A 56,498-nucleotide genomic window follows, 5' to 3' on the forward strand; every position below is an offset into this window, starting at 1 on the left:
CTTGCGGGCCGAAAATCCCGGCGTGCTCGAACCGCTCGCCGAGGGCTGGCACGACACCGGCGACATCGTGGCGATCGACGCCGCCGGCTTCATCACCATCAAGGGCCGCGCCAAGCGCTTTGCCAAGATCGCGGGCGAAATGGTCTCGCTGTCAGCGGTCGAGAGCATCGCGACGACGCTGTGGCCGCAGGCCGCATCGGTTGCCGTGTCGATCCCGGATCCGCGCAAGGGCGAGCGCATCGTGCTGCTCACGACGGAGAAGGGTGCCGAGCGTAGCGCGATGCTGGGTCAGGCAAAGACGATCGGCGCGTCCGAGCTGACCGTTCCCGCGGCGATCTTGGTGGTCGACAAGGTGCCGCTGCTCGGCAGCGGCAAGACCGACTACGTCACCGCAACGACGATGGCCCGCGAGCAGGCGTCCGCGCCGGAGCGCGAGGTGGCGTAGAGAGATGCACGAGGCGCCTCAATCAGGCGAGGCGCGATGCCCGGGAGTGGTTCTGCTTCACGGCATCGCGCGGACCTCGGCGTCCCTGACCAGACTGCATCGGGCGCTCCGGGCAAGCGGCTTCGCAACGCTCAACGTCGACTATGCCAGCCGCCGCAAATCGATCACAGCGCTCGCGGACGATATCCACCCGGAGGTCGCCCGCTTCGCCGAACGTCATGCGCCGCTGCATTTCGTCGCGCATTCGATGGGCGGTCTGGTGACGCGTGCCTATATCGCAAAGTACCGGCCGGATCGGCTTGCGGGCGTGGTAATGCTGGGTACGCCAAACGGCGGTAGCGAAGTCGCTGATCTCCTGCGTGGATCTCGGCTCTACCGTGCATTCTACGGCCCCGCCGGGCTCGAGCTCACCACCACGGCTGCGACCGGGTCTGACGCCCTGCCCGCCGTGGACTATCCGGTCGGCGTGATCGCGGGAAACCGCTTCATCGATCCCGCCGCAGGTCTCTTCGTTCTGCCCAAGCCGAATGACGGACGGGTCTCAGTGCAAAGCGCGATGGTGGCCGGAATGGCCGACCATGTCGTCGTCAAGGCGTCGCATACCGGGCTTCCGCGTCACGCCGCTGCGATCGAACAGACCATTGCTTTCCTGCGCGACGGCCGCTTCCGCACCATCTGAATCTCAAGAGCCGGCTTCGCTGCGCCGCTCCTGCGCATAGCGCACCAGTGCCGCAAAGCGATAGATGCCGTGCACGAACTTGCCATAGGGCATGGTGATGAACAGCGCGAATACCGCGCCCAAATGCAGCGCAAGCAGCGGCCCCATGGCGGCGGTCTCGCGCAGGAGCAGAAGCAGCATGCCGGTGAAGCCGGTCAGGAACAACATGGCGATGAAACCGACATCCATGCCGTAGCGCTGCTCGTCGAGCAACGCCGGATCGCGCCGCATCTTGGCCGCGAACAGGCCGATCGGCCCGATGATGAGACCGATGCCGCCAAGCGTACCAAGCACGACCGGCAGATCCCACCAGGGATACGGAGCCTCGCGTCCCCACAAATAATGATAGAGCGTAGCCACCGACGTCGCGGCGAAGCAGAGCAGGAAACCGTAGAAAGTCAGGTGATGATACAGTTTGCGCCGGTCGGTCGGCTTCTCGTCCTCGTTGTAGCAGCCGACGCCGCCGCCGTGGAGATAGCGCAGCTCGCCCGCATCGCGGATCGCCTGGAAGATCGAGCCCCCATCGGCACGGCCGCCGATCGGCGTGCCGATGTCGCGCCAGAACGCACGCACGCTCATGACCAGCGCGAGGATCGCATAGAGAAAGGCGGCGCTGAATAATGCGGCCATCGCATTGTGCGGCATCAGTCTGTAGAACGCGCCGGGACCGGTGTGCACGCCGAACAGCACGCTGCGGTCGTTCAGGACGGCGAAGCCGAGAATGAAGGCGGCCATGCTGAGCGCGGCGATGACACTGATGACGAGGCCGTTTCGCGCGAACGCACCGGACAGCGCCTGTGGCCAGGCATAGGCGGCATAGGATTCGGCGCGCGCGATCGCCAGCGTCTGCGGGACGTTGACGTTGAATTCATGCGGCGGCGAGAACTGGCAGTCGACGTAGCAGGCGCCGCAGGAATGGCAGAGATTGGCGAGATAATTGAGGTCGCCGTCGGAGAAGGCACGGCGCATTTCCATGGCGGGAAATACCGCGCACAGTCCCTCGCAGTAGCGGCAGGAATTGCAGACCGTCATCAGGCGGTCGGCTTCGTCGAGAATCCTAGTTCCGTGCATGTTTCGCCGCTTCCCGTCCTGCGATCCGCCCGAACACGCTGCCGATGGTCATGCCCATGCCGGCGGCATAGCCCTTGCCGAGCACGTTGCCGGCCATGATCTCACCGGCTGCGAACATGTTGGCCGACGGCTTGCCGTCCGACATAAGCATCCGCGCCTCCCTGGTCACGCGCGTGCCGAGATAGGTGAAGGTTATGCCGGGCCGCACCGGATAAGCGAGATAAGGCGGCGTCTCGATCCGCCGCGCCCAATGCGTCTTCTGCGGTGTGATGCCTTCGGTGCGGCAATCGTCCAGAACAGTATGGTCGAAGGTGCCGGGCCGCACCGCTGCATTGAACTCCGTGATGGTCTTGTCCAGCGCAGCTGGATCGAGCTCGAGCTTGCCGGCGAGCTCAGCCACGGTCTGCCCGGCGATCGGCGGGAACAGTGTCGGCATGAACGAGGTGACGACGGTCGAATCGAAGATGATGTAGGCGATCTGGTCCGGCTGCGCCGCGACCAGCCGGCCCCAGATCGCGTAGCGCTTCGGCCAGATGTCCTCGCCCTCGTCGTAGAAACGCTGGGCGTGCTTGTTGACGACGATGCCGAATACGACCGAGTCGTGACGCGTGATGATGCCGCCGTCGAACTTCGGCGCGCGGGCGTCGATCGCGACCGCATGGCACTGCGTGGGGTCGCCGACCTCCTGCACGCCCTTGTCGAGCAGCATCTTCAGGATCGAACCGCGATTATAGGGCGTGCCGCGGATCAGGAAATTGTCGGCGGCCTCGCCCCAATATTGCTTCAGCCATTCGATGTTGGCCTCGAACCCGCCGGCCGCGGCGACCAGCGCCGTCGCGCGTATCTCGGTCTCGCCATTGATCGGCCGCTTGAGGCGCGCGGCGAGAAACATGCCGTCCTCGATCATGAGGTCGGTGACCTCGGCGTCGTATTCGACCTCGACGCCGAGCCGCTCGGCAGTGAGATAGAGCGCGTTGAGCATCGCCCGCCCGCCACCGAGGAAAAAGGAGTTGGTGCGACCGAGGCTCAGCGTGCCGCCGAGCGAGGGTTGCCAGCGCACGCCCTGCTCCACGATCCAGCTCAAAATGTCCTTGGATTCCCGGATCATGTGACGGGCGAGCACCTCGTCGGTTTGCCCGCCGGTGACGCGCAGCAGATCCTCCCAGAACTCTTCCTCGGTGTAGGGGCCGGTCAGGATGTCGGTGGCGGCGTCATGGGCGCAGCGCATGTTGCGGGTATGGCGGGTGTTGCCGCCGCGATAGAACTTTGGCGCGCCCTCCAGCACGAGGACGGAGGCGCCGCCACGCCGGGCGCTGATCGCCGCACACAGCGCCGCATTGCCGCCGCCGATCACCAGCACGTCGTATTTACTGCTCATGCCGTCTGCCCGATGCCGACGAAGTTAGAGACATTCTGCCCGCCGGCCGCCTCGGTCATTCCCGGCCGCCATTGCGTACCTTTGTATACAAAGATATACATCAACGTTGCAAGCGGCATCTCTGCATGGGCAGGATGCGCCGCGAGGGAAAACATGGCCAGACGCCCGGCAAAGGCAGGCGGATCGATCGCGCGCGGCGGCGGTGTCGCGCTGGGCGAAGCAGTGTTCCGCTCGCTCTGCGAGGCGCTGCAGGCCGGCAGCTACCGCGCCGGCGACCGCCTGCGCGAAGAGGAGGTCGCCAACCGGCTGAAGGTCAGCCGCACGCCGGTGCGGGAGGCTCTGGGCCGGCTCGCGGCGCGCGGGTTCGTCGAACCCGCCGGCGGCCGCGGCCTCATCGTGCGCAACCTCGACATCTCCGAGGTGCTCGAACTCTATGCCATGCGCGAGATCATGGAAGGCGCCGCCGCGCGCCTGGCCGCGGAGCACGCCTCAGCGACCGAGGTCGACGCGCTCAGGGATATCGAACAGGCTTTTGTCCAAGCGTCTGCGGCCGACGCCGCCGAGATGGCAGGAGAAATGGCAAGGCTGAACCGCGCGTTCCACGAGGCGATCTGCCGCGCAGCGCGCAACCGCTATCTCGACAACGCGTCAGGCGAATTGCAGGACTGGATCGCACTCCTCGGTCCCACCACCTTCTCCGTATCGGGTCGCCCCTCGACCAGCCACGGCGAGCACCAGGCCATCATCGACGCCATCGCGGCTCGCAACGGCGATAAGTCGGAGCAACTCGCGCGCGCACATATCCGCGAAGCGCTGCGCTGCCGGCTGAAGCTTTTGCAAAAGCAGTAGCGGCGAGACGCTCAGGCTACCACATCCGCGACGACCGCCTTCAACACGACCCCCGCATCATCCGGTTTGAGCCGCACCTGCAATCCGCGCTGACCACCGTTGATGTAAACCTGATCATGCACGAGCGCACTCTGCTCGATCACGGTGCGCACGGGCTTCCGCTGCCCGAACGGGCTGATGCCACCGACCTTGAAGCCGGTGACTCGCTCGGCTTCGAGCGGCTTCATCATTTGCGCCGACTTGCCGCTCGCAGCCGCGGCGAGCTTCTTCATCGAGACTTCGCGGTCGGACGGGACGATGACACAGACCGGCTTGCCATCGACCAGCGCCATCAGCGTCTTCAGGACGCGCGCGGGGTCCTCGCCGAGCGCCGATGCGGCCTGGAGTCCGATGCTCTCGGCATCGGGATCGTAGTCGTAGGTGTGGACGGTGAAGGCAATGCCGGCAGCTTCAAGCGCGCGCGTGGCTGGGGTGATTTTGGACATAGATCACGTTTACCACCGTCATTGCGAGGAGCGAAGCGACGAAGCAATCCCGAGCTTTCCGGGGAAGGATCCTGGATTACTTCGCGACGTTCGCAATGACGGTGCGGGTACGCAGAGGCGCCGCACACGCGGCGGAGCTTTACTCCGCCGCGTCGCGCATTTCCGCGCGCTCGGCCCTGGCCGCGCAGAACTTGAACTCCGGGATCTTGCCGAACGGATCGAGCGCCGGGTTGGTCAACAAATTCGCTGCCGCTTCCGCGTAGCAGAACGGCATGAAGACCATGTTCTCGGGAACGTCGCGGTCCGAGCGGACCTTGACCTCGACCGCGCCGCGGCGGGTCTCGAGCCGAATGAAATCGCCGGGCGCAAGCTTCTTCCTGTGCATGTCCTTCGGCGACATGAAGGCCACAGCCTCGGGCTCGATCTGGTCGAGCACCTGCGCGCGGCGGGTCATCGAGCCGGTGTGCCAATGCTCGAGCACGCGGCCGGTCGAGAGCACCATCGGGTATTCCGCGTCGGGAAGCTCGTCCGGCGGGATCACCTTGGCCGGCACGATCTTGCCGCGGCCGCTCGCGGTCGGGAAGCCGGTGGTGAAGATGATCTCGTTGCCGGGCTTGTTCGGATCGTCCGCCGGATAGGTGACGGCACCTTCACGCACCAGCCGTTCCCAGCTGATGTTCTTGAGCGACGGCATCAGCTCCGCCATCTCGGTGTAGACGTCGCCGGGACCGGCGTAATTCCAGGGCAGGCCCATGCGCTTGCCGATCTCCTGGATGATCCAGAGATCCTGCCGCGCATCGCCCGGCGGCTTGATCACCTGGCGCGCCAGCTGCACGCGGCGATCGGTGTTGGTGAAGGAGCCGTCCTTCTCCGCGAAGGCCGAGGCCGGCAGGATGACGTCGGCGTGGAAAGCGGTCTCCGTGACGAAGAGATCCTGCACGACGAGATGATCGAGCATCGCCAGTGCTCCGCGCGCATGCTGCAGATCCGGATCGGACATCGCGGGGTTCTCGCCCTCGATATACATGCCCGTGATCTCGCCGGCATGGACCGCGTTCATGATCTCGACCACGGTCAGGCCGCGAACGGGATCGATCTCCTTCTGCCAGACCTTCTCGAAGTTCACGCGCAGATCGTCACGATCGACCGGCTGATAATCCGGCAGGAACATCGGGATCAGGCCGGCGTCGGAGGCACCCTGCACGTTGTTCTGACCGCGCAGCGGATGCAGGCCGGTGCCGGGGCGACCGACCTGGCCGGTGATCAGCGCCAGCGCAATCAGGCAGCGCGCATTGTCGGTGCCGTGGACATGCTGGCTGATGCCCATGCCCCAGAAGATGATCGACGATTTCGCTCGCGCATAGGTCCGCGCGACCTCACGCAGGGTCTGCGCAGAGATGCCGCAGATCGCCTCCATCTTCTCCGGCGTGAACTCCTTGATCTTCTCCTTGAGGTCCTCGAACCCTTCAGTGTAGCCGGCGATGTACTGGTCGTCGGTCAGCCCCTCGGTGATGATCGTGTGGATCATCGCGTTCAGCATCGCGACGTCGGAGCCCGGCTTGAACTGCAAATGCTTGGTCGCATGGCGCGACAGCGACTGCCGGCGCGGGTCCATGACGAACAGCTTTGCGCCATTCTGCTTGACCGCATTCTTGATGAAGGTTGCGGCGACCGGATGATTCACGGTCGGATTGGCGCCGATCACGATGATGACCTCAGCGTCCATCGCCGCCGAGAACGGCGCCGAGACCGCGCCAGAACTCAGGCCTTCGAACAGCGCCGCGACCGACGAGGCGTGGCACAGACGCGTGCAATGGTCGACATTGTTCGAACCGAAGCCGGTGCGCACCAGCTTCTGGAACAGATAGGCCTCCTCGTTGGAGCCCTTCGCCGAACCGAAGCCGGCCAGCGCCTTCACGCCCTTCTCGTCGCGGATCTTGACCAGGCCCTTGGCCGCGATGTCGAGCGCTTCTTCCCAGCTCGCTTCGCGGAAATGCGTGAAGGGATTGGCCGGATCAACCTGGTCGTTGGAATCCTTCTTCGCGTTCGGCAGCCGCACCAGCGGCTTGGTCAGCCGATGCGGATGGTGGATGTAGTCGAAGCCGAAGCGGCCCTTGACGCAAAGACGGTTGCGGTTGGCCGGGCCGTCGCGGCCCTCGGCATAGATCACCTTCTCGTCCTTGACCTCATAGGTCACCTGGCAGCCGACGCCGCAGAACGGGCAGAGCGAATCCACTTTCTTGTCGGCATAGGTGACGCGGGTCTGCTTCTCGTCCAGCATTACGGCCGGCATCAGAGCCCCGGTCGGACAGGCCTGCACGCATTCGCCGCAGGCGACGCAAGTGGACTCGCCCATGGGATCGTCGAAGTCGAAGACGATTTTCGAACCATGGTTGCGATAGGCCATGCCGATGACGTCGTTGACCTGGACCTCGCGGCAGGCACGCACGCACAGGCCGCACTGGATGCAGGCATCGAGATTGACGCGCATCGCCGGATGGCTGGCATCGGTCGCCCAACGCTCGGCGGCGGGGAAGCGGCTTTCGGTGACGCCGGTGGCCTCGGCCCAGTGCCAGAATTTGGACTCCGGATCGTGCGAGGTCTCGCGCGCCGGCTGATCGGCGACCAGCAGCTCCATGACCATTTTTTGCGCGGAAACCGCGCGCGCGCTCTCAGTCTTCACCTTCATGCCGACCGATGGCGTGCGCTTGCAGGACGCCGCAAGCACGCGCTCGCCCTCGATCTCGACCATGCAGGCGCGGCAATTGCCGTCAGGGCGATAATCCGGCGCCGGCGTATAGCACAGATGCGGAATCTCGCGACCCCCGCGTTTCGCGACCTGCCAGATCGTCTCGCCGGCGTTGGCCTCGACCTGCTTGCCGTCGAGCTCGAACGTAATCTTCGTCATTCGGCCGCTTCCTTGAACTCGTCAGGGAAATATTTGATCACGGTGGACAGCGGATTCGATGCCGCCTGACCGAGACCGCAGATCGAAGCATCGCGCATCGCCTGGCTCAATTCTTCCAGAAGGGCGCGGTTCCAGACCGGTTTCTGCATCAGCTGCACGGCCTTCTGGGTTCCGACGCGGCACGGCGTGCACTGGCCGCAGCTCTCGTCCTCGAAGAATTTCATGAGATTCAACGCGGCCGCGCGCACGCTGTCCTTTTGCGACAGGATCACGATCGCGGCTGAGCCGATGAAGCAGCCGTATTTTTCAAGCGTGCCGAAGTCGAGCGGGATGTCGTCCATCGCCGCCGGCAGGATGCCGCCGGACGCACCGCCCGGCAGGTATGCGTAGAACCGATGGCCGTCGGCCATGCCGCCGCAATATTCCTCGATCAGCTCGCGCACGGTAATGCCAGCAGGCGCGAGCTTCATGCCGGGGTTCTTGACACGGCCCGACACCGAGAAACTGCGCAGGCCGTGCCGCTCATGGCGGCCGTGGCCCTTCCACCAGTCGGCGCCCTTCTCGACGATGTCGCGCACCCACCACAACGTCTCGATGTTGTTGATCAGCGTCGGCAGGCCGAACAGGCCGACCTGGAACGGATACGGCGGTTTGTGCCTGGGCAGGCCGCGCTTGCCCTCGATGCTTTCTAGCAGCGAGGATTCCTCACCGCAGATATAGGCGCCGGCGCCGCGGCGCATGTGCAGCGTCGGGCCGCCCGGCGGGAGCTTTGCGATCTCGCACTCGATGATCTCGCGCGATGCCGGATATTCGTCGCGCAGGTAGATGTAGATATCCGAGGCCTGCACCACATGCGCACCGATCAGCATGCCCTCGAGGAAGCGATGCGGATCGCTTTCGAGATAGACGCGGTCCTTGAACGTGCCGGGCTCGCCCTCGTCGCCGTTGATCGCCATCAGCCGCGGGCCGGGCTCGCCGAGGACTGCGCGCCATTTGCGTCCAGTCGGGAAGCCGGCGCCGCCGAGACCGCGCAACGAGGCGTCGTCGAGCGCCTTCAACAGATCGTCTGTCGGCAGTTCGCCCGAGCGCAAGCGGTTGAGCAGCTTGTAGCCGCCGTCCGCAACATAGGGGTCGTAGCCGATATAATCGGGCAGATGCGCGTGGCTGTCGCCGGCCTTCGCGGCCGCCATGACATTGGCGACGGTCGCATGATCGACGAAGTTGTGGCCGACTTCCGCGGCCGGTGCGGTGTCACAACGGCCGACGCAGGGCGCACGCACCACGCGGATGCCGGGACCCGACACGTCTTGCAAATCGGCGAGCAGCTTCTCGGCCCCGAGCATCGCGCAGGTCAGCGAATCGCAGACGCGGATCGTCAGCGGCGGGATGTCAGGCTCGCCTTCCTTCACCACGTCGAAATGCGCGTAGAACGTTGCGGTCTCGAACACCTCGGCGAACGCGAGCTTCATCTCGTCGGCGAGCGCGGCGAGATGCGCGGCCGAGATCTGGCGATACTTGTCCTGGATCAGATGCAGATATTCGATCAACAGGTCGCGCCGCCGCGGCTTGTCGCCGAGCAGCTGCTCGATCTCATCGGACGCGGTGGGATCGACCTGCCGTCCCTTGGGCGTGGATTTAGCGCGCTTCCGTCCCTGGCCGGGATGTTCGAACTCGCGAACCTTGTGAACGTCGTCGTTGCTGCTCATGGAGACGTCGCGTTCTCCTCAAATGCGCGATGAGTTTAGGCCAGATCGCCAATGCGATCCGCCTTCATTTCCGACTCGATCAGCGAAACCAGTTCCCGCTGACCAAGCCAAATTCGACGCAACTCTAATCTCTGGTATGCCAGATGCAAGACAATTTAGAACGTCCCTGGAATGATTTAGGAGGCAGGCGGTCGCCCGCCTGCCCCTTTACCCAAGCGCCAGGCGGAACCCGATCTCAGGTCTTGCTCATGCACTCTTCGATGTAGAACCAACGGTCGTCGCCAGCCAGGCCCTTGGACTTTACCTCGGCGCGGCAGGCCTTAAGCTTCGGCTTGTTGGCTGCCCATTTCGCCTTCATGTCTTTCAGCTTCTGCATGCTGAGCTTGATCTTGCCAGGCGGCTTGGCATTGGTCGTCGCGGGCGGTGCCGCGGTGGCAGGCGTCGTTGCGGTTTGCGCGGACGCGGTATGAAGGCTTGCGGCCAGCAGCATGGCGGCAAGGCAGATACGAGTGCTGAGCATAAAGAATCCCCCTAGATCCCATTCTTGACTTGAAAGACGAGCGTCGCGGGATGCTGAGCAGTCAGCATCCCGCGACGATGTGGGTTTGCGATTACAGGATCTTAACCGCGCTCTCGAGCGTCTTGTACACGCCCCACGCCAGCGGGACGCCGACGAACAGCCAGAACAGCGCAGCCTTGATATCGAGGCCGCCGGTGCCGATCCCGAACGAGCCCGTCTGAACCGTATTGGCGCCGGCGCCCGCCGCCTGCAGCTTCGCGACTTCGGCTTCGCTCATGTACCATTTCGAGTCGACCGGCTTGATCAGGTAGTTGCAGATGATGCCGGCGATCAGCATCGCACAGAGAATGTACATGGTCGTGTTGTAGAGCTGGTCACGCGGCACGCCCGCTGCGAGCTGGAACTCGCGGATGTAGTTCACGACAACGGGGCCGATGATGCCCGCGGTGGACCACGCCGTCAGCAGCCGGCCGTGGATTGCGCCGACGAACTGAGTGCCGAACATATCGGCCAGATAGGCCGGCACCGTGGAGAAGCCGCCGCCATACATCGACAGGATGATGCCGAAGCCGAGCACGAAGAGCATCTTCGAGCCCATCGCCGCAAACGTCGGCGCCAGTGCGTAGAGCACGATGCCGAGGATAAAGAACGTGTAATACGTATTCTTGCGGCCGATATAATCAGACAACGACGCCCAGACGAAGCGGCCGCCGATGTTGAACAGCGACAGCAGGCCCGCGAAGCCCGCCGCGATGCCGGCGATGACAGTCTTCTGCTCGACCGAGAGCTGACCAAAGGCGAGCTCCGGATGGCCGATCAGCTTGCCGGCGAATATCTCCTGCAGCATCGGAGAGGCCATGCCGATCACGCCAATGCCGGCCGACACGTTCAGGCACAGCACCCACCAGATCAGCCAGAACTGCGGCGTCTTGTGCGCGTTGTCGAGATGGACGTGATGCTCGGAGATCATTGTCTTCTTCTCGCTCGGCGGCGTCCAGCCGTCAGGCTTCCAGCCGGCCGGCGTCACGCGGTAGGCGAAAGCGCCGATTGTCATGAAGACGAAATAGACGATGCCCATCACGAGGAAGGACTTCCACACGCCGACATCGGTCGGTGTCTTGAAGTAGTTGATCAGGATGTTGGCAAACGGTGCGCCGATCATGGCGCCGCCGCCGAAACCCATGATCGCCATGCCGGTCGCCATGCCGCGGCGATCGGGAAACCATTTGATCAGCGTGGACACAGGCGAGATGTAGCCGAGGCCAAGGCCGATGCCGCCGATCACGCCGGACCCCAGCCACATCAGCCAGAGCTGGTGGGTGTAGATTCCGATCGCACCGAGGAACAGGCCGCCGCACCAGCAGATCGCCGCGACGAAACCAGCCTTGCGCGGGCCAGCCCGTTCGAGCCAGCCGCCCCAGACAGCAGCGGCAACGCCGAGCACGACGAAGAACAGGGTGAACATCCAGCCGAGGCTTGCGACCTTCCAGTCGCAACTGGTGGTGAAGAGCTCCTGCCACAGCGACATGTCCGGACAGGCTTTCGGCGCCGTGATGCCGATCGCGCGCGACAGCGGCAGCCAGAACACCGAGAAGCCGTAGGCCATGCCGATGCAGAGATGAATGCACAGCGCGGCCGGCGGTACCAGCCAGCGATTGAAGCCGGCCTTGGCGATCGTGCGCTCGCGATCAAGAAAACCCGCGCCGGCGCCTGAAATCGTTCCAGCGCTCTCGATTGTCGTCATGCGTTCCTCCCCTGCGGACGCCCTTCTGAGCGGCCCGCCGCTAGATCCTGTTCCTCAGCCCATTGCGGTGCAGCCTGTCCCTGCTGCTCCGCACAATCACACGATGCGCGCCAGGATTGTCACGCACATCCAAACGTTAACCCCTCAACCCCGAGATCTATGCCCGACGCCGCGTTCAGGCTTCATGCGATGTCCCATTGCTCCGCGTATCGCGGGCAAGACTCGACCTCCGCGTCTCGGCGGAGGAAGTCGATTGGGGCAGAAGTGATGAGCGATGTCGATAGACAAAAGGTAGGTATCAACTGCGTGACCGTTGGCTAAGTGGGCGGCGCACCATTGATTTTTTCTATCGGCCTATCGGTCTTCTCTATCAAAAACACGATGCGCGCGTCGTTGCGCTCCGTGATCTCCACCGTGCCGCCGGTCTCGCGGATCAGGTTCGGGATGTCAATCACCGACAATGGATCCGTGCAGTACACCTCGAGCTGATCGCCCGCCTGCAAGGGTTTCAACGCCTTGCGCGTCTTCAGGGCGGGGAGCGGGCATTTCAACCCGGTGAGATCGAGCGTCGTTCTGGTCATGGGCGCAACATGGAGGGCTGGGTTGATGGCGTCAACGCCAAGACAATGCCAAGACAACGCCAAGACAACGCCAAGCCTCAGAGCAGATCGGCATAGGATAGGAAACCTACATCCTGCCCCGGCTCGACCTGGGTGATGTCTTCGCCGAGTTCAATGAGACCGTCGGTCTCGACCAGCGACGACAACAGGCCGGCGCCTTCGCGCGGGAACTTGATAGCCTCGAGTGCGCCGTCCTGCCCGCGCCGCAAGGACGCCCGAACATATTCGCGCCGGCCGATCTTTTTCTTGTACGTGAATGCCGCGCGCACCGGGATCGGCAACAGCGGCTCGGCCAGGCTGCCCGCAAGCGCCAGCACCGTCGGCCGCACCACATGCACGAAAGTCACGAAACTCGCGACGGGATTGCCCGGTAATCCGATCAGCGGCGTGCCCTCGATGATGCCCATCGCCACCGGCCGTCCCGGCTTGATCGCCATCCGCCACAACACCAGCGAGCCGACGCTTTCGACCGCCGCCTTGACGTGATCCTCCTCCCCGGTCGAGACGCCGCCGGTGGTGAGGATCAGGTCGTGGCTGCTTGCCACCTGCTTCAAGCCATTTGCGAGCGCGTTGCGCTCGTCGCGCAATATGCCGAGATCGCTGACCTCGCAGCCGAGCCGGCGCAGCATCGCCATCAGCATGAAGCGGTTGGAGTCGAAGAGCTGCGAGGTCGCGCGCGGCTCGCCGGGCGAAGCCAGTTCGTCGCCGGTCGAAAACACCGCGACGCGGATGCGCCTGACGACGTCGAGCCTGACAAGGCCGAACGCCGCGGCGAGCGCGACATGCTGCGGCAGCAACCGCTGGCCTGCGCGCAGCGCGATGTGCCCTTCGGGAATATCCTCGCCCGCAGGGCGGACATTGGCGCCCGGCTTCAGCCCCGGCGGCAGCACAATCCGGCCGGAATCATCGATGCGCACATCTTCCTGCATGAAGACGGTTTCGGCATCCGGCGGCATCGGCGCGCCCGTAAAGATGCGCGCGGTGTGGCCGGCCTTGATCTGCGCCTGTGCAAGGCCGCCGGCCTGGATGCGGCCGTCGAGCGGGAGCGCCCGTTCCGCGCTGTCCGGAACATCTGCGTTGCGCACGGCGTAGCCATCGACGGCCGAGTTGGTGAACGGCGGCAGCGGCAGAGGCGCCGCAATGTCGCGCGCCAGCACACGCCCGTCCGCATCGACCAGCGCCACGGTTTCGAGATCGGCAATCGCGCTGACGCGCGTCGTGATCAGGCCAACGGCCTCGCCGACCGACATCATCGGTCCACCGAAGGCAAAACAATCGTCGGACAATTGCGCCATGGTGCCTCGTCAACGCATCGCAGCGCTTTTCGCGACCGCTTCCTCGACCGGCATCGCCGCGCGGAGCAGCAGCGCCGCAGCAGCCTCGATATCATCGAGATGGACGGTGGGCAGTCGCGTTTCAATGGCGACATCGGCCGCGATCCCGAAAATTCCGGGATCATCGGGAAACAGCAACGGCTTGTCGTTGGCGGCGCGATGCACCTCGATCTTGCGATGCGGCTCGCGCTTGAAGCCTTCGACCACGACGAGATCGACCGCGGACAGCTTGCTCAACAGTTCCGGCAGTCGCGGCTCCGCCGCGCCGCGCAACTCATGCATCAGGACCCAGCGATTCGACGAAGCCACCAGCACCTCGGCCGCGCCGGCCTCGCGATGGCGCCAGGAGTCCTTGCCGGGCACGTCGACATCGAACTGGTGATGCGCATGCTTGATGACCGAGACGCGCAAGCCCTGCGCGTTGAAATGCGGGATCAGCCGCGTCAACAGCGTGGTCTTGCCCGCACCGCTCCAGCCTGCAAGGCCGATGACTTTCATCACAACGTGATCTCCGCCAGCCGTATCATGCGGCTGGAACCGCCCGTTCCGTCATTGCGAGCGCAGCGAAGCAATCCAGAGTGCCTCCGCGGAAAGATTCTGGATTGCTTCGCTGCGCTCGCAATGACGAGAAGAGACATTTTCGCTTTCCACCGCCATGCTTATATCGGCTTGACCCCAATGTCATGCTAACCTCGCGGCCATGATGAAGATCGACAAAGCCCCGGTGCCCGTGATCGCGCCGAACCCGGACGACCCGCGCCTGACCCAGAGCGTGACCGGGACCGACCAGTCCGGCGTCAGGATCGAGATCAAGGTGCCGATGGAGCGGCCGCTGACGCTCTACCTGAATTCGCAGGAAATCGTCACCATGATGACGATCGGCGACTACCCGGAATATCTGGCGCTGGGCTATTTGCTCAACCAGAACATGCTGAAATATAATGACGAGGTCACCGAGGTCGAATACGACGACGACCTCCAGGTGGTCGTGGTGCGCACCGAACACCACACCAATTTCGAAGCCAAGCTGAAGAAGCGCACGCAGACTTCGGGCTGCGCGCAGGGCACCGCCTTCGGCGACCTTCTCGAAGCGGTCGAGAGCGTTGCGCTGCCGAAGGCCGAGTTGCGCACCTCCTGGCTCTACCAGATGACCCAGACCATCAACACGATGCCCTCGCTTTATCTGGAAGCCGGTGCGATCCATGGCTGCGTGCTGTGCAGGGAGGGCGAACCGCTCTGCTACACCGAGGACGTCGGCCGTCACAACGCCGTCGACAAGATCGCGGGCTGGATGTACCGCCACGGTGTCGATGCATCCGACAAGATCCTCTACACCACGGGACGGCTCACCTCGGAGATGGTGATCAAGACGGTGCGCATGGGAATTCCGATCCTGGTGTCGCGCTCCGGCTTCACGGCCTGGGGCGTCGATCTCGCACGCCAGGTCGGGCTGACGCTGGTCGGACGCGCGCGCGGAAAACGCTTCATCGCACTCGCGGGCGAAGAGCGCATCGTCTACGACCAGAACCTCGCTTACATCGGGGAGGAATCGGCCAAGCACAAGCGCAAGGGTGAAGGTGGTGGAGACTAGCTTTCCGACGACGCAAGGCGTGCTGCTCGCCGGCGGCCTGGCGCGGCGCATGGGCGGCGGCGACAAGCCGATGCGGACCATCGGCGGGCGCACCATCCTGGAGCGGGCGATCGCACGCCTTGCGCCCCAATGCAGCGGACTGATCCTGAATGCCAACGGCGATCCCGCCCGCTTTGATTCATTCGGATTGCATGTCGTCGCCGACGATGTCCCCGGCTTTCCCGGCCCGCTCGCCGGCATCCTTGCCGCGCTCGACTGGACCGCAGCGAACCGGCCTGAGGTGGAGTGGGTGCTCAGCGCCGCCGGCGACTGTCCCTTCCTGCCGCGCGATCTGGTCGCGCGCTTGCATGAAGAGCGCCTCGCGGCGAATGCCGAGCTCGCCGTTGCGGCGTCAGGCGACCAGTCGCATCCGGTGATCGGATTGTGGCGCGTTGGCTTGCGCGACGAACTGCGTCACGCGCTGGTGGTCGAAGACCTACGCAAGATCGACCGCTGGACCGGGCGCTACCCGCTCGCGACGGTGACGTGGCCGACCGAGCCGCTCGATCCGTTCTTCAACGCCAATACGATCGAGGATATCGCGGAAGCCGAGCGGCTGGCCGCGCTGGATGCGGCGTCTTAATCCAGCTCTACGCTGGCCGGAAGCCGGCCCGCTCCAGCGCGGCGCGCGCCTCGTCCGAACCGAGTGCGGCGAGAAAGGCCTGCACCGCCGGCCGCTGCTTGCGCACTGTCACCAGCGCGAAATCATAATGCTCTTCCGCGAGCGGAATGAAACCGAGGCCGACCGCATGGGCGACCGGCGCAATGGTCATGCCCCAGTCGGCGCGGTGCTGTGCGACGGCCGCGGCCACCGCGCTGTGCGAGCGCGGCTGGTTCCAATACCCTTCCGGGCGCGCACCACCGAGCAGCCGGTCGATCAGGATGCGCGTGCCGGCGCCCTGGTTGCGATTGACCATGATGCAGACGGGATCCGAGAGCGCGGCGGCGACGGCCTGCTTCGCGTCCAGGCCTTCGAAACGCTTGTCGCCCTGGCGAAACACGATGCCCTGCATCCGGCGCCATCCCGGCACGAGCTCGAGTCCTTCGACGAGGTAAGGCGTATTGTAGGTCTCGCTCTTGTCGTCGAACAGATGGATCGGCGCCAGATCGCATTCGCCGCGCCGCGCCGCTGCAAGCCCGCCGAGACTGCCGACCGCGATCGAGCGCACGGTCAGGCCGGCGTGCGCGAGTTGCGCGGTGACGAGATCGAGGCCGGTGCAATGGCTGCCGACGATGACGAGATCGGGCACCCGCACATGCGGCGTAAACAGCGTCACCTCGGCCTCGGTCCCGGCCGGCATCTGCTCGGCGAGCGCGTCGATGCGCAAAAAACCGTCGGCCTGCGCGAACGATGTGATCGCACCGGAGCCCTTGCCGGAGGGATAAGCAATCAAGCCGTCCTTGCCTTCGACCAGCGAGACCATGACGAATTCGGTGCGGCCGAGCTCGGAAGCAATGCGCACCGGCACAGTCGCGTTCACCTTGGCATCGGAGCGTGGTGGCAGCCCGGCCATCTTGCGCAGCACCGGCACGATCATGTCGTGGAAGGTGAACATCGCCGAGGTCGGAAAACCCGGCAGGATCACCACCGGCTTGCCGTCGCAGACCGCAAGGCACAACGGCTTGCCGGGCTTGAGCGCAATACCATGCGCGACGATGCCGGGCTGGCCGAGCCGGCCGATGATGCGATGAGAGAGATCGCCCGCGCCTTTCGACGTGCCGCCGGAGAGCACCAGCATGTCGGCATCCGCAAGCGCGCTGCGCATGGCGGCTTCGAGCCTGGCTTCGTCGTCCGGAATCGCGCCGAGGAAAACCGCATCGCCGCCGTTCTCGTCGATCGCAGCGGTGACGATCGCGCCGTTGGTATCGTAGATCGCGGCGGGCGCGAGCACCTCGCCGGGCTGGACCAGCTCATCGCCGGTGGAGATCACGGCAACCCGCGGTTTGCGCGCGACGGTCACGTCTGCAATGCCGCAGGCCGCCAGCATGCCGATCTCGCGCGAGCCGATGATCGTGCCGGCGCGCAGCAGCGCCTCGCCGCGCGCGATGTCGGATCCTGCATAGGATACGAATTGCCCGGGGGACACCGCACGACGGACGTCGATCGCATCAAGGCCGGCCGGCTGGGTGTGCTCGACCATGACGACGGCATCGGCACCGCGCGGCAGCGGACCGCCGGTGGCAATCGGCGTTGCGGTTCCCGCTACCACTTGCAGCGCCGGTGCGGTACCGCAGTGGATGATCTCGCCATTCAACCCGATGCGAACCGGTGCGCCTTCGCCGGCCGCTGCAAGGTCCGCCGAGCGCACCGCAAAGCCGTCGACATTGGAACGGTCGAACGGCGGCACGTCGATCGGCGCGGTGATGTCTTCGGCGAGTGCCGCACCGAGCGCATCGGCAAGCTTGCGGCTTTCGCTTGGGACCGCGCGCGGGAACAGCGCGGCCTCGAAGCGTGCCAGTGCCTCCTCGCGGGACAGAATTTTGAGGAACTGCTCCTGTTCGAGGGCGCTGCGGACTTGCGATTGCGGGATCATCGTCATGCCAAAGCTCGTATCATTCCCGCATCAGATAGGCATCGACCGGCGCGCCCGCTGCAAATCCCTCGTGGCTGGCTGGAACAAGCAGCCATGCGTCGGCACGGGCAATTGCCTGGAGCGGCCATTCGCCTACCGCAAGCGGCACCCACGCATGATGTTCCTCGGCCAGCAGGCTAATTTCGGCGATGCCGACGCTGGATGCGATTTTTCGCGCGAGCGGCAAGGTTATCCGTCGGCGCGGCAGCCGCGCCGACAGCCGGTCTACGAGCGGCAGCACGAGCGCGAGCCAGACCGCAAGCGCCTGATCGGCCGAGCCGGGCAAGGCGACGACGGGAACCTGTCCGAGCCGCCCGGCCGCCGCAGTGCGTCCGGGCTGGAGCGCAAGACCATGCGCGATCACATCACCACGCCGGGCCAGCGCCGTGACAGCGGCATCCTTGCTACCGACGCCGCTGCCGCCGACCGTCAGCAGGAGATCGCAGGTGGGAGCGTCGAACGCCTCCGCGATCGATGCCGCATCTCGCGCACCGGCCGCGTGCGTTTGCACATCCAGCCCTGCGGCGCGCGCGATGTCCGCAATCAGATGCATGGTCCCCGTTGCGCCTGGTACATTGACAATGCGCAGCCGCGGACGGCGCACGCTCAGTCGGTCCAGTCCGGCGGCGCGCGCGAGCAGCAGAGCGGCAGGACCGACCGGATACCCCTCTGCCGCGGCAGGCGTGCCTCCGTCGATGTCACTTCCGGCGCGCCTGATGCCCTGCCCCGGCACGCTCTCCGCCAGCACCTGGGCGAGCGGACCGGACAGTTCGACTGCGTCGGCATCGAGCACACAGTCGCATCCCGCCGGCATCGCGTCCCCCGCATCGACCCAGGCGGGCGCCGTTGCGAGAGGCAGCGGTGAATAGGAGGACGCGCCGACCAAATCATTGGCGCATAATGCCCAGCCGTCCGCGGCAGCGACGTCGCGAGGCGGATGGGCCGCAAGCAGCGGCGTGCCCGCCGCGATACAGCCGGCCGCTTCAGTCAGTGGCAACTGCACCGGCGCGAGCGGATCAAGCCCCTTCAGCAACGCAGCGAGCGCGGTGTCGAGCGGCGTCAGCGATGGCGGCAGGCGCTGGGTCATGCGCCATGATGGACCATGCATCGCCAGGTTTGGCAACCGTTGGCGATACGAACGTCAGCCGCCTGACTTGTCCGCATTGGGGAAGAACAGCTGTTGTCCGTCGACCTTGTATCCGGCGATCGCCGCCTGCCCCTCCGGCGAGGTCAGCCAGTCGATGAAGTCTTGCCCGAGCTCCTTATTCACGTTCGGAAACTTCGCGGGGTTCACCAGCATCGCGCCGTATTGGTTGAGCAGCCGCTTGTCGCCTTCGACGAGGACGTCGAGATCGCCGCGCTCCCGAAATGCGATCCAGCTGCCGCGGTCGGACAGTACATAGGCGTTCGCCGTGCGCGCTGCGTCGAGGGCGGAGGTCATGCCCTGCTTGAACTCGCGATACCAAGCGCCCTTGACGCTCGCGATGTCGATACCGGCGACGATCCAGAGCGCGAGCTCTGCGGCATGCGTGCCCGAGCGGTCGCCGCGCGTCACGAACGGCGCACCCTTGGCCTCGATCGCTTTCAGCGCGGTTGCGATGTCCTTGCCTTTCACGCCGGCGGGATCGCTCTTCGGCCCGATCAGCACATAGTCGTTGTACATCACGTCAAAGCGCTTCACGGCAAAACCGTCCGCGACGAATTTCTCCTCCTGCGGCCGTGCGTGCATCAGCACGACGTCGACTTCGCCCCTCCGCGCCCCGTCGAGCACCTCGTCGGCGCGCCGCGCGATCACCGTCACGTCGATGCCGGTCTTTTCGCGGAAGATCGGCAGCAGATAATCGAGCAGGCCGGACTCCTGCGTCGCCGTGGTCGTGGCCAGCACGATCGCGCGGTCCTCCGCGGATGAGGCCGCAACGCCCGCGGCGAGGCCGCAGAGAAGCGCGAGTGCAACGGACAGGCGGCGGACGGCCATGATCGGGTTCCAATTGGCTATGACGCGAGCATGATGATGATGGATTGCGCCGCACTCGTGACGCGTTTGCTCGTTCCGGCGCCCAATCGCTGCGCGCACGCGGGCTGGAGCGCCTGCAGCGCGACGAGGTGACGGCCGTGGCAGTGCACTGCCTCGATGCCGACGGCAATCTTGCCGCTGCCGCCAGTGCTGCGTGACGCTCCGGACCTACGTGATGCATTGCTGGTCGCGTTCGTGCGCCGCGAGCAGGGTCTCGTGCTGCCGCCGGGCAATCCGAAACGGCTGCGCGGCCTCTCCGACGTGCTCGCGCTCGGTGCCAGAATGGCGATGCGGCAGCGCAGCTATTTCCGCCCCACCATGTAGGCCTTGATCCGGTTCCTCAGCGAAAAACGGTTGCGGCAGCGCGCCGAGGAGCTGACCGGCTACGATCCCTCGCCGGCCGGACAAATCCGCTTCGCGACCTGACGTTGACGCCCGCCCCCAAATAGTTGCAAAAGAAACCAATTCAGCCGGGCCGTACCCGGAAGCAACACCGGCCAACGCGCCGGATCAGGGGAGGACACGCGTGAAGCCAACGAGATTTGGACTGCCGGTCGCTGCCGGCTTTGCAGCGACGTTCCTGGCGGCAACGCTGCTGCCGGGCGCCGCAATGGCGCAGGTTTCCGACGACATCGTCAAAATCGGCGTGCTCACCGACATGAACGGCCCGGCCTCGGCACCGACCGGCCAGGGTTCGGTGATGGCGGCGCAGATGGCGATCGACGATTTCGGCGGCACCGTGCTCGGCAAGCCGATCAGCATCGTCGTCGGCGACCACCAGCTCAAGGCCGACATCGGCGGCGCCATCGCGCGGCGCTGGTACGACGTCGACCAGGTCGATCTGATCGTCGACGTGCCGGTCTCCGCGGTCGGGCTCGCGGTGCAGAACATGGCCAACGAGAAGAAGCGGCTGTTCATCACCCACTCCACCGGCACCGCGGATTTCCACGGCAAGTTCTGCTCGCCCTACGCGATCCAGTGGGTGTTCGACACCCGCGCGCTCGCGGTCGGCACCGCGGACGCCGTGGTCAAGCGCGGCGGCGACAGCTGGTTCTTCATCACCGACGACTACGCCTTCGGCCATTCGCTGGAGCGCGACGCCTCGGCGGTCGTGACCGCCAACGGCGGCAAGGTGCTGGGCTCGGTGAAGCCGCCGCTGGCAACGCCCGACCTCTCCTCGTTCGTGCTGCAGGCGCAGGCCTCCAAGGCCAAGATCATCGGCATCGCCGCCGGTCCGCCCAACAACATGAACGAGATCAAGACCGGATCGGAGTTCGGCGTGTTCAAGGGCGGCCAGCAGATGGCGGCGCTGCTGGCGCTGATCACCGACATCCACGGCCTCGGCTTGCAGGCTGCCCAAGGGCTGTTGCTGACGACGTCGTTCTATTGGGACATGGACGACAAGACCCGCGAATGGTCGAAGCGCTATTTCGCCAAGATGAACAAGATGCCGTCGATGTGGCAGGCCGGCGTCTATTCGAGCGTGATGCACTATCTCAACGCCATCAAGGAAACCGGCACCGACGATCCGCTCAAAGTCGCCGCGAAGATGCGGGAAAAGCCGATCGAGGATTTCTTCGCCCGCAACGGCAAACTGCGCGAGGACAATCTGATGGTGCACGACCTCTGGCTGGTGCAGGTGAAGACGCCGGAGGAGAGCAAATATCCGTGGGACTATTACAAGATCCTCGCGACGATCTCCGGCGACAAGGCGTTCGGTCCGCCGGACCCGGCGTGTGCGATGGTGAAGAAGTGACGGTGTAGTGAGAGAGGTCATCATGCCCGGGCTTGTCCCGGCCATCCACGATCTTTCAGACGGCACCAAGAACGTGGATGGCCGGGGACAAGCCCGGGCATGACGGCTGTGGGTGTACTGCGCGCCCTATTTCACCACTCCGATCTCGCGAAAATACTTCATCACGCCCGGATGGATCAGCTCCGGCTTCGGCGCGGCCGCGACCGTGTTCGCGGCCGTGGTCTCGCAGGCCTGCGCGAGCTGCTTGCAGAAATTTGCCTCGACGCCGTGCAGCGTCTTCGCCAGCCGGTAGGCGACATCGTCCGGCAGGTCTTCGCGCGTCAGGACAAAACTCCAGGAGCCGAGCGAGGCGATCGGCTCGGATTGTTTTGGATAGCTGCCCGCCGGCACGGTCAGCGGCTTCAGGAACGCATGTTTGGCGCGGATGCGCGCGATCTCTTCGGCACTGGGCGCGATGAAGCGCGCGCCTGACGCGCTCGAGGCCACGGCCGCAAAGCCGGGCCAGCCGATGCCGGCGCCCCAGAGTGCGGCGACACGTCGATCCTCGACCATCGCGGGACCGTCGCCGGCGCGGTCGAGATAAACAGCCTTGAAATCCTCGTCCTGCTTCAGGCCGAGACCATCCAGCACGTAGCGCGCCAGGATCGGCAGGCCCGAGCCTTTCGCGCCGAATGCGACGGGCTGACCGACGAGATCGCGAATCGTCTTGTACGGACTGTCCGCGCGCACCACGAACATGCCGGGGTTGGAATAGATCGCCGTGAGAATCTTCAGTCGCACCGGCGCACGGCCGATACCGGCAAAGGCTTCATAGGCCGGCTCGCCCGCGACCAAAGCGAGATCGAGCTCGCCTTTCTCCAAGAGCGGAATGTTCTCGTTGCTGCCCTTGGTATTGCGCGGGACGATAATGGCTTGCGGATCGGCCGCGTTCATCGCTTGCGCGAAGGCGTTGCCATAGAGGGGAAAGCCACCGCCGGGAGTCGCGGTGCCCAGGCTGATCGTAGAGCTGATTGTCGTGGTCGAAATGGCCTTGCCTCCGGTTTGAGCAGCGGCGGGGCTTGAAAGCAGCGTCGCGCCGAGAACAATGGTGATTGCGAATCTCATGGTCGGTCCCGGCGGGGGCGCGTCAACATCGACTTGCGGCGATGTAGGCAACGCCCTGTTTTTGTGAAAGCATGCAGCCCAACGACAATAGAACAATGGGAGACGTCATGTTGCGAATTTTGCGGAGCGCTGTTTTCGGGCTCGCGATCATTTCAGGCCTGTTCAGCGCCGCAGCTCCCGCCTCCGCCGCCGGCTATCCCGACCGTCCCGTGCACTGGATCATCGGCTTCTCCGCCGGCGGCCCGGTCGATATCGTCGCGCGGATCATGGCGCAATGGCTGTCGGACCGTCTCGGCCAGCAGTTCATCGTCGAGAACCGCACCGGCTCGGGCGGCAACATCGCCGCCGCGGCCGCGATCAGCTCGCCGGCGGACGGCTATACGCTGCTGTTCGTCGCGCCCAACAACGCGATCTCGACCTCGCTCTACAAGAAGCTGCCGTTCGACTTCCTGCGCGACACCGTGCCGGTCGCGAGCATCATGCAGCTCACCAACATGCTGGTCGTCTCCAACGCGTTCCCCGCGAAGACGGTTCAGGAGTTCATCGACTACTGCAAGGCCAATCCCGGAAAAATCTCCTTCGCCTCCTCCGGCAACGGCACCTCGGTGCACATGTCGGCCGAGCTGTTCAAGGTGATGACCAAATGCGACATGGTGCACGTGCCCTATCGCGGCTCGGCGATCGCCTTCCCCGACATCATCTCCAACAAGGTGCAGCTGATCTTCGACAACCTTCCGTCGGCGCTGGAGCAGGCCAAGGGCGGCAATGTCCGCGCACTTGGCGTGACCTCGCCGCAGCGCTGGCCGAGCGTGCCCGATGTGCCCGCGATCGCCGAAACCGTGCCGGGCTTCGAAGCGGTCGGCTTCTACGGCATCTCCGCGCCGAAGGGCACGCCGCCGGACGTGATCGATATCCTCAACAAGGCCGTCGGCGAAGCGCTGAAGGACCCGAAGCTGATCGCCCGCCTCGCCGAGACCGGCGGCATCCCCAAGCCGATGACGCCGGCCGAGTTCGGCAAGCTGGTCACCGACGAGACCCAGAAGTGGCGCAAGGTAGTGGAGTTCGCCGGGGTGTCGGTGGACTAGCGCCGTCCCGCGGACCAAGGGCTGTAGCCCGCCGGCAAGACGTCAGGGGGAGCCGCGGGCCCCCTCAAAGCAAAAACCGCGAAAACAACCCCATGCACAGTAGAAAGATCAAGTGATCACAAGGGGTTACGGCAGCGAAAAAAATCGAGCCCTAGGCATGGCAATTTGACTTGTCGGGCAAAACAGGAGCATAAGTGCATCGTCGCAAGTTTCGGGTATTCAAAAATTACCGACGATGCTGCGCCGATGTTTCCATCCGCCAGAGCCAGCATTGCACCCCCGGCTCCATCCCTGTAAACGAACCGCGCACCGTTGCCGGCCACGCTTTCTCGCGGCCGTCTCGCGGCGGGGCCTGTAGCTCAATGGTTAGAGCCGGCCGCTCATAACGGTCTGGTTGCAGGTTCGAGTCCTGCCGGGCCCACCAGCCTTCGCTCGCTTTATCGGTTCGCAGCGGACTTGACTCGGATTCGCAAGATCTGACTCTTGCGCCTCAACTAGCGGAGGCCGTCGCTGAATTCGTAGGGTCCCGAGGGGAATGAGCCTGATTTTTCAAATCTGCCGGGGCGATGAACCAAATGGGTCGGTAATCGGTCACTCTTTCCAAAAGAATACCTTCACAGCAGTTGGCTCGATGTCCACGTCGGGTATTCCCCTCGCCTACGCCAAAGCCCATCGCCACCCGGAACTGGCCGAACAGACGGTCTGGGAGGTCTTCGAGGGGGGAACGGCCAAAGCTCGTTCCCTATGCCGGCCGGTTCGACGGATTCCACGCGGTGCCGGCATCGGTCTCGAAGACCTGCCTGGTGCGCTTCGACAACAACAAATACTCGGTTACGGCCAGCGCGGTCGGGCGGCCGGTCGAGGTTCACGCCTATGCCGGCCGCATCGTAATCCGCCAGGACGGACGCATCGTTGCCGAGCATCCACGCTCATTCGGTCGCGGCGAGACGACCTACGACCCCTGGCATTACGTGCCGGTGCTGGCTCGCAAACCCGGCGCCTTGCGCAACGGCGCCCCCTTTAAGGACTGGGTACTGCCGGCGGCTATTGAACGTGTACGGCGCAAGCTCGCGGGCACCGACGATGGCAATCGGCAGATGGTCGACATCCTCAACGCGGTTCTGACCGATGGTCTGCCGGCCGTCAAGGCGGCCTGTGCCGCGTGCCTCGCGTGATTCGAGCGAAACCTCTCGCCGTGTTGAAGCAGCGTGAAGAGATATTCCTTTTGCCAATCCTTGGGCATACGCATCTCTCCATCGAGAAGCCGAACATCCTTGGCTTCCCCTATCCAAGGGAGAAACTGAATGACCAAAGTAAAGCTCTTGTCGGCCGGGCTGCTCGCTGCGACCATGCTGACTGTCACCCCTGTCCTGGCTCGCGAGTACCATTCGACCTCGCGGCACGTCGCTGCCCCCGCCGACGCGAGCCTACGTCCGACCGCCCAATATGTTGATGGGCGGGTCTGCACCCCGGCGCCGGCTGTGGGCGCATTTGCGACGCAGCCCTGGACCAACGGCCCCCCTTGCGAACCCACGTCGGGTTATTGATCCGCCGCGACGAAGCGTGATGAGCACAAAGGCGACGGGCCAGAAACGATGTTTCTGGCCCGCTCTTTATGCCGATGAATCTGCTTCGCTTACGACATAGCAAGCGCTGAGCACATCTTGAAGTTTTTTATAATCGATTCGCCTGCATCAGCTCCCATCTCAATAACGAGAACTGATGTAGGAGATCGCCATGAAACTGCTGCAGACAACGTTCCTGTCTTACGCGACTGCGCTGTCTGTGCTTGCCCTTTCTGGATACATCGCGACGGCCGGGCCCATCGTGCCCCCGGGACGCTATTGTTTGTCCTACGACGAAGGCGGCACCGATTGCAGCTTCACAAGCTATGCAGAGTGCCTCGAAACTGCCTCGGGCATTGCCGCCGAGTGCTACGGCAAAACCGCTCGCGACGACGAACATGACCGCGCCCTTGTCCCTCACTAGTAATGATTCGAACACTGCACCGCCTCATTCAAAGATATCCGCCTGTTTCGCTAAGCTTGAAAGCCGCAACCGGGCACGTCGCCCAATTGGAAAGGAAATGACGATGAAACGACTGATGACAGCGCTAGTAACGACCCTGCTCGCCACCAGCTTGCTTGCGGTGACGGCCGAAGCGCGCGGGGGTGGCGGTCACATGAGCGGCTTCGGCGGAGGCCATATGGGAGGCTTTGGCGGCGGCCATATCGGTTTTGGCAACCATGGGGGCGCCTATCGTTCAGGCTTGCACCACGACGCCATGCACCATTTTGGCGGCGTCTGGCCAAGATACGGTACATTGTTGGGCGACAGCCTGGATTGCTATGATCTCTACTACGGTCGTCGACCCTATAGTTGGTTACCCTACTGCGGCTGATACCGACAACTTTGCAGCACCGCGAAATTGGACAGAAGGACCAGCTCCCGTGCGGTCCCTCCACTCCGCACCGCAAGTTTCATCACGCAAATGCCCGAGTAGGAAGCGTCGAATTCAAGGCAACGCCTTACGCCTGCGCGAACTTCCGGCGTCGTGGCCTAAATTATTTTTTAGTCGGATTTGCGTTCGTCCGTCACTAACTGGGCTCTCGAGCAATCGATCCTCCAGGCATGCGGCTTTCAGCAGTAATACCGTCAAGAAGGTCATAACGATGAGTTCAAAAGCGAACTCGAAGGCTGATCTCGAGCACGCGCCGCAGCAAGGTCGGATCGGATTTATCGGTCTCGGCCGAATGGGGACAGCGATGGCCGCTAACCTCGCGGCCGCCGGAAAAGATGTGCTCGCCTATGTCCGGCGGCCGGAGCAAGTAACAAAACTCTTGCCGCTCGGATTGAAGCCGACAACCACATTTAGCGACCTGTTCGACTGCGCGGTCGTTGTCAGCATGCTGCCCGACGATGCTGCCGTTCAACAGGTCACGTTCGGCCGCAAGGATCTCAGCATCGCCGGTCTCCTCATGGGCTTGATGCCCGGTGCGATCCATCTTTCGATGAGCACGATCAGCCCTGCCATAGCATCCCAATTGGCCAGCGAACATGCGCGAAATGGGCAAAGCTACGTCGCAGCACCGGTGTTCGGAAACCCGGACGCAGCCAAAGCCCACCAGTTGTACGTCATCGCAGCTGGTCCGCAGCCGGATCTCGAGCGTTGCCAGCCGATCTTCGATGCGCTCGGCCAGCAGACGTTTGCGGTGGGCGATACCCCGGCGACAGCGAATCTGATCAAGCTGGTCGGCAATGCCATGATCGCGGCCAATCTTGAAATCCTGGGGGAGATTTGTGCGCTCGCACAAAAGCGCGGGCTCGATACCAGGGAATTGCTCGCGATTCTGACCGCAACAATGTTCGGCAGCCGCTTCCACCGAATCTATGGCGGCAAGATCGCCGACCAGGAATACCGGACTGGTGGCCTGGTTTTCCCGCTCGCACTCAAGGACGTGCGGCTGGTGTTGCAGGAAGGCGAGATGGCCGGAGTCCCCATGCCAACGCTCAGCGTCGTGCGCGACCGCTTCCTCACAGGGATAGCGCGTGGATATTCGGAGCTCGATTGGTCCGCGCTTGGCCTTCTGGCCTCAGAGGAAGCCGGGCTGAACATCGAGTCCGTGAAATCTGGTGCAACGCGGGGTGCGACTCATGATGAGCATCGTGAACTGAACGGCTCCCCGGCGGCCTCCGCCGGGCCGAACACTTGAAAGCCGGCGTTCACGTGTCGTGGTGACCATTTCGTCGCAAAACGCTCGAGCGGAAGCGCACAACCTGGTTGTTCTACACGCAGGAGCTCATTGATGTCCGATCAAGCGATGCCAGATTCATTGGAACTGGAACATACCGACATTCCCGGTACTGACATCAACGTATCGCGCGTCGCACTTGGTACATGGGCAATCGGCGGCTGGATGTGATCGCGACCAAAGTCGGCCTTGAATGGAGCGAGGGACGCGTTATCCGCAATGCTTCTCGCGCGCGGATCCTGAGGGAGTTCGAGGACTCGTTGCGGCGGCTTCGAACCGACTACATCGACATCTACCAGGTGCACTGGCCGGATCCCCTGGTGGAGATCGAAGAGACTGCCGAGGTGATGCACAGCTTGCACCAGCAGGGCAAGATCCGCGCGAATGGCGTCAGCAATTTTTCGATCCTGCAGATGGAACGCTTTCGTCCGGTTGCGCCGTTGCATGTACTGCAGCCGCCTTACAATCTGTTCGAGCGCAGCATCGAGGCCGACATCCTGCCCTACTGCCGCCGGAACGATATCGCGACCTTCGGTTATGGTGCGCTGTGCCGCGGCCTATTGTCGGGCCGCATGCGGAATGACACGGTGTTCAAAGGTGACGACCTCCGCGGCGCCGGCCCAAAATTCTTGCAGCCGCGTTTCGCGCGCTATCTATCGGCGGTGAAGCAGCTCGACGAATTGGCGCAGAAGCGGTTCGGAAGGCGTGTTATTCATCTTGCGATCCGATGGATGCTGGACCAGGGAATCACAACCGCGCTATGGGGCGCCCGCCACCCGGGTCAGTTCAACCGGTCGACGGTATCAGCAGCTGGGCGCTCGACGCGCCAGCGCAGGCTGAGATCGATCGCATCCTCGAGGCCGCCATCAGTGATCCGATCGGACCCGAATTTATGGCACTGCCGGCGCGCAGCTTGGCAGCGTAGTTGAACAAACCTTCATCGACGCGCACCCTCCCGCTTTCCGTCGCATCAACAATGTGCTGCGCAAAAGCGGGCGGGAGAGAAGCAAGATAACATGCGATAACACGATCCGTGCGCGACGCACCGGCTTTTGCTAGGTGCCTTTTTAGGGCCTGGGCTCAGACCCCAGCCCGCCGCCAGCGCACGGAGCGATTGTAACAAGTGGTGCGAGGGACCAGGCCTGCTCCGGCGTTTTCGCGCTTCCATCATGAAAGTAACGCGCGGTCAGCGTGATGGTGCGGCCGGTCGCGACAAGATGTGCGGCCATCACTGCGCCCAGGCCCGCGAGCCAGCTTTCCTCGGGGCCGGCAGGTCCCCACGCAGCGGTGCGGAAGGCGGCTGCCTTCAAGCCCCGCCACGCTTTGCATGAGAGTAGTCAGGGCTTCATGCGGCTCAGCAGCCGGTCCCGGAAGCCATACTGATGTAGGAGCGCGGCAGCTGCATGCATTGAGGCGACCGCAATCGTCGTATTGGCTCCAACTCCATGCAAGGCACCGATGGCGCGAAGAACCGCAGGATGGTGCGCGCCGAATTGTGGGACAGACCAGATCCCGAATAGGGTGATGCCCCTATAAGATGCATCGAGTATACCGAACAACAACACTACAGAGACAAGGAGGTAAAGGCTCCAATGCGTGAGTTGGGCTATGAAATGAACCAGCCCGCCATTAGCCGGCGGCAGGGTGCGGCCGAACCGAATGCGCCAGACAATTCTCGTCGGCAACACACAAAGGAGCGCGGCTCCGAGCAGAACATGTATTGACCACATCGCCGCGCGATCCGGTCTTGGAAACCAATCGGCGGTCTGTCCAATAGCCCACAGCGTCAGAACAAGTGATGCCGTGATCCAGTGCAGCCAAATCGTGATCGGATCGTAACGCGCGGTAGGATCCAGCATGCGCTCGTCTTTCGACGTCATGGCTCTCTCAACTCCTAACAGGCGGGTGTGTAGCGGCTGCTGCCATCGCGATCACCATGTGTGCAGCCTGGACCAATGCACCGACTAAATTCAGGAATTCAAAATCTAAACTTGAGTTCAGAAATGAGTTGCTTGTTGCGCTCCAGTTGGTCGCCTACTGGCACGTTTTTAGACATGCCGGCCCCGCTGAAAATGTCTGCTCCCTGGGATAGACCGGAAGTGACTGGCGCGTGAAACCACGCTACCGGACATCGGGACCGAGCATGTCAACGGTCTTTGCCCTTTGGCCGCGGGGTCGACGTGATCCCGGCGCTGGCTCGATCCGCGATGGAAGTTCACCACATCCCGCTCAGGCGAGGTTCACGATCCCATCACTGCCGGCTGAGTCCCGCGCCTCGGAACCCGCGCCGGCTGACCTGACCTGCAAAAGGGGCGCGCTCCTGTGTCGGAATTGAGCTGCCATTTTCACATGCTCGTTCGCCTATGGCGTCGGTTGCAGCCGCGACGGCGAGGCAAGGCCTGCGAGCAGCACCGCCAAAATGCCGGTTAGAAATATGCCGTCGAATGTCCCTGCGCCACCGATGGAAGCGATCGGCGCGCCGAGGCTGCCGATCTTGTCCAGATTGAGAATATCGGCGCCGATCAGTGTTCCCATGGATCCGCCGATATAAGCCAGCGGCGCTGCATATTCGCGGGAGAGGAGGAGGGCAAGGATTGCCGTCGCCACGACCGGCACAAAGACCGGCACGGCAACGCCAATACCAGCTACTGGCGTCGCTGTGGAATGAACAATGAAAGCGATTACGGCTACAGCGATCGCTGCCCTGAGCCAGAGCTGATAGCGAAGCACGAGATAGGCGGACATCAATGTAGGAATCACCGATCCGCCGACATTCACAGCCAAAATGGTGCTGGGCGAAACCACGAATGGCACCACATAGCGCATGCCGAAGAAGTCGACGATTTGCCCCGATCTGACCGGCGGACCGGGCAGCACGGTGATCGGAAGATTGAAGTAGCTTCCGATCAATGAGCCGAATAGGAGAAGGACTGCGACCCCCGGACCTACCCCGAGCCGCATATAGGCATATCTAAGGATGCGGAGTTGGATCAGGATGACCAGCGCCAATGCCAAAAAGACCAGGATCGAAAAAAATCCCGGGGTCAGCGGTAGATAGTGAACCTGGGGATCATCCATGAGATCGATGCTTTGGTTCGCAAGGACGCTGTAGGTCCATTGCTTAGGTAGGATAGGCCGTGCATTCTGTCACTCACAATGTTCTGCGTTGGAATTGATTGCGGCAACACCGACTACCCTGATTTGGCACCTCGCGTGTGCTGACGCGTATTGTTAGGACACTCGAACGGCCTTAGTCCGCAGCCTTGGCGAGCGGTCCGCCGGGCAAACTTATGGTTAGCGCCCTTGGCCGCCTTTAGGGAATTGAGCCGGGAACCAGGTAAGTCCCAGCAGATCTCCGGTCCCGCCGGGGCTGAGGTGCCGTGAGATCAGAGCATCGTCAAACGCAGTCATCTTCTTCAGGCCGCCCGGCGCCAAGACGCCGCCCTCTCCCAGAACTTTTCTAGCGTAAGCACGCACATAGCCGAGGCCCGCGAGACCTCCGCGTGACAACAGATTGGTATCGTTGTTGACCGCAAGCAGGTGCAACAGCACTTGCAGGAGCGCCAAATCCTCGCCGAGACCGTCCTGCCGCAAGCGGTCGTAGACCGGTAACGCGGCAGTGCGCACCGTGGCGAAGCCGGAGGCCGCTTCGCCCCTGGCTCCCGAGAACCCGAAGCGCTGGAAGACGCGCTCTCCCGCCGTATGCGCCTCCGCTCGCCGATTAAGTTCCCGATCGACCAGACCGACGCAGATACTGGCCACCTCATCGCACAATCGCTCTCTGGTCACGGCTGCTTCACGCGCCAGCAGACGGCCGGCGGCGAAACACAGTAGGCCAAGCGAGAAAACCGCTCCTTTATGCGTGTTGATTCCTTTCGTTGCCCGAAGCTCGCCTGCTCGCACTGCACGCCGGCGGGACGTACCAGCGGAAGTGCGGCCCGCGCCGCAATATGCGCGGATGAATAGCCGATCGCCACAAACCGTGACCACCAGGGAGCAATGGCACGCGCGCTGGCCAGGAATGTGTGAATGTCCATGTCGCGGTGAGCGCCGCAATTGCGGCGGTCCACCAGACCGGGTTTTGGCGTGAGCATCAACTCCGCGAGCAGCGCCTGGTCGGCATACTCGGCGATCGCCTCCGCAGTGGTCGCCTCAACTGCGCCGCGGGCCGAGTAAGGCGGTGCACTAGCTGGCTGAGCGCAGATCATATTCATGGACGATCCTGCCTATCGTGTTTAGAAGTTCTTCGTGCGGATGCTGGCGCGAGCGGCCGCAGACACGGGCTGGCTGGCCGCATACCAGGCAACGGCGGGCAGAAAAGCCGAGACGCTGACGCGACAGAGGTCCTTGCCAACGCGCGATCACGTCCAGATCCCAAAGGCGACCGAGCGGATGATGATCCTCGAGCTCAATCGTGGCTGACTTGAGAGACCGCGCGTCCACATCGACGACGTAGAGTGCCTCGGGGCCGGTCTCCTGCCACAAGACTTCGCGTGACAGTATGGGCCACCCCCTCGCGCGGCACATGGTCTCCAGTTCGCGAAGCGCTTCGTCCAGCACCCGTCTCGGCAACCAGCCATCCTTCACGGGCCCCGGCATGACGACGGTCATCGAGACCAGCGGCTCGCGAAAGCACGCCAGAGCAAAAGCCTGCCGAGCCGCCCTCCGCTCTCTGGCGTCCAGCATCTGATCAAGACTGACTTCGGCCCCAATGGCCGTCCGGACCGGCGCAGACATGATCAGTTCCTCACCTGCCGCACGACATCGATCACGCTGCCGTCGCGCAGTCCATGAAGGTAAGGCGCGGGCGGAGCAGGACAATTAAAATCAATTTTAGTGGCACTAAAATCTCGTCCATCAGTAATGCGCCCGCAAATCCGGTTTTGATGTTTTGGACGGCTCCTGCACCGGCGTACGAGTGCCCTGAAGGCGGGCGTTGTTAAAGCCCTACCATCGATTACCGTGAACTTGCGAACGTCGCGATGAGACGAATCATGACAATGCTGGTGACGACCATGCTCGCCCCAAGCTTGCTTGCAGCTACAGCAGAAGCGCGTGGTGGCAGCGGCGACGTCGGCAGCTTTGGCCGTGCCCACATTGGTGCGTTCGGAGGTGGTCGCATCGGCGGCTTCGGTGGGGGCCGCGTCAACCTCGGTAACCGCATGGCCTACGGCTTAGGCCTCCGTCACTACGCAACGCACCGTTTCGGAGGTATCTGGCCTGGCTACGGTGGCCTGTTTGACGATGGCCTGGACTGTTACAATCCCAACTACCGGTATCCGCCATATTACCGGCCGCCCTACTGCGATTGAGCCTCTGGTGCAGCCGGCTTTGACGGTGCAGTTTCGAAAGTCGGTGCTTGAGGGATCCGTCGTCCCTCTGGCACTTCGGCATAGGAAATCTACGTCAACTGCTTAAGCGCGCTAACTCGCAGATGAAAGCACAGTGGCGAGTTCGTCGCGACCGATTCAGCCGCTTTCCCTGCGCTTTCCTTGCGTTTTCCTTGGCGTGTTCGGCACGACCGAAGCGCGCCGAAGCAATGTCCCCTTCTGCCCCATCACCGGTCACTGCTGTCACCTGCCAAAATGCGCGACGGCCCGAACGATTTCGCGCCGGAGTTTTTGGCTGAAATTTGTTAGGCTTCATCCGCTGGCGTTGCGTGCAGTAGAACAAACGACCGCGAGTTGATCACGCTCAGCGCAACATCTTGCGCGGCCTCTCCCCGAGTTCAGTCGTTCCGTGCGGCCTGATGCTTACGATAGGCCTACCAGCTGTCTGTTTGCGAGGCGAACAGCGGATTGAGGGTCGTGCGTCGGCAGATACACCGTCGGATGGACTTGGGCGAAGGCTCTGATCGAGTCCAACGTTGCGCTGGAAATGCCCTCGTCAGCACTGACGCCGTCCACCCTGCCGGCGAGCATCATGCGCTCATTGTAGGAGGTATCGCCAGCAAGAAAATGCATTGTGCCGTCCTCTTGCTGTACTAGGAGGGAGACATGATCCGCGGTGTGACCTGGTGTGGCCACCGCGACAATGTCCCCAGCATCGGTCAATCGTCGGCTGCGAGCGAAGGGCCCAAACGGTTCCGCTGCGAGTTCAAGCGCAGTTGGATCGAACCAGGAGGGCCAGCGATTAGGAAGGTAACCGCGTATACGCCCTGCCCATCCACTTGCCGTGCGAAGTTCGCCGGAAGCAACAAGGATTTCACAACTAGGGAAATGTGCTAGGCCGCCATCATGATCCATGTGCAAATGGGTGAGCACGACCTTTTTCACATCGCGCGGTCCAATGCCTAGCGCGCGCAATTGCTGACCGATTTCTTCTTCTCTCTCGATTCGAAAAACGACTTCCCATCGGACAAAGGGATGATACGACGTCCCGGTTTCGAGCAAATGCGCTCCCTGGCCGGTGTCAACTACGATGACACCTTCCTTGTGCTCGATCGCCCAAGCGTACGTCGGCAACCACTCGGTCCAGTTCCGGTCGGTGAAAATGGCAAGCCGTCGTGCCAACCCGTGTCCGTGTCCCTCGACCTGCGCACTTTTTATTTTAACGAAGCCGGTTTGGATTGCATGAATACGCATGGCTGCTTCTGCTCTCCGTGTTAATTTAAGAATTGTACGATGTGATTTGACGTGGCTTCTGTTTCGTTCTGTATCATTGTGCTTCCACCGCTTCATGGGTGGGAAACTGCGCTAAGAACCAGGTGATGCCCAGCAAGTCTGCCGTCCCACCCGGACTTAAGTGGCGCGCGATCAATGCATCATCGAATGCCGCCATCTTGCGTAGCCCGTCCGGCGCTAGGACGCCGCCCTCCCCCACGAGAGTTTTGGCGTAAGCTCGGACATAGTCCCGGCCTGCGCGACCGCCGCGTGACAGAAGATTGGTGTCATCATTGACGGCGAGCAGATTCAACAGCACTTGGAGCAGCGTCAGTTCCTCGTTGATTCCGTTCAACCGCAATTGGTCGTAGACCGGCAGGGCTGCCGTGCGCACCGTCGAATATCCCGAAGCGGCCTCGCCCCTTGCGCCGGCGACCCCATAGCGCCGGAAGACGCGCTCGCCCGCCGTAAGCGTCTCTCCCCTGGCCCTGAGCTCCCGATCCACAAGCCCGACGCAGATCCTGGCAACCTCACCACACAGATGCTCGCGCGTTAGGGAGATACCGCGCCCCAAAAGACGACCAGCCGCGAAACAGAGCAAGCCAAGCGAAAAGATGCCGCCCTTGTGCGTGTTGATGCCCTTCGTCGCCCGCAGCATCGCTTGTTCGCAGAGCACGCCGACAGGACGCACCGCCGAGAGCGATCCGCCCGCGGTGATAGGCGCAGAAGAAAATCCGATCTCCACAAAACGCGGCCACCAGGGCGCAATCGCGCGTGCGCTGGCCAGGAACGTGTGCATGTCCATGTCATGGTGAGCGCCGCAATTTCGCCGATCCACCAGTCCGGGTTTGGGCGTGAGCATCAACTCTGTGAGCAACGCCCGGTCCGCATACGCGGCGAGCGCGCCGGCCATCCTCTCCTGAGCCTCGTTCCCCGCCGAGGATGGCAGCGGGCTAATTGACTGAGCGCGGAACATGGTCATGAACAATCCTCGCTATCGTGCTCAGTAGTTCTTCGAGCGGATGCAGGCGCGAGCGACCGCAGGCATGGGCCGGTTGCCCACAAACGAGGCAGCGCCGCGGGCGAAAGCCGAGCTCCTGACGTGACAGAAGGCCCCGTCCGGGAGTGAGGACATCAAGATCCCAAAGGCGTCCTATGGGTTGATTTTCTTCCAGAGCGACGGTAGCCGACTTGAGCATCCGCGCTTCCGCATCAATAACGTAGAGCGCCTCCGGCCCGGTCTCCCGCCACAAGACCTCGCGCGACAATACGCGCCAGCTGCGCTTATCTGACATGGCCTCCAACTGCTTGAGCGCCTCGCTCAGTACCCGTCGGGACAACCAGCCATCCTTCACCGGGCCGGGCATAACCACCGTCATGGACACGATCGGTTTGTTAAAGCACGCCAGGGCGGAGGCTTGACGCGCGGCCCGTTGCTCCCGAGCCGCCAGCATCTGATCAAGACTGACTTCGGCCCCAATGGCCGTCCGGACCGGCGCAGACATGATCAGTTCTTCACCTGCCGCACGACATCGATCACGCTGCCGTCGCGGTAACGGACTATGCCGACGATCCGATCGGTGAATTCGAGGGGCTCAGGCTCGCCCGTCAACGCCACCGCCTTCCGGTACAACTCTTCGACGGTCATAACAGGCAGACGTGCGTCGCGCAGTCGCTGCTCGATTTCCGGGCGCTTGGGATTCACGGCGATCCCGTGGTCTGTCACCAGGACACCGACCGACTCGCCAGGGGTGAGTAGAGTCGTGACATGCCGGACGACCGTCGGAATGCGGCTACGTACCAATGGAGCAACAACGATGGTTAAGTCCGCAGCGGCCGCGACATCACAATGTCCACCGGATGCGCCGCGCATGACGCCGTCGGAGCCGGTGATCACGTTGACGTTGAAGTCCAGATCGACCTCCAGCGCGCTCAAGATCACCACATTGACGCGATCGACATAGGCTGCTTTCGATGTCGGATTGGCGTACTCGTTGGCCGAGATCTCGATATGCGCGCTGGAGGTTCGCAGCGATGCCGCGGCATCATTGTCGAACGACTGCACATCAACAATGGCCTTGATCAGGCCCCTACTGTGCAAATCGGCGATGCCCCCTGTGATGCCGCCGAGCGCGAAACTCGCCTTGATACCTTTGCAATTCATGCGCTGTTCAAGGAAACGGGTGGCGGCCGTGGCCGCCGCTCCAGACCCGGTCTGGATCGAGAAGCCATCGTTGAAATAGCCGGAGTGCTCGATAACATCCGCGGCGTGACGTGCGATCAGCAGCTCCCGCGGATTGTTTGTGACACGGGCGGCCCCTACGCTGATGAGCGAGGGATCACCGACCTGATCGAGCTTGACGACCAGGTCTACGCGATCCTGCGAAATGCTCGCGGGATAGTTCGGAAACCCCACCAACTCCTCGGTCAGCAGCACGACCTGGCGGGCGTATTCAGCATCGACTTTCGCGTAACCGAGCGAGCCACAGTTCAACTTGCCGCGCGATCCATTGGCGTTGCCGAATTCGTCACAGCATGAGACTCCGAGGAATGCGACATCAATCTTGAGCTCTCCGGTTTGCAGGAGATGTACCCGGCCGCCGTGCGAATGAATCTGCACCGGTTTCTTCATCAATCCGTTGGAAACAGCCTCGGCGAGCCTGCCGCGCATGCCGGAAGTGTAGATCTGCGTAATCACGTCGCTCTTGATGTGCTCCACCAGCGGATCGTGGCAGTTCAGGAGCGAGCTCGAGGCGAGCGTCAGGTTCTTGAAGCCAAGCCTGGCCAGGGTATTCACAACCTTGTTGACCACCTTGTCGCCTTCCCGGAAGGCGTGGTGAAACGAGATGGTCATCCCGTCCTTCAATCCAGATCGCCGGATGGCCTCCTCGAGCGATCCGCAGAGTTTGCGGTGCAACTTTGTGCCAGCCGCAGCGAGATATGGCGTCTCGGCGTTCGCGCCCGCGAACGGTTGCAGCTTGGGTAGCGAGGAATCCTGCGTTGCCAAGCGCTCGATGGCAGTCGTCATAACATCGTTCTTCATGATCGTGGTTCCTTCAGGATGCCTCGGCAAGCTGTAATGCCATCTCGGCCTCTTCGATGACGGGGGGATCGATCATCTTGCCGTCGAGCGAAACGACCCCCAGCCCCTTGCGGTGCGCGTCCTCCGCCGCTGCAATCACCCGCCTGGCGTGGCTCACCTCTTCTTCAGTCGGCGCATAAGCCTTGTGCAGAAGCTCGACTTGCTTCGGATGGATTAGCGATTTGCCATTAAAACCGAGCCGCTTCGCAATTTTCACCTCGCGCAGGAAGCCGGCGTCGTCGCTAATGTTACCGTACACGACATCGAAGGCATCGATCCGCGCCGCTCGGGCGGCATGCAGCACAGCGGCGCGGGCGTAGAACAATTCTGGCTGCCAACCATTGCTGCGCTTGGTGCGCATGTCGACGAGGTAATCGAAGCCCGCCAGCGCAATCGCGATCATGCGGGGCGAAGCGATCGCAATCGAGACTGCGTTGACCACGCCGCTCGCCGATTCGATCGCCGCCATGATCTTTGTAACGCCGACCGGACGGCCGCACGCCCGCTCGATCCGCACTACGTGCGCCTCGAGTTCACCAATCGCCTGAGCATTTTCCGTCTTGGGCAGACGCACCACGTCGGCCCCGCCCCTAACGGCGACCTCCAGATCCTTCAGTCCGAACTCGCTGTCGAGCGAGTTGACGCGCACGACAGTCTCGACATCGCGGTAGGCTGCGTGCTGCAGTGCCTGAAACACCAAAAGCCGCGCCGAATCCTTCTCCCGCGGCGAGACGGCGTCTTCCAGGTCGAACATGATCGAGTCCGGCTTGTAGACGAAGGAAGTACTCAACATCGCGGCGTTGTCACCAGGAACGAAGAGCATGCTGCGACGCAGTTTCATGAGAGCCTCCGCCAGTCCAGCTCCTCGGAGGAGCAGCCGCGCAGGACGGCTGCCTGCACGCGCGCCCGTATCACGCAGTCGAGCGCGCCCTTGTCCTCGATCACGATCGAGCCAGCGCTCACTGATAGCTTGTCGAGCGCATCCGTGACGACTTGCTTGATCTGCTCGCCGAACTGCTTGATCACCTCGCTCCTGAGGACGACTTCGCGCGTGCCTTTCTCGGTTGGCGCAACCTTGACCAGCACATCGCTGGATTCCAAAGTGCCGGCGATAGCTTCCTTGATGACTTTCATTGATTTCCAACCTCCTCAGTGACGTTGTGGGCTGCAGAAAATTTCTGCTCCAGAAATTGCAGGGTCGATGCGGGGACCAGATCCCGAATGGCGTCGAAATCCCGCCGCGTGAGCAATCGCCTGACTTGGGATGCGGAAACGGGAATACCGCGGACGGAAACCCTGGGTACTTCAATCACCGTGATCGCGGGAGCGGCGGAGGCTGCGTGCTGCAGCCAGTGCTCCATGTCTTTGTTGTAGTTGCCCGTAACCGGATCGAACGGCTCGGTACCGACATAGCGGTGCGTGATGCCCAGCGCCGGCGCGATATATTCCCGGAACAGCAACAGATCGATCGCGGCCCAGCTGTGGTCGACAAGCGCGTCATCTTTCAGAAAGTAGCCTGGGAACGTGGCGCGCGAGATGATGTAGTCGGAGCCCGGATGCAGGCTGACCCTGTCGAGATGCTTTACGCCGGCCGCTACCAGCGCCAGCCGATCGGCATAGGAAAACAGGGATGCGTCTTCCCTGACCACGAAAACATGCAGCCAATCGCAGGCGCGAGCGGCCTCCTCGACCAGACATTGGTGACCGAGCGTGAACGGGTTCGCATTCAGGACGATGCCGCCGATCTTGGAGCCCTGTCGCCGCTGCTCACGCAACCCGTCGCAGTATGCCTGGATCGCGATTGGACTGTTCTCCATCAGCACGACGAGCTGCGGAACCTCTACCAGAGGATAGAAGCTCCAACCGCGGAAGAACGGCAGATTGTGAGGTGGAGAGTACAGAAAGAGATGAAACTGGCTGCGCTCAGCCGCCAATTTGACCGTTTCGCTGCCGAGCCGCAGGCTCAGCGACTCGCCCCGAAACTGCTCCGCGACGGCAACGCACTTGATCGTGTTGTGGTCAAGGCCAGCGCATGCGACGACCCTCCCGTCACGACGGCACACGACGAAGGCCTCGACTTGGTTGTCCAACTCGAGATTGTTGGTACCCAGCAGCTTTCTGACTACCACCATGACGTTGGGCGAGTCATTTGGACTTATCGTGCTGAACTCATCTATGGCATTCATGGCTCACCCCTTCTCACGCAATCGACAGACGGTGCGTCGCCGCGATCATGATTGGGATAGTCGCGAAGGCTAGTACGCGCGTTGCGAGGATCGTGGTCGAGGACTCGGATTCGAGAACGCCGTGCTCTTCGGCAAACATGGTCGTGATTACGGCGGACGGAAGCGCCGCCAGCAGGATGGCCTCCCGCGCGAGCACGCCGGTGACTCCGAATGCAATTACGGCCGCGAGCATCGCGACGGGGTGCACCAGATTCTTGACCAGGACGTCGACCGCCACTGCTTTCGTCAGTTCGACCTTTTCCTCGGCGATGATTAGACCGGCGACGAAGAGCGAGATACCGGTGGTAGCGCTGCCTACGAGATTCAGCGAGCTAACGACGAATGCAGGTATGTCCAGGTCGAGCAGCACCAGCACGATGCCGATGAACGGCACCCAGACGCGCGGTTCACGCATCGCCTTGGCGAACGTCTTGACGAACGCTCGCGTGCCATCCCCCTGCTTCTTCTCCGAGCCAACCTCCAGCAATACCGTGGTAAGGGGAACAATGATGAGTGACGGGATCAGATTTGCGATCAGAATCGGGTACAAACTCGAAGGGCCAAACAACTGCCCCAGGATCGGCACGCCCATGAACACCATGTCCGGAAAGGCGAGCAGGCTCGCCCTCAATGTCGAAGTGCGCAGATCGTAGCGGAGTACAAACCGGCAGCCGAGCAGCACTACGAGATACGGGACCATCAGTCCCACGACAAAGAGCAAGGGAATTTTGTAATCGGTCAGGTCCGCGCGCGGCGTCTGCAGAATGCCGGCCAGCAACAGCGGCGGCAAGAGCCAGGTGAGAACCAGCCGGGTCAGGAGAGCCCGGTCAGTGCCCCCAAAGAACTTAAGGCGCCCCGCGCGATAGCCGAGAAAGATGACGAAGGCGACTGGAACGAGAGTGGTAGCGATGGTGTTGAGCATCGGTTCATGTCGCCTGTTAGAAGTCGAGTTCGGGTGGCACCCGCGGATGCGGGAAAGCTCCGCGGGAGACGCGTGTCACTAGACCGTCCGCAAGACATCGTGCGACTTGCCTGCGATCGCCAGCACGCGCTCGGCCTCTCGAACCATCGCCGGTTCGACGACATGGCCGGAAAGGACCGGCATTGCGTTTTGGGCGGTGGTGCAGGCCTTCACAACAGCCCGCGCATGGTTCACCGCGTCCGCCGAAGGGGTGAAGAGGGCGTTGAGCGCAGCGAGCTGCTCGACGCGGAGCGCCGCTTTTCCGGTCATGCCAAGTTTGCGGCTCGCGATCGCTTCCGCTTTGAGGCCTGCCTCATCGGCTTTGAAGTAGGGCACGTCGATGGCTGCGATGCCGGTGCTGGCCGCGGCCGCGACGACCTGTGATCGTGCGAACAGCAAATTTTCCCAGGAGCCTTCAGCACCAAGATCGGCCGCGAGATCACCGCCGCCCAGGAACAGACCGCAAACACGCTCATGCGCATCCGCCATGAGATTGGCAACGAAAACCGCCCTTGCGAGCTCGACCATCGGAATGATGCCGATCGTGGACTGCGAGCCATCCAGGATGTCGACCACGACCCGGATTTCGTCCGCGGACTGGCACTTGGGAATGACGATTGCATCGGGTTGGCCGCCGGCCTCGAGAAGGGCCAGCAGGTCGCGGAGCCCGATCGCGGAGCGCGGGCTGTTGATGCGCAGGATGCGGACGAAGTTGGCTTCGCGCGGCTCACGCAAGAAAGCCAGTGCCGTGTCGCGCGCGTGCCGCTTGTCATCGGGGGCAACCGTCGACTCAAGATCAACCATGATGGCATCGCCGCCGGCCGCCCGGGCATCAAGAAAACGGTCCGGCTTGGAGCCTGGGGTGAGCAAGAAGCTGCGGCATGCACGGAGACGACGGGGAAGCGAAACGGCCAGGCTTGAAGGCCCGCCGGCGCCATTCCCGATCGGTTCGCTGCGCGAGCCCGAATTTGATCCATTACTCTTCATCATGTCGTCAACCTCCGCTGCCATCGCGAGTTACTAGAGCCGCTCTCCGGTCGGGGAGCTCACTCGATGATCGATGCAATAGAGGTAGGTTGTGAGCGTCGTAGGACTATTAAATAGGATTTGAGGTGACTAAATTTTCATTCATAACGCTGCGGGTGCAATCGCGCGCTCTCCGTGCGTTTGATCGGCTGACAAATGTTCATGCGTGGGTCGGCAGAGCGCGAATGAGCCCGCGCGAGGGCGAGCAGGTTTTATCTGGATCATCTCGTTGCGACCGAGTCCCCTTCGCGCACGTGCCGCCCGGGGTCGCGAGCGGCACACGCATTCGCACTTGCTCTTCAGCTAACCTTGGCGGCGTCGCCACCGGTGACCGCAAACTCGCTGCCAGTCACCAGCGCAGCGGCGTCGGACGCCAGGAAGACCGCCACCGGCGAGATGTCTTCAGGCTGTAGCCATCCCACGTGAAGCGGAACAGTCGGAGCACGTGCATCCCACGTTTGCTGCGCGGTAGGATGCGAAGAAGGCTGGCGATTCGATTGCGCTATTGCCGCCCGGAATCGCTGTTCGTTGAAGGTCAGAGGCGTCCCGACCAGTCCCGGCAGAATTGCATTAACGGTGACGTTGTACCGCCCGAGTTCGAGAGCCGCCGATTTCATCAGGCCCAGGATACCCCATTTCGACGCGGAGTAACTCGCTCCATCCATCGTGCCCATTCTGCCCTGCATCGAAGAGAGCAGGACGATACGACCACGGTTGCGGGCAACCAGCTTGGGTCCGAAGGCCCGAATCGTGTTGGCGGTGCCGTTGAGATTGTTCTCAATCTGGTCGTGCCAGTCCATGTCGTCCATCTCCATCAGCGGCTTCCAGCCTTGGATGGCGGCATTGGCCACGACAATGTCGATCTTTCCGTGTTCGCGCTCTACTCTGTCCGCAATTGCCCTCAGAGCTTTGATATCTCGAATGTCTGCTTTGACAGCGGTTGCCCGCCGGCCATACTTCCCGATCTCCGATACTGTTTCGGAGAGCTCTGCCTCTGTAGCTGGAATCGCATCAGCAGTCGGACTGATCGGTCCCGCAATGTCGAGAGCCACGACGTCTGCTCCATTGGCGGCGAATTCGATGGCGATGGCGCGACCAATTCCGCGGGCTGCACCCGTCACCACCGCCACCTTGCCGGCAAGCGCTGAGCCGCGCGCCGGGACGATCGGACCGGCGGTTCTTCCGACAGCAGGCATCGGGTATGGTCCGCCTACTGGCTCGGCCACGGGCGCATGCTTGATCGGATCGGCTGCGGCAACCCCACCCGATAACGCCAGGCCGGTTGCCGCAAGTCCCGCGCATACCAACACGGATCGCCGCGGCAGACTATTCCCGGCATTCTGTAATTCCTTGCGAGAACTCTCGCTCATTGCAAAGCTCCTTTTACGTTGGGGTCATGTAGTTTAGTGATCGGGTCGCTATGGCTTTTGGCTCATTGACTTCCGAGATTCACTCACACGGGTGCTGACGACCGTCATGGCCGATGAAAATGCCGGGGGCCCGGCCGCGGGACTGATAACTCTTGTGGAGGAGCGATGCCGCTTTCCCTCGCCGCAAAGGTCTCCATAGCTGCAGGGTCCGACGCCAATGCAGCCGCCGGCGTGGGCGCTCCACCGTTGAGAACATCCAGATTAGGGTGATAGAACGCAAAGTTGCCTGGTTCCTGGATAGCGGCCTGCGCGAATACCGGCGTTGGCGCCGTCGCCGAAAGAAGGGCCGCCACGGCGAATGTTTTGAGTGAAGTCATAGTGCGTCTCCATGCATGGGTTGATGCAAGAATTCGCTGAGCGCGCAAAAGCAATCAGATGAAGATGCTCTGGTGACGCGGGTTTCTCGCCTTTGAAGCATCCGAACATTCGGATGTTTCGAGCTGCATGTAGACCGGCGACGGGCCCGTCCCATTAAATTGCGCGTCACAAAACCTCAATTCGCTGCAAGACGTGGATCGTGGTTCAAGCCAGTCCATAGCGCGACGCCGAGTCACTTCATGTCCATCGAGTTCATTACGGCTGGCGGAGTCGCGGAATTCTGGCTTGAGTTCGATTGCGGCAACGGCGTTTCGTTTGCCTTGGGGAGCTTCCCCGATGGCGCGGCGCATGATCGATATCTCCCGCTCCTGTTGCGCGACGATGTTCCGCGCCAACTGCCGCAGTTCTTCGTTACGACCGTATTGTAGCTCGGCGCGGGCCATTTCGATCGCGCCTTGATGGTGAGGGATCATCATAGCGGCAAAGTCGTGGTCCATGTCGCTGGTTGGCTTGACGAGCATCGTCTTGCTCATGTTGCTCATCGCCGTGCCATTATCGACGACGAATTAATGCTCGTTGCTACCGGCACCGCTCGTTGAACTCTGCGTCAATGAGGGTGAAGCTGCAGCAGTTAGCAGCATCGTGGACAGCAAGATTGCGCGCGAAGAAAGAGCCATATCGACCTCCAATGGGGTAAACCCCAGCCACATGAGGAAGTGGTGAGCCGTCGATTATCGATGTCGGTTCGCCAGATGGCGCCTTCAATTAAATTTAGTTTCAGGATTGCGAGCGCGGAATTCAGGCTAGATCTCCAAAATTCTTGTTGGGTCGGGCGGGCGACCTCCTACTTGCTTCCGGTCAGTTTGACCAAACCGTTTGCGGCGCCCGCGATCCATTCACGAATGGTGCGGGCTTTCCACACCGTCGCTGGCCGCAAACCCAAGGCAGGAACCTCGTGATGGCGACAGCTTCCCTCAACGTGAACGGCAAATCGGTTTCCGTCACCGTCGACGATCCAGACACTCCTCTGCTCTATGTCCTGAGAAATGAGTTGGGCTTTCATGGACCTCGCTTTGGGTGCGGTCTGGGCCAGTGCGGTGCCTGCACAGTGCACATCGACGGAACGGCCACTCGATCCTGCGTTACGCCACTCTCGACAGTTTCGGGCCGGATCGTCACGCTGGAGGGTCTCGGCACGGATACCAAGCCGCATCCGCTCCAGACAGCCTTTATCGAGGAACAGGCCGCGCAGTGCGGCTATTGCATCAACGGCATGATCATGCAGTCGGCCGACCTTTTGGCGCGCAATCCGAAGCCAAGCGAGCAGGACGTCAAGACCGAACTGGCGAACAATCTCTGCCGCTGTGGAACGCATCTGCGCATCGTGCGCGCAGTCATGCGCGCCGCGGCTGGGTCCCGACGGAGATAAGCAATGAATGAGATGATCAATCGGCGCACGCTCCTGCAGGTCGGCGGCGCGCTCGTTGTGGCCTTCAGTCTTCCGATCGACCGCACGAGGGCAGCAGCCGTTGGCGGAAAAACCGTGTCAACCGATCGGGTCGACGGCTTCCTTGCTGTCGCGCGCGATGGACGCGTTACGGTTTACTCCGGAAAGGTCGATCTCGGCACCGGGGTGCGGACCGCGCTGACTCAGATCGTCGCCGACGAGCTTGATGTCCCTATGAAGGAGGTCACGATCATCGAGGGCGACACCGCGCTGGCGCCCGACCAGGGCACGACCAGCGGCAGTTTCTCGATCCAGAACGGCGGCATGCAGTTGCGCCGCGCCGCGGCGACGGCCCGCCAAGCCCTATTGCGACGGGCCGCTGCGCAAATGCGACGCGATATGTCAACGCTTACCATTCGCGATGGTGTCGTCGTTGCCGCAAGCGGCGAGCGGCTGCCACTCGGAAGTCTGGTCGAATCGACAACGCTTGCGCTCGAAATCGCAAACGATGCGCCGCAGAAGACACCTGCCGAATACACTGTCGTCGGCAAGCCGGTGCCCCGCCTCGATATCCCGGACAAGGTGAACGGCCGGTTCACCTTCATGCAGGATTTCAAGGTCCCAGGCATGCTGCATGGCCGAGTGGTGCGCCCGGCGGGCTTCGGTGCGACGGTCGTCTCGTATGACGAGACTTCAATTGCCAAAATCCCCGGAATTGTAAAGGTCGTCCGCATCAGCAATTTTCTTGGCATCGTGGCCCAAAGCGAGTGGAGCGCAATCCAGGCCGCGCAGCAACTGAAGGTCACCTGGTCGAACTGGAATGGTCTTCCCGAACAGAGCAAGATCTGGGAGCACGTCCGCAATACCCCGATAGCGCGCGACGATGTCACTAGCCGCGCCGGACTCTCGCGTGGCACCCTGGATGCGGCGCCTTGTAAGCTACAGGCAACGTACGATTTTGCCATGCACACCCACGGCTCGATCGGCCCGTCCTGTGCGGTGGCGAGCTTGGCAGATGGCAAGCTCACCTGCTGGACCGCTTCGCAGGCAACGCACGACTTGCGCAAGCAACTCGCCGCGATGTTTGACTTGGCCGACGCCGACGTTCGCTGTATCTATGTTGAGGGCGCAGGCTGTTACGGCCGCAACGGACATGAGGACGCCGCGTCGGATGCGGCGCTCCTGGCCCGCGCCGTCGGCCAGCCGGTCCGGGTGCAATGGATGCGCGCCGACGAGCACGGTTGGGATCCCAAGGGACCGCCGACGCTGCTCGATATGCGGGCGGGCCTCAATCAGCAGGGCAATGTGGTTGCTTGGGAATCCGAGCTGTTCGTACCTGACGAGGTCGGCGGTCGCCTGGTGCCGTTGGTCGGCTCCGATCTCGCCGGTCTCAACAGTCTTGCCAAGCTCAGCCCCGGTGGCGTGCTGAACGACCACGCGATTCCCTATGTCATCCCGAACGTCACGACGACCGCGCATCGACTGCAATCGACGCCGTTGCGACCGTCCTGGATCCGCTCGCCTGGCCGTCTGCAAAATACTTTTGCCAACGAGTCCTTTCTCGACGAGATCGCGGCGAGCACCGGCACCGACCCGCTTGATATTCGCCTTCAGCATCTCGACGACGCACGCGGCAAGGATCTTCTGGAGCGACTGGCCAAATTGAGCAATTGGCGTGAGCGTTCTCAACCCGATCGCAATGCCGAGGTCGTCACGGGACGCGGGCTGGCATATGTGAAATACGAGCTGGTGCGCACCTATGTCGGTGCGGTCGCGGAGGTCGAGGTCAACCGCAACACCGGCGCCCTTTCAGTGAAGCGCTTCTACATCGCGCATGATTGCGGGCAGATCATTAACCCGGACGGGCTTCGCAACCAGATCGAGGGTTGCGTCGTGCAGACTGTAAGCAGGGTCCTCAAGGAGGAGGTGACCTTTGATCGTTCCATGGTCACGAGCCTAGACTGGTCCAGTTATCCCATCCTGAGTCTTCCTGAGGTACCGGAAATCGTGATCGACCTGATCGACCGTCCCGAAAAGGTCCCATGGGGCGGCGGAGAGCCGGCTTGCGCCGTCATTCCCTCCGCTATCGGAGGCGCAGTGTTTGAAGCGACGGGCGTACGGCTGCGCTCAGTGCCATTCACGCCAGCCAAGGTTCTAGCGGCGCTTCGCGCCACGTAAGTGAGCGGTGTCCAATCTGGTTTTACATAGTCTGTGATGACCACACACCGAACGTCGGACAATGGAGACGGACAATGGCGGCCTCGATATGGCCGGTCACTTCGCGAACGCGGGCGCCTGCGCCGTTTTTTCGCGGCGTCGCCAATCTGACGTGCCGGGTACTGCTTGCATCTGAACGCAGCCGGTTCGTTATCCGCTGTGCGACCAGCGCATCGTTGGCGTACGGCCTGGCCACACTTGTCGGACTGCAGCACCCCCTCTGGGCCCCCGTCTCGGCCCTGATCGTTTCGCAGGAGGACGTCACAGCAACCATTGCCTCCATTCGAGGGCGCTTCGTCGGCACGCTCATCGGTGTATCAGTGGCCCTGCTGGTAAACTCGATCGGGCGCATGATCGCGCTGCCGTTGGTGCTGCAGATCGCAATCGGTGTGGCGATTTGCGCGGCCGCCGCGATGGGGCGGCCATTGATTCGGATTTGTTTGTGGACCTGTCCCCTCGTCCTGATAACAGCGGCTTCCGGTCCTGCTCCAGCGCTGGTCGCATTGACGAGAGGTTCCGAAGTGGTCCTCGGGGCACTTGTTGGCGGCGGCGCGCATGTCGTCGAGGAGAAACGTGGATCAGCGGCGAAACCGCCCATCTCGAAAACGATCGAAGCGGACGCCGACCATACTTCTGGCCACTGAGTCCTGCTCCATTGGGACGTCCCTCCAGTCCGGAAGCGAAGCTAAACCTGAATTTACACGATTAAACTCGATTTTATGGCGCCTTCTGTTGTGCTAAGGCTATGTTTTCTGGTGTGAAATCTACGAAATACCATCAGCCTGCCGAGGCAAATGACTGGACGGGCGGAGCCCTGCCCTCACGGGGCAGCGGCGGCGCCGGGGAAGACGCCATGCCGAAGGTGCTGCTAATCGAGGATCACGACGAGACGGCTCAACAGATCATGGATGAGTTGTCCGGGCATGGATACGAGGTCGACCGGGCGGCGACGGGCATCGAGGGCCTCGACAAGGCGCGCGCGGGCGAGGCCGACATCATGATCGTGGACCGTCTGCTTCCCGGTATCGACGGCCTGACCATCATCGAGGTCGCAAGGCAAGAGCAGGTACGCACTCCCGTTTTGGTGCTGAGCGCTCTCGGAGCGGTCGATGACAGAATCCGCGGATTGCGAGCCGGCGGCGATGATTACCTGACGAAGCCGTTTGCGATCCTCGAACTGATTGCACGGATTGAGGCCCTGCTGCGACGTCCCGCCGAGAATCGCGACACGGTGCTCCGGCTGGGTCCGCTTGAGCTGGATTTGCTTGAACGTACGGCAACACGCGACGGCCGTCGGCTCGACCTCCTGCCTCGCGAGTTCCGGTTGCTGGAATACATGATGCGCCGGAAAGATCAATTGCTTACGCGGGCGATGCTGTTTGAGGAAGTCTGGAATTACAAGTTCGTGCCGCAGAGCAATCTGGTGGACGTTCATATGGGGCGCCTACGCCGCAAGGTCGATCCGCCGGGCCAGCCGCCCATGATTCTCAACGTCCGCGGAGAAGGATTCGTGTTGCGTGCGCCTTCCTGAGATTGCTCGAACCCAGGCGTTCCACTGGAACACCTTCCGCGGAAGCTTGGTCGCGTCGGGACTGTTCGCAGTATGTGTCATCCTGATAATCGCCTTCATCTATTGGCCGACTTCCAGATACGTGACCTCGAGCATCGATCGGCTGATCACCGACCGCGCCAACATGTTCTCGAGCCTTTCTCCGCAAGAGCGGCTTCAGGCGCTTCAGCAACACCTCAGCGAGGACCCGCGCCGGGTAAAGCTTGCTGGTCTATTCGACTCGCAAGGAAATCGTATCATGGGGAACATTCAGAGCCTGCCGCGCGGGCTATTGCTCGACGCTCCTGCGCAAGAGCTTTCATTGGTACGGATCGATGCCGTCGGCCGCGAGCAACAGACCGCTCGTACGGTTGCGCGCAAGCTGGAAGATGGACAGACGCTTCTTGTCGGCCGGAACACCGACGAATTGACGGAGATGGGACACACGGTAGAGCGCGCTGTGATATGGGGGCTCATTCCGGCATTGTGCCTTGGCTGCTTATTTGGCGCATTCCTGAGCATCCGGACGCAGCAGCGGCTCAATCAGGTTAACCAGCTGATTCAGCGCATCGTAGCGGGCGAATTGCACGAACGCTTGCCGGTGCAAGGTAGCGCGGCCTTCAGCGAATTGGCGCGACTGATCAATGGAATGCTGGACGAGATCGAGGCCCTTCTTCGTAATGTTGCCGCAGTCGGTGATGATATCGCGCACGATTTGCGAACGCCGCTCACGAATGTGAGGATGACGCTCGAAAGAGGCCGGAACAAAGCGACCAGCCTTGATAATCTCAAGGCGTCCGTCGATCACGCCATTACGGGCCTTGATCAGTCACTTACTATGGTCACGGCACTGCTCCGTATTGCCGAGATTGAACATAGCCGGCGTCTCGTCGGTTTCCGCGATGTTGAATTGGCCGAGCTGGTACGCGACGTCGCGGATCTCTACGACCCGATCGCAAAGGAGAAGGACGTCGCCTTGATGGTAGACGCCAAGGAAGAAATTCGCGTTCGAGGAGATCGCGATTTCTTGTTCGAAGCCATTGCAAATCTCGTCGACAATGCCGTGAAGTTCACTCCCGAATGCGGTCACGTCGAGCTGAAACTTTGCCGGATCGGGCGGAAGAGCGTTGTACGCATCACTGACACCGGACGTGGAATCGCGGCGAGCGAGCGTGATCTTGTGACCCACCGCTTCTACCGATCGGACAAGAGCCGCGGCGAGCCCGGGCTTGGATTGGGTCTGAGCCTGGTCGTCGCGATCGTAAAGCTGCATGGGTGTCAGTTCGCTATCTCGCCCTCACCGACCGGCCGCGGCTGCGTTGCAGAGATCGCTTTTGAGCGGGCTGCCTCACAAGATAGCTGACGGCATCGCCGCACCAAGCTTCTTCCGCCTTAAATTCAAATTTATGTCCGCGCCGCACCAATTTAGTGGCTCCGCTGTCCTGGCTGCGTATCTCTTAATGCAGATCAGGAGATTCCGATGCAACGACGATTGTCGATGGCAGCGCTCGCGCTGCTGTTCACTTGTGGGGCCAGCAATGCGCAAACCGCGCTCAGTTCCTCGGGAATGGGCGCTACTTCCCCGCTGGGCGTGCCGGGCGCGAGCGGAACGAGCGGCTCGAGCATTACTACCACCCCCCTCGGGGCGACCGAGATTGATCCGGGCGGCCTGGGGACGACGGCCTGTAGCGCAACCGGCTCGCCCAGCGGGATGAGCGGCATGTCACCCGCTTCCAATACAGGTGGAATGGGCAGCACTTCATCCACTTCCTCGACCTTTGACGGCGGCGGCTTCGCATCGAGCCCCAGCTGCTCGACGACGTCCGGCAGCGTGACGTCATCAACTCAAACGCCGGGGTCGATGTCGAACGTGGTCGGCAGCACGATCCCGCTTGGCGCGACGGAGGCCGATACCAGCGGCGAAAGTCCGATGACATCGGTACCGCTACCCAACACTTCGGGCACGGCGTATGGCTCCACCATGCCGGGGACCACGACGCCGTGCGCGACCGGTTCCTCCGCCTCCACCGGTATGAACATTTCATCCTCATCAGGCTGCTGATTGCTTCGGGGGCGTTACATGCGCAAGCTATGGCTCGCTATTCTCGCCGGCGTGATCGTTGCCGGAGGAGCTGCATTGGCCGCTCGGCAAATCCGCCCGCCCAAACCAAGTGTGGTAAGCGTTGCGCCGGAGTCGGTGCCGGTCGTGGCGGGAACGGTGCTTCGTCACGATGTGCCGATCTACCGGCGTGGCGTAGGCACGGTGATTGCCTATAACAACGTAATCGTGCGCAGCCAGATCACCGGCCAGCTCGTCAAGATCGCCTTCACGCAGGGACAGACGGTCAAGAAGGGGGATCTCCTCGCCGAGATCGACCCGCGCCCATATCAAGCGCAGCTCGATCAAGCGATCGCCAACCGCGATCGCGATCAGGCGCAGGTCGACAATGCACAGGCCAATCTGAACCGCTACGTGTCGCTCGCCAAGAATGGTTGGGCAAGCACCCAGCTCGTCGATACCACGAAGGCTCAATTGTCCCAACTTCAGGCGATGGTGAAGTCCGATGAGGGCGCCATCGAGCAGGCGAAAACCAACTTGAGCTACACGCAGCTGACCTCCCCAATCGATGGCGTGACCGGCCTTCGCCAGGTCGATATCGGCAACATCATCCATCCGACCGACACAGCCGGCCTGGTGGATGTCACCCAGATCCAACCAATCTCACTGCTGTTCTCGCTTCCCCAGACCGATTTTGTGGAAATCGATCGGGAGATGGCCAAGGGACCACTGAAGGTCCTCGCCTATAGTCAGGATGACAAGACCCAGCTCGACGAGGGCAAGCTCGATCTGGTGGATAACCAGATCGTCCAGACCACCGGCACGATCCGGCTGCGGGCGAGCTTCCCCAATGCCAAGCGCATGCTCTGGCCGGGCGAGCTCATCAACGCGCGGCTGTCTCTCGAGACCCGCCACAACGGCCTCACCATCCCGGCTTCCGCGATCCAACAGGGTCCGCACGGCCCCTTCGTCTGGGTGATCGGGACAGATGAAACCGTGACGACGCGTCCAGTGAAGGATGCCGAAATCAGCGATGGCAATGCGCTGATCGATTCAGGGCTCCAGGCCAACGAGAAGGTTGTGGTCGACGGCCAATATAGGCTGCAGCCGGGTACCCGCGTGCAGGAACTCCAGGGCAGCGCGGCGAAGGAAGCAGACCTCCGGAACTCCGTCGAGCAGGAAATCCCATGAACATCTCCGCGACGTTCATCCACCGGCCGATCGCCACGGTGCTGCTGATGGCCGGGCTGTTGCTCGGCGGACTGGTCACCTACCGATCGCTACCCGTCGCCTCCCTACCGAATGTCAACTTCCCGACGATCTCGGTGACCGCAAGGCTGCCTGGCGCCGATCCGCAGACCATGGCGTCTTCGGTAGCGACGCCGCTCGAACAACAGTTTTCGCAGATCCCCGGGTTGACCCAGCTGACCTCTGCGAACGCACTCGGATACACCCAGCTCACCGTACAATTTGATCTTAGCCGCGATATCGACAGCGCGGCGACCGACGTTCTTGCCGCGATCAATGCGGCCACTCCGTATTTGCCGATAGGAATTCCCTATCCTCCGACGATCCGCAAGGTGAACCCTGCGGATACGCCAATCATCGTTATGGGGCTCACGTCGGATACGTTGCCTCTCACCACCGTGGACGCCTTTACCGAAAACATCCTGGTGCCGAAACTCTCGCAGATCGGGGGCGTCGGACTGATCGGCATTGGCGGCCAGCAAAAGCCGGCGATCCGCGTGCAGGTCGATCCGACGGCACTTGCCAATCGCGGCATTGGCCTGGAAGACGTTCGCAACGTGCTGACGCAGGCCAATGTCGATCAGCCGAAGGGCACGCTGAACAGTCCGCACCAGACCTTTACCCTCGGCACCAATGATCAGCTGCTCAAGCCGGACGCCTACAAGAACCTGATCGTCGCGTACCGCAACGGCGCACCGGTGCACGTCAGCGACATCGGCAACGTCGTCGAAGGATCCGAGAACAATCAGATCGGCGCTTTCGTCAACAAGCAACCGGCGATCATCCTGGCGATTCAACGCCAGCCGGGCGCCAACGTCATCCAAACCGTCGACCTGATCAAGTCCCAACTGCCGCAGCTACAAGCCGCGCTGCCGCCCGGCATCAAGCTCGATATCCTGTCCGACCGCACTCAGACGATTCGCGCCTCCGTTTCCGACGTGCAATTCACGCTGCTGTTGACGGTGGCGCTGGTGGTGATGGTCATTTTCATCTTCCTGCGCAATTTTTGGGCGACCGTAATACCCGCCATCACCGTGCCGCTGTCGCTGATCGGCACGTTCGCCGCCCTCTATGCGTTAGGGTACAGCCTGGACAATCTCTCGCTGATGGCGCTGTCGATCGCGATCGGATTCGTGGTGGACGATGCGGTCGTCGTCATCGAGAACATCGTCCGCCATCTCGAAGCCGGGCTAAGCCCGATGGAAGCCGCTCTCAAGGGCTCGAGCGAAATCGGCTTCACCATCATATCGATCACGCTGTCGCTGATCGCGGTGTTCATCCCGCTGTTCCTGATGGGCGGCTATGTCGGCAAGCTGTTCCAGGAATTCGCCATCACGGTAAGCGTGTCGCTAGTGCTTTCGCTGCTGATCTCGCTGACGCTGACGCCGATGATGTGCTCGCGTCTGCTCAAGCATGACACCGGGAAGCACGGATGGCTGTACCGGCAGTCCGAACGCGCTTTCGACGGCCTGCTTGCCATCTACGAGCGCGGGCTGAAAGTGGCGCTGCGCCACCGCCTCATCACTCTGATGACGATGTTCCTGGCCATCGCGGTAACCGGCTATCTATACGTCGTCATTCCAAAAGGCTTCTTTCCCCAGCAAGATACCGGTCTGATCGTCGGAATCGCCGAAGCCGCCCAGGATATTTCCTATCCAGCAATGGCGCAGCGCATGCAGGCAGTCATCGCCAAGGTGGCCGACGATCCGGCGGTCCTGTCCGTGGGCTCCGCGATCGGCGCCGGTGGTGGGGTTGCCACGGTCAATCAGGGACGCGTCTTCATCACGCTCAAGCCGCGCGAGCAGCGCGACGCCAGTGCGGACGGAGTGATCAACCGGCTCCGAACCAAGCTCGCCTCGGTGGAGGGCATCACCCTTTACATGCAGGCCGCCCAGGACATCACGGTCGGTGCGCGGCTGGCCAAAACCCAGTTTCAATATACGCTTACCGACTCCGACCAGAACGAGCTCAATCACTGGTCGGCCATCTTCCTGGACAAGTTCAAGAGCATTCCGGAGATTGCCGACGTGACGACGGACCAGGAGAATGCCGGGCCGCGGCTTGATGTCGCCGTCAACCGGGGTGTCGCATCAAGCTTCGGCATTCTGCCTTCGGCCATCGACAACACGCTTGATGACGCGTTCGGCCAGCGCATCGTCTCGACCATCTTCACGTCTCTCAACCAGTACCACGTGGTGTTGGAAGTCCTTCCGCGCTTCCAGACCAGCCCGGCCGTGCTGCAGCAGATCTATCTCAACTCTTCCAATGGACAACAGGTGCCGCTCAGCACGCTCACCAAAAGCACGGTCAGCGCCGCGCCCATCGTCATCAACCACCAGGGAATGTTCCCCTCGACCACCATCTCGTTTAACCTGAAACCGGGAGCGGCGCTCGGCACCGCGGTTGCCGCGATCCAGGCGTTCGAACGCACCAGCGGCAAGCCGCTCTCGCTCGTCACCACGTTCCAGGGTAACGCAAACGCCTTCCAGGCGGCGCTTTCGGGCGAGCTGGTGCTGGTGTTTGCGGCGCTCATCGTCATCTACATCATCCTCGGCGTGCTGTATGAAAGCTTCATACATCCGATCACGATCCTTTCCACGTTGCCCTCTGCCGGCATCGGTGCGCTGCTTCTATTGATCGCGGTGCATATGGACCTCAGTGTGATCGCCATCATCGGAATCATTCTGCTGATCGGCATCGTCAAGAAAAACGGCATCATGCTGGTCGACTTTGCGCTTGAGGTCGAACGCAGCCAAGGACTGAGCTCGGAGGAATCGATCTACCAGGCCTGCGTGCTCCGCTTCCGGCCCATCCTCATGACCACGATGGCGGCGCTATTGGGAGGCGTGCCGCTGATGTTGGGCACCGGCGCCGGCTCGGAGATCCGGCAGCCGCTCGGCTATACGATCGTTGGCGGATTGATCTTCTCGCAGCTTCTGACGCTGTTCACGACGCCCGTTGTCTATCTCTATCTCGATCGCCTTCAGGAGCTGCTTCGCAGCCGACGTGCCCGCACGACGGAAGCGGCATCGAGTTCCACCGCGGTTTGAGGTCCCTCGCCACGCTGCGGCCGCCCCGCTCTGGGGCCGTGCCGCAGAAGCCGGGTCAAGTTAACGGCAAATTTAAGCGCCGGAATTCCATTTTAATAGCTCCACCGTGCCCCATCCCTCACTGTTTGCCTGCCGGGCTCAAACCTATCGGAGCTGCACAAATGCAAGACTGCAACGTAGCTGTCGCGCGAACCAGTTTGGAAATGACGACGATCGATCGGTCGCCGCGCTCTCATCACGACGAGTACGCCACCGCGATCAGACGATTCGAGATGCTTGAACAAGAGCAGGAGCAGCTGCTTGCATGGCGCTGGCAAGAGCTTGGCGATCGCAGTGCAGCCGACGCCCTCGTCACCAGTCATCTTCGCCTCGCCGCCAAGGTCGCGAAGGGTTATCAGGGATACCGTCTTCCGCTCGCCGACATCATCTCCGAAGCCAATCTCGGCCTGGTTGTTGCCGCAACACGATTTCAGCCTGGCCGAGGCTCGCGTTTTTCGACCTATGCGCTGTGGTGGATCAAGGCCACGATTCACGAATACATTCTTCGTTCCTGGTCGCTGGTCAAGATCGGAACCACGGCTGCGCAGAAGAAGCTGTTCTTTCGTCTCAGGCGCGAAATGAGAAAGCTCGCAGGCGAGACGGCCAGTCTCACGCCGGAGAAGGCTGAAGCCATAGCTAAACTGCTCGAGGTCACCCCTCGCGAGGTGATCGAGATGGATTGCCGATTGAATGGCGACTTGTCGCTGAACAGGCCCGTCAACGGGGAGGACGAGACAACGGACTGGCAGTCGATGCTGGTGGACCAGTCGCCCACTGCCGAGATGATCCTGGCCGAGCACGACGAAGCGGCACGGAAATCTGGCGCACTTCACGCGGCACTGGATGCGCTGACGACACGGGAGCGGCGAGTGTTCGAAGCAAGGCGGCTGAGCGAGAAGCCTCCTACGCTTGATGAATTGGCGCGCGAATTCTCGATTTCCAGCGAGCGCGTGCGGCAGATCGAGACTAGCGCCTTTGTAAAGATCAAGCGGGCTGCAAGAAGGCATTTGAGGCCGGATGCGGAGCTGCGTTCACCAAGGTCAGAGTTCGAACTTCAAAAAGAAGCAGCATAGGCGTCCCAGACTGGGCGGGCCGGCCAATCAATCCGGCTTCAAGCTTGAACATCGCGACGAAGCCCCGGCAAGCGAGATCTGCACGACGCAACCCGGCCCGGGCAGGATCGTAAATCGGAAGCCGTGCAGCTTTATAATCGCGTGAACGAGGCTCAGCCCCAGCCCAAGGCCGGGCGCCGCACGACGGGTCCGCTCCGATCGGTAAAAGCGTCTGGTGACGAGATCTCGCTCCGCTTCAGGGATCCCAGGGCCAGTATCGGTGATACGCACGACGTCGTCGTTTCCAGTGCGGCATAGCCTCAGTTCGACCCGGCCTCCTTGCGGCGTATATTTCACGGCGTTGTCGACCAGATTGGAAATGGCTTCGAGCAGAAGATCGCGATCGCCCCAAGCGATGATTTCGTCCTTCGCCTCCACGATCAGAGCGACGCCTTTCCGTTCGGCGAGCGGCTCATAGAGCTCTCCGGCTGCGCGCACGAG

54 protein-coding genes, 1 tRNA gene and 2 pseudogenes (2 of these 57 cut by a window edge) are annotated in these 56,498 nt (G+C 62.3%); 24 read left to right on the plus strand and 33 right to left on the minus strand.

Annotated features, from left to right (window positions below; genetic code table 11):
* Together IVA74_RS19610 and IVA74_RS19615 are read left to right on the plus strand one after the other, a co-directional pair.
* On the plus strand, positions 1-445 hold the 3' end of the coding sequence (locus IVA74_RS19610; RefSeq protein ID WP_247347321.1) for an acyl-[ACP]--phospholipid O-acyltransferase. It extends 2,960 nt beyond the left edge of the window; only the last 445 of its 3,405 coding nucleotides appear in the window; its start codon lies beyond the left edge, outside the window; it ends in the stop codon at positions 443-445.
* Positions 446-449: 4 nt separating this feature from the next.
* Positions 450-1,124: an alpha/beta fold hydrolase gene (locus IVA74_RS19615; RefSeq protein ID WP_247347323.1), complete on the plus strand. Its 675-nt coding sequence runs from the start codon at positions 450-452 to the stop codon at positions 1,122-1,124.
* 3 nt (positions 1,125-1,127) lie between these two features.
* On the opposite strand, the gene tcuB is transcribed toward IVA74_RS19615, so the two are convergent.
* Genes tcuB through IVA74_RS19630 form a run of 3 tightly spaced genes read right to left on the minus strand, consistent with a single transcriptional unit; the run spans position 1,128 to position 3,767 of the window.
* On the minus strand, positions 1,128-2,234 hold the full coding sequence (tcuB, locus tag IVA74_RS19620) for a tricarballylate utilization 4Fe-4S protein TcuB (RefSeq protein WP_247347325.1): 1,107 nt from the start codon (positions 2,232-2,234) through the stop codon (positions 1,128-1,130).
* On the minus strand, positions 2,221-3,612 hold the full coding sequence (tcuA, locus tag IVA74_RS19625; protein WP_247347328.1) for an FAD-dependent tricarballylate dehydrogenase TcuA: 1,392 nt from the start codon (positions 3,610-3,612) through the stop codon (positions 2,221-2,223). Before tcuA ends, tcuB begins: the two co-directional genes overlap by 14 nt.
* On the minus strand, positions 3,609-3,767 hold the full coding sequence (locus IVA74_RS19630; protein ID WP_247347330.1) for a hypothetical protein: 159 nt from the start codon (positions 3,765-3,767) through the stop codon (positions 3,609-3,611). Before IVA74_RS19630 ends, tcuA begins: the two co-directional genes overlap by 4 nt.
* Here IVA74_RS19630 and IVA74_RS19635 point away from each other — a divergent pair.
* On the plus strand, positions 3,766-4,461 hold the full coding sequence (locus IVA74_RS19635; RefSeq protein WP_247347332.1) for a GntR family transcriptional regulator: 696 nt from the start codon (positions 3,766-3,768) through the stop codon (positions 4,459-4,461). The genes IVA74_RS19630 and IVA74_RS19635 overlap by 2 nt on opposite strands.
* 11 nt (positions 4,462-4,472) lie before the next feature.
* On the opposite strand, the gene ybaK is transcribed toward IVA74_RS19635, so the two are convergent.
* From ybaK to mobB, 8 genes are all read right to left on the minus strand, one after another.
* Positions 4,473-4,946, minus strand: a complete 474-nt coding sequence (gene ybaK, locus IVA74_RS19640; RefSeq protein ID WP_247347345.1) for a Cys-tRNA(Pro) deacylase — start codon at positions 4,944-4,946, stop codon at positions 4,473-4,475.
* A gap of 139 nt (positions 4,947-5,085) precedes the next feature.
* Positions 5,086-7,854, minus strand: a complete 2,769-nt coding sequence (gene fdhF / locus IVA74_RS19645) for a formate dehydrogenase subunit alpha (RefSeq protein WP_247347347.1) — start codon at positions 7,852-7,854, stop codon at positions 5,086-5,088.
* On the minus strand, positions 7,851-9,560 hold the full coding sequence (locus IVA74_RS19650) for an NADH-ubiquinone oxidoreductase-F iron-sulfur binding region domain-containing protein (protein WP_247347349.1): 1,710 nt from the start codon (positions 9,558-9,560) through the stop codon (positions 7,851-7,853). Before IVA74_RS19650 ends, fdhF begins: the two co-directional genes overlap by 4 nt.
* A 235-nt stretch (positions 9,561-9,795) precedes the next feature.
* Positions 9,796-10,080 carry a hypothetical protein gene (locus IVA74_RS19655; RefSeq protein ID WP_247347352.1) on the minus strand — a complete coding sequence of 95 codons (285 nt, stop codon included), beginning with the start codon at positions 10,078-10,080 and terminating at the stop codon, positions 9,796-9,798.
* Between the two features lie 91 nt (positions 10,081-10,171).
* A complete protein-coding gene (locus IVA74_RS19660) occupies positions 10,172-11,824 on the minus strand; it encodes an OFA family MFS transporter (protein WP_247347353.1) in 1,653 nt (550 codons plus the stop codon).
* 317 nt (positions 11,825-12,141) lie between these two features.
* Positions 12,142-12,405, minus strand: a complete 264-nt coding sequence (locus tag IVA74_RS19665) for a sulfurtransferase TusA family protein (RefSeq protein WP_247347354.1) — start codon at positions 12,403-12,405, stop codon at positions 12,142-12,144.
* 77 nt (positions 12,406-12,482) lie between these two features.
* A complete protein-coding gene (gene glp, locus IVA74_RS19670; protein ID WP_247347355.1) occupies positions 12,483-13,739 on the minus strand; it encodes a gephyrin-like molybdotransferase Glp in 1,257 nt (418 codons plus the stop codon).
* 9 nt (positions 13,740-13,748) lie between these two features.
* Positions 13,749-14,276 (minus strand): molybdopterin-guanine dinucleotide biosynthesis protein B, encoded by a 528-nt coding sequence (gene mobB, locus IVA74_RS19675; protein ID WP_247347475.1) that lies wholly within the window; start codon positions 14,274-14,276, stop codon positions 13,749-13,751.
* Positions 14,277-14,478: 202 nt separating this feature from the next.
* On the opposite strand from mobB, the gene fdhD reads away from it, so the two are divergent.
* On the plus strand, positions 14,479-15,369 hold the full coding sequence (fdhD, locus tag IVA74_RS19680; RefSeq protein ID WP_247347356.1) for a formate dehydrogenase accessory sulfurtransferase FdhD: 891 nt from the start codon (positions 14,479-14,481) through the stop codon (positions 15,367-15,369).
* The gene (gene mobA, locus IVA74_RS19685) at positions 15,356-15,991 is read left to right on the plus strand and encodes a molybdenum cofactor guanylyltransferase MobA (RefSeq protein ID WP_247347357.1); all 636 of its coding nucleotides are present in this window, start codon (positions 15,356-15,358) and stop codon (positions 15,989-15,991) included. The genes fdhD and mobA overlap by 14 nt, the downstream gene beginning before the upstream one ends.
* A gap of 7 nt (positions 15,992-15,998) precedes the next feature.
* Here the strand turns inward: mobA and IVA74_RS19690 are convergent, their stop codons facing one another.
* From IVA74_RS19690 to IVA74_RS19700, 3 genes are read right to left on the minus strand one after another with little or no spacing between them, the layout of a single operon-like run.
* Positions 15,999-17,948: a molybdopterin biosynthesis protein gene (locus tag IVA74_RS19690; protein WP_247347358.1), complete on the minus strand. Its 1,950-nt coding sequence runs from the start codon at positions 17,946-17,948 to the stop codon at positions 15,999-16,001.
* A 13-nt stretch (positions 17,949-17,961) separates the two neighbouring features.
* Complete coding sequence (locus IVA74_RS19695; RefSeq protein ID WP_247347359.1) at positions 17,962-19,068, minus strand: molybdopterin-binding protein; 1,107 nt, start codon at positions 19,066-19,068, stop codon at positions 17,962-17,964.
* 54 nt (positions 19,069-19,122) lie between these two features.
* Complete coding sequence (locus IVA74_RS19700) at positions 19,123-19,956, minus strand: substrate-binding domain-containing protein (protein WP_247347360.1); 834 nt, start codon at positions 19,954-19,956, stop codon at positions 19,123-19,125.
* A gap of 95 nt (positions 19,957-20,051) precedes the next feature.
* Between IVA74_RS19700 and IVA74_RS41190 the strand changes: the two are divergent.
* Together IVA74_RS41190 and IVA74_RS19710 are read left to right on the plus strand one after the other, a co-directional pair.
* Positions 20,052-20,421: pseudogene (locus IVA74_RS41190) on the plus strand (substrate-binding domain-containing protein); the annotation flags it as partial.
* 100 nt (positions 20,422-20,521) lie between these two features.
* On the plus strand, positions 20,522-21,751 hold the full coding sequence (locus IVA74_RS19710) for an ABC transporter substrate-binding protein (RefSeq protein WP_247347364.1): 1,230 nt from the start codon (positions 20,522-20,524) through the stop codon (positions 21,749-21,751).
* A gap of 126 nt (positions 21,752-21,877) precedes the next feature.
* Here the strand turns inward: IVA74_RS19710 and IVA74_RS19715 are convergent, their stop codons facing one another.
* The gene (locus IVA74_RS19715; protein WP_247347366.1) at positions 21,878-22,855 is read right to left on the minus strand and encodes a TAXI family TRAP transporter solute-binding subunit; all 978 of its coding nucleotides are present in this window, start codon (positions 22,853-22,855) and stop codon (positions 21,878-21,880) included.
* A 107-nt stretch (positions 22,856-22,962) separates the two neighbouring features.
* Here IVA74_RS19715 and IVA74_RS19720 point away from each other — a divergent pair, with 107 nt between their 5' ends.
* From IVA74_RS19720 to IVA74_RS19755, 8 genes and pseudogenes are all read left to right on the plus strand, one after another.
* Positions 22,963-23,940 carry a tripartite tricarboxylate transporter substrate binding protein gene (locus tag IVA74_RS19720; RefSeq protein WP_247347368.1) on the plus strand — a complete coding sequence of 326 codons (978 nt, stop codon included), beginning with the start codon at positions 22,963-22,965 and terminating at the stop codon, positions 23,938-23,940.
* 348 nt (positions 23,941-24,288) lie between these two features.
* A tRNA-Ile gene (locus IVA74_RS19725) sits at positions 24,289-24,364 on the plus strand.
* 219 nt (positions 24,365-24,583) lie between these two features.
* Positions 24,584-25,100: pseudogene (locus IVA74_RS19730) on the plus strand (IS21 family transposase); the annotation flags it as partial.
* Between the two features lie 144 nt (positions 25,101-25,244).
* Positions 25,245-25,487: a hypothetical protein gene (locus tag IVA74_RS19735; RefSeq protein ID WP_247347370.1), complete on the plus strand. Its 243-nt coding sequence runs from the start codon at positions 25,245-25,247 to the stop codon at positions 25,485-25,487.
* A 190-nt stretch (positions 25,488-25,677) separates the two neighbouring features.
* Positions 25,678-25,929 carry a DUF3551 domain-containing protein gene (locus IVA74_RS19740; RefSeq protein WP_247347373.1) on the plus strand — a complete coding sequence of 84 codons (252 nt, stop codon included), beginning with the start codon at positions 25,678-25,680 and terminating at the stop codon, positions 25,927-25,929.
* Positions 25,930-26,032: 103 nt separating this feature from the next.
* Positions 26,033-26,341 (plus strand): hypothetical protein, encoded by a 309-nt coding sequence (locus IVA74_RS19745; protein WP_247347375.1) that lies wholly within the window; start codon positions 26,033-26,035, stop codon positions 26,339-26,341.
* 271 nt (positions 26,342-26,612) lie between these two features.
* Positions 26,613-27,653 carry an NAD(P)-dependent oxidoreductase gene (locus tag IVA74_RS19750; RefSeq protein ID WP_247347377.1) on the plus strand — a complete coding sequence of 347 codons (1,041 nt, stop codon included), beginning with the start codon at positions 26,613-26,615 and terminating at the stop codon, positions 27,651-27,653.
* 206 nt (positions 27,654-27,859) lie between these two features.
* Positions 27,860-28,621, plus strand: a complete 762-nt coding sequence (locus tag IVA74_RS19755) for an aldo/keto reductase (protein WP_346730959.1) — start codon at positions 27,860-27,862, stop codon at positions 28,619-28,621.
* A gap of 408 nt (positions 28,622-29,029) precedes the next feature.
* Here IVA74_RS19755 and IVA74_RS19760 read toward each other — a convergent pair whose 3' ends face one another.
* From IVA74_RS19760 to citX (IVA74_RS19780), 5 genes are all read right to left on the minus strand, one after another.
* The gene (locus tag IVA74_RS19760) at positions 29,030-29,572 is read right to left on the minus strand and encodes a cytochrome b/b6 domain-containing protein (RefSeq protein WP_247347379.1); all 543 of its coding nucleotides are present in this window, start codon (positions 29,570-29,572) and stop codon (positions 29,030-29,032) included.
* Positions 29,573-30,053: 481 nt separating this feature from the next.
* Positions 30,054-30,770: a DUF1614 domain-containing protein gene (locus tag IVA74_RS19765; protein WP_247347381.1), complete on the minus strand. Its 717-nt coding sequence runs from the start codon at positions 30,768-30,770 to the stop codon at positions 30,054-30,056.
* Positions 30,771-30,986: 216 nt separating this feature from the next.
* Complete coding sequence (locus tag IVA74_RS19770) at positions 30,987-31,595, minus strand: triphosphoribosyl-dephospho-CoA synthase (protein WP_247347383.1); 609 nt, start codon at positions 31,593-31,595, stop codon at positions 30,987-30,989.
* Positions 31,478-31,900, minus strand: coding sequence for a triphosphoribosyl-dephospho-CoA synthase (locus tag IVA74_RS41195; protein ID WP_247347385.1), 423 nt, complete (start codon positions 31,898-31,900; stop codon positions 31,478-31,480). The genes IVA74_RS19770 and IVA74_RS41195 overlap by 118 nt, the downstream gene beginning before the upstream one ends.
* Positions 31,878-32,429, minus strand: a complete 552-nt coding sequence (gene citX, locus IVA74_RS19780) for a citrate lyase holo-[acyl-carrier protein] synthase (protein WP_247347388.1) — start codon at positions 32,427-32,429, stop codon at positions 31,878-31,880. Before citX (IVA74_RS19780) ends, IVA74_RS41195 begins: the two co-directional genes overlap by 23 nt.
* Positions 32,430-32,686: 257 nt before the next feature.
* On the opposite strand from citX (IVA74_RS19780), the gene IVA74_RS19785 reads away from it, so the two are divergent.
* Positions 32,687-33,004: a hypothetical protein gene (locus IVA74_RS19785; RefSeq protein WP_247347390.1), complete on the plus strand. Its 318-nt coding sequence runs from the start codon at positions 32,687-32,689 to the stop codon at positions 33,002-33,004.
* A gap of 441 nt (positions 33,005-33,445) precedes the next feature.
* Here IVA74_RS19785 and IVA74_RS19790 read toward each other — a convergent pair whose 3' ends face one another.
* The 11 genes from IVA74_RS19790 to IVA74_RS19840 all read right to left on the minus strand — a co-directional run bounded on the left by IVA74_RS19790 (position 33,446) and on the right by IVA74_RS19840 (position 43,869).
* The gene (locus tag IVA74_RS19790) at positions 33,446-34,276 is read right to left on the minus strand and encodes an N-acyl homoserine lactonase family protein (RefSeq protein ID WP_247347393.1); all 831 of its coding nucleotides are present in this window, start codon (positions 34,274-34,276) and stop codon (positions 33,446-33,448) included.
* Between the two features lie 73 nt (positions 34,277-34,349).
* Positions 34,350-35,276: a triphosphoribosyl-dephospho-CoA synthase CitG gene (gene citG, locus IVA74_RS19795; protein ID WP_247347395.1), complete on the minus strand. Its 927-nt coding sequence runs from the start codon at positions 35,274-35,276 to the stop codon at positions 34,350-34,352.
* Positions 35,248-35,799, minus strand: coding sequence for a citrate lyase holo-[acyl-carrier protein] synthase (gene citX, locus IVA74_RS19800; protein WP_247347397.1), 552 nt, complete (start codon positions 35,797-35,799; stop codon positions 35,248-35,250). Before citX (IVA74_RS19800) ends, citG begins: the two co-directional genes overlap by 29 nt.
* 2 nt (positions 35,800-35,801) lie before the next feature.
* Positions 35,802-37,337 (minus strand): citrate lyase subunit alpha, encoded by a 1,536-nt coding sequence (citF, locus tag IVA74_RS19805; RefSeq protein ID WP_247347399.1) that lies wholly within the window; start codon positions 37,335-37,337, stop codon positions 35,802-35,804.
* Positions 37,338-37,350: 13 nt separating this feature from the next.
* Entirely contained in the window at positions 37,351-38,217 is an 867-nt protein-coding gene (locus tag IVA74_RS19810) for an aldolase/citrate lyase family protein (RefSeq protein WP_247347401.1), read from the minus strand.
* Positions 38,214-38,510 (minus strand): citrate lyase acyl carrier protein, encoded by a 297-nt coding sequence (citD, locus tag IVA74_RS19815; RefSeq protein ID WP_247347403.1) that lies wholly within the window; start codon positions 38,508-38,510, stop codon positions 38,214-38,216. Before citD ends, IVA74_RS19810 begins: the two co-directional genes overlap by 4 nt.
* Positions 38,507-39,562 carry a [citrate (pro-3S)-lyase] ligase gene (citC, locus tag IVA74_RS19820; protein ID WP_247347406.1) on the minus strand — a complete coding sequence of 352 codons (1,056 nt, stop codon included), beginning with the start codon at positions 39,560-39,562 and terminating at the stop codon, positions 38,507-38,509. Before citC ends, citD begins: the two co-directional genes overlap by 4 nt.
* Positions 39,563-39,575: 13 nt before the next feature.
* Positions 39,576-40,523 (minus strand): AEC family transporter, encoded by a 948-nt coding sequence (locus IVA74_RS19825; protein ID WP_247347408.1) that lies wholly within the window; start codon positions 40,521-40,523, stop codon positions 39,576-39,578.
* A gap of 78 nt (positions 40,524-40,601) precedes the next feature.
* Complete coding sequence (locus IVA74_RS19830) at positions 40,602-41,573, minus strand: CoA ester lyase (RefSeq protein WP_346730960.1); 972 nt, start codon at positions 41,571-41,573, stop codon at positions 40,602-40,604.
* Positions 41,574-41,887: 314 nt separating this feature from the next.
* Positions 41,888-42,958 (minus strand): SDR family NAD(P)-dependent oxidoreductase, encoded by a 1,071-nt coding sequence (locus tag IVA74_RS19835; RefSeq protein WP_247347409.1) that lies wholly within the window; start codon positions 42,956-42,958, stop codon positions 41,888-41,890.
* 431 nt (positions 42,959-43,389) lie between these two features.
* Positions 43,390-43,869, minus strand: a complete 480-nt coding sequence (locus tag IVA74_RS19840) for a DUF305 domain-containing protein (RefSeq protein ID WP_247347410.1) — start codon at positions 43,867-43,869, stop codon at positions 43,390-43,392.
* 425 nt (positions 43,870-44,294) lie between these two features.
* Between IVA74_RS19840 and IVA74_RS19845 the strand changes: the two genes are divergently transcribed.
* The 5 genes from IVA74_RS19845 to IVA74_RS19865 all read left to right on the plus strand — a co-directional run bounded on the left by IVA74_RS19845 (position 44,295) and on the right by IVA74_RS19865 (position 49,912).
* Positions 44,295-44,765, plus strand: coding sequence for a (2Fe-2S)-binding protein (locus tag IVA74_RS19845; protein ID WP_247347411.1), 471 nt, complete (start codon positions 44,295-44,297; stop codon positions 44,763-44,765).
* Between the two features lie 3 nt (positions 44,766-44,768).
* Positions 44,769-46,961, plus strand: a complete 2,193-nt coding sequence (locus IVA74_RS19850; protein ID WP_247347412.1) for a molybdopterin cofactor-binding domain-containing protein — start codon at positions 44,769-44,771, stop codon at positions 46,959-46,961.
* Between the two features lie 74 nt (positions 46,962-47,035).
* A complete protein-coding gene (locus IVA74_RS19855; RefSeq protein WP_247347413.1) occupies positions 47,036-47,644 on the plus strand; it encodes an FUSC family protein in 609 nt (202 codons plus the stop codon).
* Positions 47,645-47,853: 209 nt separating this feature from the next.
* Entirely contained in the window at positions 47,854-48,531 is a 678-nt protein-coding gene (locus tag IVA74_RS19860) for a response regulator transcription factor (RefSeq protein WP_247347414.1), read from the plus strand.
* Complete coding sequence (locus tag IVA74_RS19865; RefSeq protein ID WP_247347415.1) at positions 48,518-49,912, plus strand: ATP-binding protein; 1,395 nt, start codon at positions 48,518-48,520, stop codon at positions 49,910-49,912. The genes IVA74_RS19860 and IVA74_RS19865 overlap by 14 nt, the downstream gene beginning before the upstream one ends.
* A gap of 482 nt (positions 49,913-50,394) precedes the next feature.
* Here the strand turns inward: IVA74_RS19865 and IVA74_RS19870 are convergent, their stop codons facing one another.
* Positions 50,395-50,589, minus strand: a complete 195-nt coding sequence (locus IVA74_RS19870; RefSeq protein WP_027301870.1) for a hypothetical protein — start codon at positions 50,587-50,589, stop codon at positions 50,395-50,397.
* 40 nt (positions 50,590-50,629) lie between these two features.
* Between IVA74_RS19870 and IVA74_RS19875 the strand changes: the two genes are divergently transcribed.
* From IVA74_RS19875 to rpoH, 3 genes are all read left to right on the plus strand, one after another.
* On the plus strand, positions 50,630-51,799 hold the full coding sequence (locus IVA74_RS19875) for an efflux RND transporter periplasmic adaptor subunit (protein ID WP_247347416.1): 1,170 nt from the start codon (positions 50,630-50,632) through the stop codon (positions 51,797-51,799).
* Entirely contained in the window at positions 51,796-54,906 is a 3,111-nt protein-coding gene (locus IVA74_RS19880) for an efflux RND transporter permease subunit (protein WP_247347417.1), read from the plus strand. Before IVA74_RS19875 ends, IVA74_RS19880 begins: the two co-directional genes overlap by 4 nt.
* A gap of 203 nt (positions 54,907-55,109) precedes the next feature.
* A complete protein-coding gene (gene rpoH / locus IVA74_RS19885; protein ID WP_247347419.1) occupies positions 55,110-56,018 on the plus strand; it encodes an RNA polymerase sigma factor RpoH in 909 nt (302 codons plus the stop codon).
* A gap of 27 nt (positions 56,019-56,045) precedes the next feature.
* On the opposite strand, the gene IVA74_RS19890 is transcribed toward rpoH, so the two are convergent.
* Positions 56,046-56,498: the 3' end of a HAMP domain-containing sensor histidine kinase gene (locus IVA74_RS19890; protein WP_247347421.1), read on the minus strand. The gene runs 867 nt beyond the window's last position; only the last 453 of its 1,320 coding nucleotides appear in the window; its start codon lies off the right edge, out of view — the gene reads right to left on this strand; its stop codon occupies positions 56,046-56,048.

This window comes from Bradyrhizobium sp. 132 (assembly GCF_023074185.1).
GTDB lineage: Bacteria > Pseudomonadota > Alphaproteobacteria > Rhizobiales > Xanthobacteraceae > Bradyrhizobium.

Bases quoted from the DNA above. Each gene is read 5' to 3' on its own strand.
- IVA74_RS19750 (WP_247347377.1), top strand. From the start codon at position 26,613: ATGAGTTCAAAAGCGAACTCGAAGGCTGATCTCGAGCACGCGCCGCAG.
- IVA74_RS41195 (WP_247347385.1), bottom strand. From the start codon at position 31,900: ATGATCTGCGCTCAGCCAGCTAGTGCACCGCCTTACTCGGCCCGCGGC.
- ybaK (WP_247347345.1), bottom strand. From the start codon at position 4,946: ATGTCCAAAATCACCCCAGCCACGCGCGCGCTTGAAGCTGCCGGCATT.
- IVA74_RS19660 (WP_247347353.1), bottom strand. From the start codon at position 11,824: ATGACGACAATCGAGAGCGCTGGAACGATTTCAGGCGCCGGCGCGGGT.
- IVA74_RS19655 (WP_247347352.1), bottom strand. From the start codon at position 10,080: ATGCTCAGCACTCGTATCTGCCTTGCCGCCATGCTGCTGGCCGCAAGC.
- citX (WP_247347388.1), bottom strand. From the start codon at position 32,429: ATGTCTGCGCCGGTCCGGACGGCCATTGGGGCCGAAGTCAGTCTTGAT.
- IVA74_RS19875 (WP_247347416.1), top strand. From the start codon at position 50,630: ATGCGCAAGCTATGGCTCGCTATTCTCGCCGGCGTGATCGTTGCCGGA.
- IVA74_RS19880 (WP_247347417.1), top strand. From the start codon at position 51,796: ATGAACATCTCCGCGACGTTCATCCACCGGCCGATCGCCACGGTGCTG.
- IVA74_RS19740 (WP_247347373.1), top strand. From the start codon at position 25,678: ATGAAACTGCTGCAGACAACGTTCCTGTCTTACGCGACTGCGCTGTCT.
- fdhF (WP_247347347.1), bottom strand. From the start codon at position 7,854: ATGACGAAGATTACGTTCGAGCTCGACGGCAAGCAGGTCGAGGCCAAC.
- glp (WP_247347355.1), bottom strand. From the start codon at position 13,739: ATGGCGCAATTGTCCGACGATTGTTTTGCCTTCGGTGGACCGATGATG.
- IVA74_RS19870 (WP_027301870.1), bottom strand. From the start codon at position 50,589: ATGTTCATACCGGTGGAGGCGGAGGAACCGGTCGCGCACGGCGTCGTG.
- citG (WP_247347395.1), bottom strand. From the start codon at position 35,276: ATGACCATGTTCCGCGCTCAGTCAATTAGCCCGCTGCCATCCTCGGCG.
- IVA74_RS19635 (WP_247347332.1), top strand. From the start codon at position 3,766: ATGGCCAGACGCCCGGCAAAGGCAGGCGGATCGATCGCGCGCGGCGGC.
- citX (WP_247347397.1), bottom strand. From the start codon at position 35,799: ATGTCTGCGCCGGTCCGGACGGCCATTGGGGCCGAAGTCAGTCTTGAT.
- IVA74_RS19790 (WP_247347393.1), bottom strand. From the start codon at position 34,276: ATGCGTATTCATGCAATCCAAACCGGCTTCGTTAAAATAAAAAGTGCG.
- IVA74_RS19840 (WP_247347410.1), bottom strand. From the start codon at position 43,869: ATGAGCAAGACGATGCTCGTCAAGCCAACCAGCGACATGGACCACGAC.
- citF (WP_247347399.1), bottom strand. From the start codon at position 37,337: ATGAAGAACGATGTTATGACGACTGCCATCGAGCGCTTGGCAACGCAG.
- IVA74_RS19785 (WP_247347390.1), top strand. From the start codon at position 32,687: ATGACAATGCTGGTGACGACCATGCTCGCCCCAAGCTTGCTTGCAGCT.
- citD (WP_247347403.1), bottom strand. From the start codon at position 38,510: ATGAAAGTCATCAAGGAAGCTATCGCCGGCACTTTGGAATCCAGCGAT.
- IVA74_RS19835 (WP_247347409.1), bottom strand. From the start codon at position 42,958: ATGAGCGAGAGTTCTCGCAAGGAATTACAGAATGCCGGGAATAGTCTG.
- tcuB (WP_247347325.1), bottom strand. From the start codon at position 2,234: ATGCACGGAACTAGGATTCTCGACGAAGCCGACCGCCTGATGACGGTC.
- fdhD (WP_247347356.1), top strand. From the start codon at position 14,479: ATGATGAAGATCGACAAAGCCCCGGTGCCCGTGATCGCGCCGAACCCG.
- IVA74_RS19690 (WP_247347358.1), bottom strand. From the start codon at position 17,948: ATGACGATGATCCCGCAATCGCAAGTCCGCAGCGCCCTCGAACAGGAG.
- IVA74_RS19760 (WP_247347379.1), bottom strand. From the start codon at position 29,572: ATGACGTCGAAAGACGAGCGCATGCTGGATCCTACCGCGCGTTACGAT.
- IVA74_RS19845 (WP_247347411.1), top strand. From the start codon at position 44,295: ATGGCGACAGCTTCCCTCAACGTGAACGGCAAATCGGTTTCCGTCACC.
- IVA74_RS19850 (WP_247347412.1), top strand. From the start codon at position 44,769: ATGAATGAGATGATCAATCGGCGCACGCTCCTGCAGGTCGGCGGCGCG.
- IVA74_RS19630 (WP_247347330.1), bottom strand. From the start codon at position 3,767: ATGTTTTCCCTCGCGGCGCATCCTGCCCATGCAGAGATGCCGCTTGCA.
- IVA74_RS19855 (WP_247347413.1), top strand. From the start codon at position 47,036: ATGGCGGCCTCGATATGGCCGGTCACTTCGCGAACGCGGGCGCCTGCG.
- tcuA (WP_247347328.1), bottom strand. From the start codon at position 3,612: ATGAGCAGTAAATACGACGTGCTGGTGATCGGCGGCGGCAATGCGGCG.
- IVA74_RS19700 (WP_247347360.1), bottom strand. From the start codon at position 19,956: ATGGCCGTCCGCCGCCTGTCCGTTGCACTCGCGCTTCTCTGCGGCCTC.
- IVA74_RS19695 (WP_247347359.1), bottom strand. From the start codon at position 19,068: ATGACCCAGCGCCTGCCGCCATCGCTGACGCCGCTCGACACCGCGCTC.
- IVA74_RS19745 (WP_247347375.1), top strand. From the start codon at position 26,033: ATGAAACGACTGATGACAGCGCTAGTAACGACCCTGCTCGCCACCAGC.
- IVA74_RS19665 (WP_247347354.1), bottom strand. From the start codon at position 12,405: ATGACCAGAACGACGCTCGATCTCACCGGGTTGAAATGCCCGCTCCCC.
- citC (WP_247347406.1), bottom strand. From the start codon at position 39,562: ATGAATGCCATAGATGAGTTCAGCACGATAAGTCCAAATGACTCGCCC.
- IVA74_RS19810 (WP_247347401.1), bottom strand. From the start codon at position 38,217: ATGAAACTGCGTCGCAGCATGCTCTTCGTTCCTGGTGACAACGCCGCG.
- IVA74_RS19765 (WP_247347381.1), bottom strand. From the start codon at position 30,770: ATGGATGATCCCCAGGTTCACTATCTACCGCTGACCCCGGGATTTTTT.
- IVA74_RS19735 (WP_247347370.1), top strand. From the start codon at position 25,245: ATGACCAAAGTAAAGCTCTTGTCGGCCGGGCTGCTCGCTGCGACCATG.
- IVA74_RS19830 (WP_346730960.1), bottom strand. From the start codon at position 41,573: ATGGCAGCGGAGGTTGACGACATGATGAAGAGTAATGGATCAAATTCG.
- IVA74_RS19720 (WP_247347368.1), top strand. From the start codon at position 22,963: ATGTTGCGAATTTTGCGGAGCGCTGTTTTCGGGCTCGCGATCATTTCA.
- IVA74_RS19650 (WP_247347349.1), bottom strand. From the start codon at position 9,560: ATGAGCAGCAACGACGACGTTCACAAGGTTCGCGAGTTCGAACATCCC.
- IVA74_RS19715 (WP_247347366.1), bottom strand. From the start codon at position 22,855: ATGAGATTCGCAATCACCATTGTTCTCGGCGCGACGCTGCTTTCAAGC.
- IVA74_RS19615 (WP_247347323.1), top strand. From the start codon at position 450: ATGCACGAGGCGCCTCAATCAGGCGAGGCGCGATGCCCGGGAGTGGTT.
- IVA74_RS19825 (WP_247347408.1), bottom strand. From the start codon at position 40,523: ATGCTCAACACCATCGCTACCACTCTCGTTCCAGTCGCCTTCGTCATC.
- rpoH (WP_247347419.1), top strand. From the start codon at position 55,110: ATGACGACGATCGATCGGTCGCCGCGCTCTCATCACGACGAGTACGCC.
- mobB (WP_247347475.1), bottom strand. From the start codon at position 14,276: ATGAAAGTCATCGGCCTTGCAGGCTGGAGCGGTGCGGGCAAGACCACG.
- IVA74_RS19860 (WP_247347414.1), top strand. From the start codon at position 47,854: ATGCCGAAGGTGCTGCTAATCGAGGATCACGACGAGACGGCTCAACAG.